At 71.2% G+C, this 55,436-nt stretch carries 53 protein-coding genes and 1 pseudogene (2 of these 54 only partly in view); 19 read left to right on the top strand and 35 right to left on the bottom strand.

The window, feature by feature from the left end; all coding sequences use genetic code 11:
* Together ltrA and RBJ65_RS08645 are read left to right on the top strand one after the other, a co-directional pair.
* On the top strand, positions 1–990 hold the 3' portion of the coding sequence (gene ltrA / locus RBJ65_RS08640) for a group II intron reverse transcriptase/maturase (RefSeq protein WP_306332118.1). 447 nt of this gene lie to the left of the window's left edge; 990 of the gene's 1,437 nt are visible here — the last part of the coding sequence; its start codon lies off the left edge, out of view; it ends in the stop codon at positions 988–990.
* A gap of 129 nt (positions 991–1,119) precedes the next feature.
* A pseudogene (locus RBJ65_RS08645) lies at positions 1,120–1,566 on the top strand (transposase family protein); the annotation flags it as partial.
* Between the two features lie 170 nt (positions 1,567–1,736).
* On the opposite strand, the gene RBJ65_RS08650 reads toward RBJ65_RS08645, so the two are convergent.
* The 7 genes from RBJ65_RS08650 to RBJ65_RS08680 form a co-directional block, all read right to left on the bottom strand.
* A complete protein-coding gene (locus RBJ65_RS08650) occupies positions 1,737–2,318 on the bottom strand; it encodes a sugar kinase (RefSeq protein WP_306316232.1) in 582 nt (193 codons plus the stop codon).
* Positions 2,319–2,360: 42 nt separating this feature from the next.
* Positions 2,361–3,527 (bottom strand): ROK family glucokinase, encoded by a 1,167-nt coding sequence (locus tag RBJ65_RS08655; RefSeq protein ID WP_306316231.1) that lies wholly within the window; start codon positions 3,525–3,527, stop codon positions 2,361–2,363.
* A gap of 284 nt (positions 3,528–3,811) precedes the next feature.
* Positions 3,812–4,648: an ATP-binding cassette domain-containing protein gene (locus RBJ65_RS08660; RefSeq protein WP_306316230.1), complete on the bottom strand. Its 837-nt coding sequence runs from the start codon at positions 4,646–4,648 to the stop codon at positions 3,812–3,814.
* Positions 4,645–5,694, bottom strand: a complete 1,050-nt coding sequence (locus RBJ65_RS08665; protein ID WP_306316229.1) for an ABC transporter permease — start codon at positions 5,692–5,694, stop codon at positions 4,645–4,647. The genes RBJ65_RS08660 and RBJ65_RS08665 overlap by 4 nt, the downstream gene beginning before the upstream one ends.
* Positions 5,691–6,695 carry a sugar ABC transporter substrate-binding protein gene (locus RBJ65_RS08670; RefSeq protein WP_306316228.1) on the bottom strand — a complete coding sequence of 335 codons (1,005 nt, stop codon included), beginning with the start codon at positions 6,693–6,695 and terminating at the stop codon, positions 5,691–5,693. Before RBJ65_RS08670 ends, RBJ65_RS08665 begins: the two co-directional genes overlap by 4 nt.
* A gap of 185 nt (positions 6,696–6,880) precedes the next feature.
* Positions 6,881–7,885: a sugar ABC transporter substrate-binding protein gene (locus tag RBJ65_RS08675; RefSeq protein ID WP_306316697.1), complete on the bottom strand. Its 1,005-nt coding sequence runs from the start codon at positions 7,883–7,885 to the stop codon at positions 6,881–6,883.
* Positions 7,886–8,024: 139 nt separating this feature from the next.
* Complete coding sequence (locus RBJ65_RS08680; RefSeq protein WP_306316227.1) at positions 8,025–8,789, bottom strand: GntR family transcriptional regulator; 765 nt, start codon at positions 8,787–8,789, stop codon at positions 8,025–8,027.
* 294 nt (positions 8,790–9,083) lie between these two features.
* On the opposite strand from RBJ65_RS08680, the gene RBJ65_RS08685 reads away from it, so the two are divergent.
* Entirely contained in the window at positions 9,084–10,100 is a 1,017-nt protein-coding gene (locus RBJ65_RS08685; RefSeq protein WP_306316226.1) for a Gfo/Idh/MocA family oxidoreductase, read from the top strand.
* 87 nt (positions 10,101–10,187) lie between these two features.
* Here the strand turns inward: RBJ65_RS08685 and RBJ65_RS08690 are convergent, their stop codons facing one another.
* The 4 genes from RBJ65_RS08690 to RBJ65_RS08705 form a co-directional block, all read right to left on the bottom strand.
* Positions 10,188–10,616: a PaaI family thioesterase gene (locus tag RBJ65_RS08690; protein WP_306316225.1), complete on the bottom strand. Its 429-nt coding sequence runs from the start codon at positions 10,614–10,616 to the stop codon at positions 10,188–10,190.
* A gap of 65 nt (positions 10,617–10,681) precedes the next feature.
* Positions 10,682–11,875, bottom strand: a complete 1,194-nt coding sequence (locus tag RBJ65_RS08695; protein ID WP_306316224.1) for a cytochrome P450 — start codon at positions 11,873–11,875, stop codon at positions 10,682–10,684.
* A 355-nt stretch (positions 11,876–12,230) separates the two neighbouring features.
* Positions 12,231–12,344: a LuxR C-terminal-related transcriptional regulator gene (locus RBJ65_RS08700; protein ID WP_372341161.1), complete on the bottom strand. Its 114-nt coding sequence runs from the start codon at positions 12,342–12,344 to the stop codon at positions 12,231–12,233.
* 38 nt (positions 12,345–12,382) lie between these two features.
* Positions 12,383–13,708, bottom strand: a complete 1,326-nt coding sequence (locus tag RBJ65_RS08705; RefSeq protein ID WP_306316223.1) for a transposase — start codon at positions 13,706–13,708, stop codon at positions 12,383–12,385.
* Positions 13,709–13,731: 23 nt separating this feature from the next.
* On the opposite strand from RBJ65_RS08705, the gene tnpA reads away from it, so the two are divergent.
* Together tnpA and RBJ65_RS08715 are read left to right on the top strand one after the other, a co-directional pair.
* Positions 13,732–14,160 carry an IS200/IS605 family transposase gene (gene tnpA, locus RBJ65_RS08710; protein WP_306316222.1) on the top strand — a complete coding sequence of 143 codons (429 nt, stop codon included), beginning with the start codon at positions 13,732–13,734 and terminating at the stop codon, positions 14,158–14,160.
* 160 nt (positions 14,161–14,320) lie between these two features.
* Positions 14,321–15,979, top strand: coding sequence for an IS1182 family transposase (locus RBJ65_RS08715; RefSeq protein ID WP_306316220.1), 1,659 nt, complete (start codon positions 14,321–14,323; stop codon positions 15,977–15,979).
* Positions 15,980–16,075: 96 nt separating this feature from the next.
* Here RBJ65_RS08715 and RBJ65_RS08720 read toward each other — a convergent pair whose 3' ends face one another.
* A complete protein-coding gene (locus RBJ65_RS08720; RefSeq protein WP_306316219.1) occupies positions 16,076–17,347 on the bottom strand; it encodes a sensor histidine kinase in 1,272 nt (423 codons plus the stop codon).
* A 179-nt stretch (positions 17,348–17,526) separates the two neighbouring features.
* On the opposite strand from RBJ65_RS08720, the gene RBJ65_RS08725 reads away from it, so the two are divergent.
* Complete coding sequence (locus tag RBJ65_RS08725) at positions 17,527–17,745, top strand: hypothetical protein (protein WP_306316218.1); 219 nt, start codon at positions 17,527–17,529, stop codon at positions 17,743–17,745.
* A gap of 16 nt (positions 17,746–17,761) precedes the next feature.
* On the opposite strand, the gene RBJ65_RS08730 is transcribed toward RBJ65_RS08725, so the two are convergent.
* The 3 genes from RBJ65_RS08730 to RBJ65_RS08740 all read right to left on the bottom strand — a co-directional run bounded on the left by RBJ65_RS08730 (position 17,762) and on the right by RBJ65_RS08740 (position 19,821).
* On the bottom strand, positions 17,762–18,181 hold the full coding sequence (locus tag RBJ65_RS08730) for a ribonuclease (protein ID WP_306316217.1): 420 nt from the start codon (positions 18,179–18,181) through the stop codon (positions 17,762–17,764).
* Between the two features lie 65 nt (positions 18,182–18,246).
* Positions 18,247–18,858, bottom strand: a complete 612-nt coding sequence (locus RBJ65_RS08735; RefSeq protein WP_306316216.1) for a dihydrofolate reductase family protein — start codon at positions 18,856–18,858, stop codon at positions 18,247–18,249.
* Positions 18,859–18,996: 138 nt separating this feature from the next.
* Positions 18,997–19,821 carry an AIM24 family protein gene (locus tag RBJ65_RS08740; RefSeq protein ID WP_306316215.1) on the bottom strand — a complete coding sequence of 275 codons (825 nt, stop codon included), beginning with the start codon at positions 19,819–19,821 and terminating at the stop codon, positions 18,997–18,999.
* A 154-nt stretch (positions 19,822–19,975) separates the two neighbouring features.
* Between RBJ65_RS08740 and RBJ65_RS08745 the strand changes: the two genes are divergently transcribed.
* Positions 19,976–20,707, top strand: a complete 732-nt coding sequence (locus RBJ65_RS08745; protein WP_306316214.1) for a 3-oxoacyl-ACP reductase family protein — start codon at positions 19,976–19,978, stop codon at positions 20,705–20,707.
* A gap of 90 nt (positions 20,708–20,797) precedes the next feature.
* On the opposite strand, the gene alc is transcribed toward RBJ65_RS08745, so the two are convergent.
* Complete coding sequence (alc, locus tag RBJ65_RS08750) at positions 20,798–21,931, bottom strand: allantoicase (RefSeq protein WP_306316213.1); 1,134 nt, start codon at positions 21,929–21,931, stop codon at positions 20,798–20,800.
* Between the two features lie 4 nt (positions 21,932–21,935).
* Entirely contained in the window at positions 21,936–23,297 is a 1,362-nt protein-coding gene (gene allB / locus RBJ65_RS08755) for an allantoinase AllB (RefSeq protein ID WP_306316212.1), read from the bottom strand.
* 213 nt (positions 23,298–23,510) lie between these two features.
* Here allB and RBJ65_RS08760 point away from each other — a divergent pair, with 213 nt between their 5' ends.
* Complete coding sequence (locus RBJ65_RS08760; protein ID WP_306316211.1) at positions 23,511–24,311, top strand: IclR family transcriptional regulator; 801 nt, start codon at positions 23,511–23,513, stop codon at positions 24,309–24,311.
* Positions 24,312–24,425: 114 nt separating this feature from the next.
* Here the strand turns inward: RBJ65_RS08760 and RBJ65_RS08765 are convergent, their stop codons facing one another.
* Positions 24,426–25,124, bottom strand: coding sequence for an ABC transporter ATP-binding protein (locus RBJ65_RS08765; protein ID WP_306316210.1), 699 nt, complete (start codon positions 25,122–25,124; stop codon positions 24,426–24,428).
* Positions 25,121–26,197, bottom strand: coding sequence for an ABC transporter permease (locus RBJ65_RS08770; RefSeq protein ID WP_306316209.1), 1,077 nt, complete (start codon positions 26,195–26,197; stop codon positions 25,121–25,123). The genes RBJ65_RS08765 and RBJ65_RS08770 overlap by 4 nt, the downstream gene beginning before the upstream one ends.
* A 136-nt stretch (positions 26,198–26,333) precedes the next feature.
* Here RBJ65_RS08770 and RBJ65_RS08775 point away from each other — a divergent pair, with 136 nt between their 5' ends.
* Positions 26,334–27,542 carry a sensor histidine kinase gene (locus RBJ65_RS08775; protein WP_306316208.1) on the top strand — a complete coding sequence of 403 codons (1,209 nt, stop codon included), beginning with the start codon at positions 26,334–26,336 and terminating at the stop codon, positions 27,540–27,542.
* Complete coding sequence (locus tag RBJ65_RS08780; protein ID WP_306316207.1) at positions 27,539–28,168, top strand: response regulator transcription factor; 630 nt, start codon at positions 27,539–27,541, stop codon at positions 28,166–28,168. Before RBJ65_RS08775 ends, RBJ65_RS08780 begins: the two co-directional genes overlap by 4 nt.
* On the opposite strand, the gene RBJ65_RS08785 is transcribed toward RBJ65_RS08780, so the two are convergent.
* Positions 28,165–28,728 (bottom strand): universal stress protein, encoded by a 564-nt coding sequence (locus RBJ65_RS08785; protein WP_306316206.1) that lies wholly within the window; start codon positions 28,726–28,728, stop codon positions 28,165–28,167. The genes RBJ65_RS08780 and RBJ65_RS08785 overlap by 4 nt on opposite strands.
* 70 nt (positions 28,729–28,798) lie before the next feature.
* On the opposite strand from RBJ65_RS08785, the gene RBJ65_RS08790 reads away from it, so the two are divergent.
* Positions 28,799–30,316 (top strand): PLP-dependent aminotransferase family protein, encoded by a 1,518-nt coding sequence (locus tag RBJ65_RS08790; RefSeq protein ID WP_306316205.1) that lies wholly within the window; start codon positions 28,799–28,801, stop codon positions 30,314–30,316.
* 23 nt (positions 30,317–30,339) lie between these two features.
* Here the strand turns inward: RBJ65_RS08790 and RBJ65_RS08795 are convergent, their stop codons facing one another.
* Positions 30,340–30,654, bottom strand: coding sequence for a DUF5955 family protein (locus RBJ65_RS08795; RefSeq protein WP_306316204.1), 315 nt, complete (start codon positions 30,652–30,654; stop codon positions 30,340–30,342).
* 199 nt (positions 30,655–30,853) lie between these two features.
* Here RBJ65_RS08795 and RBJ65_RS08800 point away from each other — a divergent pair, with 199 nt between their 5' ends.
* Positions 30,854–31,456, top strand: coding sequence for a nucleotidyltransferase family protein (locus tag RBJ65_RS08800; RefSeq protein WP_306316203.1), 603 nt, complete (start codon positions 30,854–30,856; stop codon positions 31,454–31,456).
* Between the two features lie 211 nt (positions 31,457–31,667).
* On the top strand, positions 31,668–33,290 hold the full coding sequence (gene aceB, locus RBJ65_RS08805; RefSeq protein WP_306316202.1) for a malate synthase A: 1,623 nt from the start codon (positions 31,668–31,670) through the stop codon (positions 33,288–33,290).
* A 114-nt stretch (positions 33,291–33,404) separates the two neighbouring features.
* Here aceB and RBJ65_RS08810 read toward each other — a convergent pair whose 3' ends face one another.
* The 7 genes from RBJ65_RS08810 to RBJ65_RS08840 all read right to left on the bottom strand — a co-directional run bounded on the left by RBJ65_RS08810 (position 33,405) and on the right by RBJ65_RS08840 (position 39,820).
* A complete protein-coding gene (locus tag RBJ65_RS08810) occupies positions 33,405–34,313 on the bottom strand; it encodes a HipA family kinase (protein ID WP_306316201.1) in 909 nt (302 codons plus the stop codon).
* A gap of 36 nt (positions 34,314–34,349) precedes the next feature.
* A complete protein-coding gene (locus RBJ65_RS08815; RefSeq protein WP_306316200.1) occupies positions 34,350–34,928 on the bottom strand; it encodes an ATP/GTP-binding protein in 579 nt (192 codons plus the stop codon).
* Positions 34,909–35,331 (bottom strand): DUF742 domain-containing protein, encoded by a 423-nt coding sequence (locus RBJ65_RS08820; RefSeq protein WP_372341160.1) that lies wholly within the window; start codon positions 35,329–35,331, stop codon positions 34,909–34,911. The genes RBJ65_RS08815 and RBJ65_RS08820 overlap by 20 nt, the downstream gene beginning before the upstream one ends.
* A complete protein-coding gene (locus RBJ65_RS08825) occupies positions 35,328–35,717 on the bottom strand; it encodes a roadblock/LC7 domain-containing protein (RefSeq protein WP_306316695.1) in 390 nt (129 codons plus the stop codon). The genes RBJ65_RS08820 and RBJ65_RS08825 overlap by 4 nt, the downstream gene beginning before the upstream one ends.
* A gap of 53 nt (positions 35,718–35,770) precedes the next feature.
* Positions 35,771–38,086, bottom strand: coding sequence for a nitrate- and nitrite sensing domain-containing protein (locus RBJ65_RS08830; RefSeq protein ID WP_306316199.1), 2,316 nt, complete (start codon positions 38,084–38,086; stop codon positions 35,771–35,773).
* A 61-nt stretch (positions 38,087–38,147) separates the two neighbouring features.
* Positions 38,148–38,930: an MHYT domain-containing protein gene (locus tag RBJ65_RS08835; RefSeq protein ID WP_306316198.1), complete on the bottom strand. Its 783-nt coding sequence runs from the start codon at positions 38,928–38,930 to the stop codon at positions 38,148–38,150.
* Between the two features lie 233 nt (positions 38,931–39,163).
* Entirely contained in the window at positions 39,164–39,820 is a 657-nt protein-coding gene (locus RBJ65_RS08840) for a helix-turn-helix domain-containing protein (protein WP_306316197.1), read from the bottom strand.
* 100 nt (positions 39,821–39,920) lie between these two features.
* On the opposite strand from RBJ65_RS08840, the gene RBJ65_RS08845 reads away from it, so the two are divergent.
* Entirely contained in the window at positions 39,921–41,129 is a 1,209-nt protein-coding gene (locus tag RBJ65_RS08845) for a pyridoxal phosphate-dependent aminotransferase (protein ID WP_306316196.1), read from the top strand.
* Between the two features lie 581 nt (positions 41,130–41,710).
* Here the strand turns inward: RBJ65_RS08845 and RBJ65_RS08850 are convergent.
* Both RBJ65_RS08850 and RBJ65_RS08855 read right to left on the bottom strand, forming a co-directional pair.
* Entirely contained in the window at positions 41,711–43,033 is a 1,323-nt protein-coding gene (locus RBJ65_RS08850; protein ID WP_306316195.1) for an SWIM zinc finger family protein, read from the bottom strand.
* Positions 43,030–45,945, bottom strand: coding sequence for a DEAD/DEAH box helicase (locus tag RBJ65_RS08855; RefSeq protein WP_306332119.1), 2,916 nt, complete (start codon positions 45,943–45,945; stop codon positions 43,030–43,032). The genes RBJ65_RS08850 and RBJ65_RS08855 overlap by 4 nt, the downstream gene beginning before the upstream one ends.
* Positions 45,946–46,182: 237 nt before the next feature.
* On the opposite strand from RBJ65_RS08855, the gene RBJ65_RS08860 reads away from it, so the two are divergent.
* The 4 genes from RBJ65_RS08860 (at position 46,183) to RBJ65_RS08875 (ending at position 48,596) form a co-directional block, all read left to right on the top strand.
* The gene (locus RBJ65_RS08860; RefSeq protein ID WP_306323948.1) at positions 46,183–46,782 is read left to right on the top strand and encodes a histidine phosphatase family protein; all 600 of its coding nucleotides are present in this window, start codon (positions 46,183–46,185) and stop codon (positions 46,780–46,782) included.
* A gap of 124 nt (positions 46,783–46,906) precedes the next feature.
* Positions 46,907–47,551, top strand: coding sequence for a hypothetical protein (locus RBJ65_RS08865; RefSeq protein ID WP_306323947.1), 645 nt, complete (start codon positions 46,907–46,909; stop codon positions 47,549–47,551).
* Positions 47,552–47,650: 99 nt separating this feature from the next.
* Positions 47,651–48,073, top strand: a complete 423-nt coding sequence (locus tag RBJ65_RS08870; RefSeq protein WP_306323946.1) for a thioesterase family protein — start codon at positions 47,651–47,653, stop codon at positions 48,071–48,073.
* Between the two features lie 13 nt (positions 48,074–48,086).
* On the top strand, positions 48,087–48,596 hold the full coding sequence (locus tag RBJ65_RS08875) for a GNAT family N-acetyltransferase (RefSeq protein ID WP_306323945.1): 510 nt from the start codon (positions 48,087–48,089) through the stop codon (positions 48,594–48,596).
* On the opposite strand, the gene RBJ65_RS08880 is transcribed toward RBJ65_RS08875, so the two are convergent.
* Entirely contained in the window at positions 48,553–49,188 is a 636-nt protein-coding gene (locus RBJ65_RS08880; RefSeq protein ID WP_306323944.1) for a TMEM175 family protein, read from the bottom strand. The genes RBJ65_RS08875 and RBJ65_RS08880 overlap by 44 nt on opposite strands.
* A 175-nt stretch (positions 49,189–49,363) precedes the next feature.
* Here RBJ65_RS08880 and RBJ65_RS08885 point away from each other — a divergent pair, with 175 nt between their 5' ends.
* Positions 49,364–50,344 (top strand): hypothetical protein, encoded by a 981-nt coding sequence (locus tag RBJ65_RS08885; protein WP_306323943.1) that lies wholly within the window; start codon positions 49,364–49,366, stop codon positions 50,342–50,344.
* A 182-nt stretch (positions 50,345–50,526) separates the two neighbouring features.
* Here the strand turns inward: RBJ65_RS08885 and RBJ65_RS08890 are convergent, their stop codons facing one another.
* The 4 genes from RBJ65_RS08890 to pucL form a co-directional block, all read right to left on the bottom strand.
* Complete coding sequence (locus tag RBJ65_RS08890; protein ID WP_372341459.1) at positions 50,527–51,999, bottom strand: nucleobase:cation symporter-2 family protein; 1,473 nt, start codon at positions 51,997–51,999, stop codon at positions 50,527–50,529.
* A gap of 244 nt (positions 52,000–52,243) precedes the next feature.
* Positions 52,244–53,629, bottom strand: coding sequence for an 8-oxoguanine deaminase (locus RBJ65_RS08895; RefSeq protein WP_306323942.1), 1,386 nt, complete (start codon positions 53,627–53,629; stop codon positions 52,244–52,246).
* Between the two features lie 43 nt (positions 53,630–53,672).
* Positions 53,673–55,100, bottom strand: coding sequence for a nucleobase:cation symporter-2 family protein (locus tag RBJ65_RS08900; RefSeq protein WP_306323941.1), 1,428 nt, complete (start codon positions 55,098–55,100; stop codon positions 53,673–53,675).
* Positions 55,101–55,187: 87 nt separating this feature from the next.
* Positions 55,188–55,436, bottom strand: the 3' portion of a protein-coding gene (gene pucL, locus RBJ65_RS08905; RefSeq protein WP_306323940.1) for a factor-independent urate hydroxylase. It continues 687 nt past the right edge of the window; only the last 249 of its 936 coding nucleotides appear in the window; its start codon lies off the right edge, out of view; the stop codon is at positions 55,188–55,190.

Here is a 55,436-nt window from a genome sequence, read left to right on the forward strand (position 1 = left end):
AGTTACGGGTTCCGTCCGAGGCGCCGAGCTCATGACGCGGTGGTGGAAGTGCGTCACCTAGCATCCCGCTCTTATGAGTGGATCGTGGAAGGTGACATTGCCGCCTGCTTCGACGAAATCTCGCACTCGGCCCTGATGGACAGGGTGCGAGAGCGTGTCGGGGACAAACGCGTCCTGGCCTTGGTGAAGGCGTTCCTCAAGGCAGGCATCCTCGGTGAGGACAAGGCCCTGAGGGCGACGGATGCCGGTACTCCGCAGGGCTCGATCCTCTCGCCGTTGCTGAGCAATGTGGCCCTGTCCGTCCTGGACGCGTACATCGACCAGGCGCCGGGCGGGCCACGAGCCCGGCCGCATCAGCGGGCCAAGCGTCGCCGACATGGTCTGCCCAACTACCGGTTGATCCGGTACGCGGACGACTGGTGCCTGGTGGTGTCGGGTTCCCGCGCTGACGCGGAGGCATTGCGCGAGGAGATCGCGGTCGTGCTCTCCACGATGGGTTTGCGCCTGTCGATGGAGAAAACGCTGGTCACCCATATCGAGGACGGCCTCGACTTTCTCGGCTGGCGCATCCAGCGCCACCGGAAGCGAGGCACCAGCAAGCACTTCGTTTACCTGTATCCGGCCAAGAAGGCGCTTCGCTCCATCACGGCCAAGGTGAAGAAGTTGTGCTGGCAGGACGTGAACCTGCCGCTCGATGCTCTGCTGCACCAGCTAAATCAGGTGCTGCGGGGGTGGACTGCCTATTTCAAGCATGGCTCATCAAAGGCGACCTTCAACTACCTGCGGGCCTACACCTGGAGGCAGGTATTTGGGTGGCTCCGCCGCAAGTATCGACGAGCCAACTGGAAGACACTCCGCCGCAAGAACACCTGCGACGGATGGTGGCCTGCCACCAGCGAGGTGACCTTGTTCAACCCGGCGGGAGTGAAGATTATCTACTACTCCTACCGAGGAACGAAGATTCCCTCGCCATGGCCGAGCACCGCATGAAGAGAAACCGCTGAACCAGAGGGACTTGTGGAGCGCCCGTTGCGCGGAAACGCGCACGGCGGGTGCGGGAGGCGGCTCGGGGAAACCCACCGGCGGCGACGTCGGCAGGGCGCCCCGGGCCGACCTCACGTGCTGCCGATCGACCGGATCGCCGCCGACCGCCCCTACTACTCCGGCAAGAAGCGCCATCACGGCATGAACGTGCAGGTCCTGACCGACCCCTTCGGCCGGCTCCTGTGGGCCTCGCCCGCACTGCCCGGCGCGACGCACGACCTGACGGCGGCACGCGAACACGGCATCCTCGACGCCCTCACCGAGGCCGGACTCAACTGCTGGGCGGACAAGGGATACCAGGGTGCGGGACACCCGGTCCGAGTGCCATTCAAGGGGCGCCGCCTCAAGCGGTGGCAGCGCCGCCACAACACCACCCACGCGAAGATCCGCTGCGTCGGCGAGCAGGCCATGGCCACCCTCAAGGGCTGGCGCCTGCTGCGCAAGCTGCGCTGCAGCACCCACCGCATTACCGCCATCGTGAAGGCCGTCCTCACCCTTCACCTCGCGACGACGTCAGGATGAAAAGACCTCAGTGAGGGACCCAGGATCAGGACAGGAAGGTCTTCCGGCCCGTCAAAGCGGTACTGCAGGGTGTTCTTCGGCGTGTCACTCACCCGCCCGACTCTCTCATCTGTCACGCGATGTCACACCGTCGGGGTAGCGGCCTGCGACCCTTGTCCCGCTTCGTCTGGTCAGGGGTGGGTCATCGAGACGACGTAGATCATGGGGTGGTCGGGGTTGGAGCGGTTCACCACGATGGTCTGGGTCGGGGACGGGTCGTCCTGGTGGTGGGTGAGGCCGTACCAGGGGCCGGGGCCCGTGAAGTTCCAGCCCGCGATCCTCTGGTCGCGCTCGCTGATCGCGATGTCGTCCGTCGCCAGGTCGCCCACCGTGTAGCCGGCGTCGACCTGCTCCAGGAACTTGTCGAGGCCGTCGTTGCTGGTGAGGAACTGCGCGTAGAGGCGGCTCACCTTGTAGTTGTTCGTCTCGTAGTAGGCGACGTTGCGCGAGTGCGGCGGGATCGGGATCTCGTAGAGGCGGCGCTGCACCTTGGACGGCCAGCCGACGGTGAGGCCCGTCGCCGAGTACTTGGCCTCCTTGTCCTTGCCGCTGTCCCGGCTCTGGCCCGCGGAGATCACCAGGTAGCCGGCGGGGATCCCGATCAGCAGCACGATGGTCAGGAGCGTGAGGACGCGGCGGCGGATCACATGGCCGCGGTCCTCGGCCGGGCGCGGCTGCTGGTCCGCGGGCGGGGGCTGGCGGGGCACGGTCATGGCTGGCTTTCCTGTCACTTTCTGCGGCATCTGCGGCCCTGGTCAGCCCTGTTGTTCCAGGCCGTCGACGGGCGGGGCCGTCGAGGTGCGGGTGCGGGCGTAGCGCTCGTACCGCTCGTGGCGCTCCACGCGGCGGCGCTTGGCGCGGCGGAAGCGGCGGGCGACGAGGCGGGCCAGGTCCGCGGCGCCGACCATGCCGGCCTCGGGGCCGAGCTGGGCGCGGGCGATGCGGGCCTCGGGGCGGTAGCCGCGGCCGGTGAGCTGGCGCTTGAAGGCGTCGCGGGCGGGCGCGATCAGCAGGTCGTCGGCCGCGCTGACACCGCCGCCGATGACGAAGCACGAGGGGTCGAGGGCCGCGGCGAGGTTCGCTATGCCGACGCCCAGCCACTGGCCGATGTCCTGCAGCAGCTCGACGCACATGGCGTCGCCCTCGCGGGCCAGCTCGGTGATGAGCGGTCCTGTGATGTCGGGGATGTGGCCCTGGACGCGCTCGATGATGTTGTACGCGACCGGGGAGTCGGCCGCCGCGAGTTCGCGGGCCTCGCGGACCAGGGCGTTGCCGGAGCTGTACTGCTCCCAGCAGCCGCGGTTTCCGCACGGGCAGCGGTGCCCTCCGGGGACGACCTGCATGTGGCCGAACTCGCCGGCGACGCCGTACTTGCCGCGCTTGACCTGGCCGTCTTCGAGGATCGCGCCGCCGATGCCGGTGCCGAGCGTGATCATGACGAGGTGGTCCTCGCCGCGGCCCGCGCCGAAGCGCCACTCCGCCCAGGCGGCGGTGTTGGCGTCGTTGTCGACGAGTACGGGGACGGAGAGGCGGCCGCTGAGGCGGTCCCGGAGGGGTTCGTTGCGCCACGACAGGTGGGGCGCGAACAGGACGCGGTTGCGGTCCGCGTCGACCCAGCCGGCCGCGCCGATGCCGACCGCGTGCACGTCGTGGCGGTCGGAGAGGTCGAGCACCAGCTCCGTGATGGTGTCCTCGACGACCTTGGGGCTCTTGGACTTGTCCGGGGTCTCCGTGCGGAGCGTCTCCAGGATGGTCCCGTCCGCGTCGACCACGCCGGCCATCACCTTCGTGCCGCCGATGTCGATGCCGACGGTGGGGACCCGCGGGGCGGTCGTGTGCGAACGGCGCTCGCGGGTGCCGACCGTCCTCAGGACGGTGGCCCGGGCGCTGCCACGGTGGGCGAGGTCGCGGTAGGTGCTCATTGCGGCGATTCTGCCTCACGCATCGGCTCCGCCGCATACCGGGTTTTGCGCCGCGTCGGGGTGGGGCCCCATCCCGGGTGACACCCACTCGGCGCACGCTCCGCGCAGTTCCCCGCGCCCCTTTCAGGGGCGCGGGGAACTGCGCGAATGGTGACCAGCGACGCGACGCGCGGCCGCCCGCGCCCAAGAACCACACGCCGAACCACGCGAACGCGACCAACGACGCGACCCGCGGCCGCCAGGCACACGCGGGACGCGCACGGCGGCGGCGCGTCGCGGGGGCGCTACTTTTCGGTGCCGTCGGGCGTATGCCCGCCCAAGTGCGTCGGCACCGGTGCCCGCTCCAGCTCATGGCGGAGGTCGTCCAGCTCGGAGCCGCCCGCCATCTGCCGGGTCAGCTCGTCGAGCGTGATCTCGTCGCGGGTGTGGCTGCCGAACATCGCGCCGCGCTTCAGGAGCACGAACCGGTCCCCCACGAGGTACGCGTGGTGCGGGTTGTGAGTGATCAGGACCACGCCGAGACCCGCGTCACGCGCCGCCGCGACGTACTTCAGGACGACCCCCGACTGCTTCACGCCGAGCGCCGCCGTCGGCTCGTCCAGGACGAGGACCTTCGCGCCGAAGTACACGGCGCGGGCGATGGCGACGCACTGGCGCTCACCGCCGGACAGCGTGCCGATCGGCTGGTCGACGTCGCGCAGGTCGATACCCATGCGGGCCAGTTCCTCGTGCGTCGTCCGCCGCATCAGCTCGACGTCGAGCCGCTTGAAGGGGCCGGTGCCCTTCGTGGGCTCGGAGCCGAGGAAGAAGTTGCGCCACACCGGCATCAGCGGAACGACGGCCAGGTCCTGGTAGACCGTGGCGATGCCCCGGTTCAGCGCGTCGCGCGGGTTGCTCAGGCGGGTTTCCTCGCCCTCGATCGCGAAGCGGCCACCGTCGTGCTGGTGCAGACCCGCGATGATCTTGATCAGCGTCGACTTGCCCGCGCCGTTGTCGCCGAGAACGCAGGAGATCTCGCCCGCGTTGACCACGAGCGACACGTCGTCGAGCGCGCGGATGTTGCCGTAGAACTTGCTGACGCCGGCCAGCTCCACCAGCGGCGTACGCGTATCGGTCGTCATTTGCTCGCCTCCGCGCGCTTGCGGACCCACGCGTTCAGCAGGGTCGCGAGGAGCAGCATCGCCCCCAGGAAGAACTTGAACCAGTCCGAGTTCCACTCGGCGAACACGATGCCCTTGCTGGTCATGCCGAAGATCAGCGCGCCGATCGCCGCGCCGACCGCCGAGCCGTAGCCGCCGGTGATCAGGCAGCCGCCGATGACGGCCGCGACGATGTAGATCAGCTCGTTGCCGACGCCCTCGCCGGACTGCACGACGTCGTAACTGAACAGCAGGTGCTGGCCGGAGATCCAGGCGCCGAAGGCGACGCCCATGTAGAGGCCGATCTTCGTCTTGTTGACCGGGACACCGACCGCGCGGGCCGCGTTGAGATCGCCGCCGACCGCGAAGATCCAGTTGCCGATGCGGGTACGGAGCAGGATCCAGGTCGCGACGACGACGAGGGCGAGCCACCAGATGATCGTGATCTTGAAGTCGACGCCGCCGATGCTGAACGTGGAGGCGAAGACGGACTTGGCCGAATCGAAGCCCTCCATGTCGGCGATCGACTTCGTCGAGACGGTGCCGCTGATCATCTTCGTGAAGCCCAGGTTCATGCCCGTCAGCATCAGGAACGTGCCGAGCGTGATGATGAAGCTGGGGAGTTTGGTGCGGGTCAGCATGACGCCGTTGAAGACACCGATGGCGAGCGTCGCCAGCAACGAGACGCCGACACCCACCCACGTGTTCGCCGTCATCTGGTAGCTGAACATCGACGAGATCAGCGCCGACGACGTCACCATGACGCCCGTCGACAGGTCGAACTCGCCGCCGATCATCAGCAGCGCCACCGGCACGGCCATGATGCCGAGCACCGACGACGCGTACAGGACCGTCGCGAGGCTGGTCGCCCGCAGAAAGCTGTCCGCGAAGATCACGAAGAAGAGGAAGACGGCGACGGCGCCGATGACCGAGCCCAGCTCCGGGCGGCCCATCAGCTTCTTCCAGGGCGAGGTCTTCACGAGCCGTTCGTCGGCCCGCGCCGCATCCTGAGGAGTCGTCGTACTCATCGGGTCCCCCGCTTCGCGTACTCCTGGAGCTTGTCGGCCTGGTCCTTGGTGACGACCTCCGGTCCGGTGAGGACCGGCTTGCCGCCGCCGAGCACATCGGCGTTGTAGCGGTAGAGCCAGAGCAGGTCCACGGCCTCGTAGCCCTGGAGGTAGGGCTGCTGGTCGACGGCGAAGCCGAGGTCGCCGTCCTTGAGGCCCTGCGCGACCTTGTCGTTGAGGTCGAACGTGTCGATCTCGGCCTTGCTGCTCGCGTCCTCCTTCGCCTTCACGGCGGTGGCGGCGAACGGGGCGCCCAGCGTGACGACCGAGTCGATGGACTTGTCGGACTGCAGCTTGGCCTCGATGGACGACTGCACGTCGGGCATGTTGGTGCCCTCTACGTAGAGGTTCGTCATCTTGCCGTCGAAGGTGTCCTCGGCTCCGGCGCAGCGCTGCTCGTGGCCGACGTTGCCCTGCTCGTGCAGCACGCACAGGGCCCTCTTCTTGCCGCGCTTGTTGAGCTCCTTGCCGACGGCCTCGCCTGCGATCGTCTCGTCCTGGCCGATGTGCGTGATCGCGCCGTACTTCTTGTAGATCTCGGAGCCCGAGTTCACCGTGATGACGGGGATGCCGGCCTTCTTGGCGCGGGCGAGGGAGGACTTCATGGCGTCCGGCTTGGCGAGCGTGACGATGATTCCGTCGACCTTCTTGTCGATGGCGGCGTCGACGAGCTGCGCCTGCTGCTGCGCCTCCTCGTTGTGCGAGTAGAGGAAGTTGATGTTGTCCTTGGTGGCCGCCTGCCTGGCACCGTTCTGCACGATGTCCCAGAAGGTGTCGCCATCCCCCGAATGGGTGATCATCGCGAAGGTCCAGCGGGGCGTGTTCACCGCCGCCTTGCCCTGGGCGGCCTGGGACTTCCTGGCGTCCTCCGCCCGCTTGCCGCCGGTGCTGCTGCACCCCGCGAGCGAGAGGCCGAGAGCCCCCGCAACCGCGATGCTCACCCAGGTCCGAAACCGTGCCACGAGGCCGTGCCCTTCTTGGTCTGCTGCGTCGTCGACCGGGACCGGCGGACCGATCCCGGCGGACCGTGATCCGGTCCTGAAGGATCGGATCAATCCGGCCCTGAAGGATCGGATCGATCCGGTCCTAGAGGACCCCATTCCGGTCCCAAACGCACAAGTATGGGTCACGGGGATCATGCATCCATTCACCGGGTACCGCGCGCGGTGTACTTCTCCAGGCGCGGCACGTCCTTCTCGGTGACGAGCGCGGGGCCCGTGAAGACCGGCTTGCCGCCGCCGAGCACGTTCGCGTTCGTCTTGTAGAGCCACAGTTCGTCCACCGCCAGATAGCCCTGGAGGTAGGGCTGCTGATCGACGGCGAAGGCGACCTCCTTCGCCTTGAGACGGCGTACGACCTCGGCGTTCAGGTCGAATGTGGAGATCTCCGCCTTGCTGCCCGCGCCGTCCTTGGCCTTCACGGCGAGCGCCGCGATGGGGGCGCCGAGCGCCACGATCGCGTCGATGTCCTTGTCGGCCTGGAGCTTCGCCTCGATGCTGGCCTCGGAGGAGGGCGCGTTCGTGCCCTCTACGTTGAGGTTCTCGACGTCGCCCTTGAACGTCTTGCGGACGCCGTCGCAGCGCTGCTCGAGCGATACGTTGCCCTGCTCGTGGATGACGCAAATGGCCTTCTTCTTGCCCTGCTTCGTCAGCTCGGTGCCTACCGCCTCACCGGCCACGCCCTCCTCCTGGCCGATGTGGCTGAGCGCGCCGAACTTCGCCGAGAACTGCGATCCCGAGTTGATCGAGACGACCGGGATGCCCGCGGCCTTCGCCTTCCCGAGCACGGCCTCCATGGCCTGCGGCTTGGCGAGCGTGACGACGATCCCGTCGACCTTCTTGTCGATCGCGGCCTGCACCAGCTCGGCCTGCCCCTTGGCCTCCTTGTCGTTGGAGTAGAGGAACTGCACGTTGTCCTTGGCAGCGGCCTGCTGGGCGCCCTTGCGGACGATGTCCCAGAAGGTGTCGCCCTCGCCGGAGTGCGTGACCATCGCGATCTTCATACGCGGCGTATTGACGGCCTTGCCGCCACCGCCACCGGTCTCGTCGGCCTTGTCCTCCGAGCCCTTGCCGCCCGAGCCGCTGCATCCGGCGGCGAGCGCGAGCACGGTCATGAGAGCGACGCCGCCCGCGGCCGTGCGGGTCTTGGCCATGCGGGCTGTGCGGGTCCTGAGCATGGTGGAGCCACCTCTCCTCCGGCCGCCCGGTGCGGCTGGAGGAGTTTGTAGCGGGGTCCCACGGCAGCGTCAATGAATTTGTCAGAACATTCGGACCACGTACGGGTCTCAACTCTCAGGAGCGTACGAGGAGTTGGAACTCGAAGGAGTAGCGCGAGGCCCGGTACGTGTGCGAGCCGAACTCGACCGCGCGGCCCGTGTCGTCGTACGTCGTGCGCTGCATGGTGAGCAGCGGCGCGCCCTCCTTCTCCCCCAGGCGTTCGGCCTCGACGGCGGTGGCGGCGCGGGCGCCGACGGACTGGCGGGCGCTGTGCAGGCTGATGCCCGCGGCCCGCATCAGCCGGTAGAGGCCGGTCGCCGTGAGCCGCTCGTCCTCCAGGGCGAGCAGCCCGGTGGGCAGGTGGTTGCACAGGTACGCCACCGGTTCGCCGTGCGCGAGCCGCAGCCGCTCGACGCGGTGCACCTCCTCGCCCTCCGCGACACCGAGCGCGGCGGCCACCTCTGCGGAGGCGGGGACGAGCGTGTTGGCGACGACGCGGGTCTCGGGCCGCTGCCCGGCGGCCTCCAAGTCGTCGTACAGGCTGGACAGTTCGAGGGGCCGCTTGACCTGGCTGTGCACGACCTGCGTGCCGACGCCGCGACGCCGCACGAGCAGCCCCTTGTCGACGAGCGACTGGATGGCCTGCCGCACGGTGGGCCGGGAGAGCCCGAGCCGCCCCGCCAACTCGATCTCGTTCCCCAGCAGACTCCCCGGCGTCAACGCCCCGCGCTCGATCGCCGCCTCCAACTGCTGGGCCAGCTGGAAATACAGCGGGACCGGACTGCTGCGGTCGACGCTGAGCGCGAGGTCGACGGTCGGGTCGGCGAGGGGTTTGGCCACGGTGGTGAGGTTAGCGGCGGGAGATGATGACGGGAAGTCCGGAAGTCCGGAAGTCCAGAGGTCCGGTTGTCCGGACATGAAAGCTACGGTGCACATCAAGCCCCTGCGGCCGGGTGACCCATTCAAGCCCCTGCGGCGATTGAGCAGCGGGGTCCGGGGCAGCGCCCCGGTCTTTCCAGCCCCGCCGGCGCTTGAGGCGCGGGGTCCGGGGCAGCGCCCCGCGACGTGACACCCACGGCCTTTGTCAGGACAAACGATTGACACCCACCCCGTCCCCCGGCACCGTGGGACACCATGCGCATCGGACTCATCGGCACCGGCCGCATCGGCACGTTCCACGCAGGCGTACTCGAGCGCTACCGAGAGGTCGGCTCGCTCCTCGTCACCGACGCGGAGCCCTCGCGCGCGGCGGAGCTCGCCGACCGCATCGGCGCGACGGCCGCGCCCAGCGTCGACGAGATCTTCAAGTGGGGCGTGGACGCCCTCGTCATCACCGCCGCCACCTCGGCCCACGCCGAACTGATCGGCCGCGCCGCACGCGCCGGGCTCCCGGTCTTCTGCGAGAAGCCGATCGCCCTCGACCTGCCGGGCACACTCGCCGCGCTCGCGGAGGTCGAGGCGGCGGGCACGGTGCTCCAGCTCGGCTTCCAGCGCCGCTTCGACGCCGGGTACACGGCCGCGCGGGCGGCGCTGCGGGAGGGGCGGCTCGGCCGGGTGCACACGGTGCGGGCGACGACGTCCGACCCGGCGCCGCCCCCGGCCGCGTATCTGCCGCTGTCCGGCGGGCTCTACCGGGACTGCCTGATCCACGACTTCGACATGGTTCGGTGGGTGACCGGGCGCGAGGTCGTCGACGTGTACGCGACCGGGTCCGACGCCGGACCTGCCATGTTCCGGGAGGCCGGGGACGTGGACACCGCGGCGGCGCTGCTGACCCTCGACGACGGGACGCTGGTCACCGCCACCTCGACGCGCTGCAACGGCGCCGGCTACGACGTGCGCATGGAGCTCTCCGGGGACCGGGACACGGTCGTCGTCGGCCTCGACGACCGGACCCCGGTCACCTCCACGGAACCGGCGGGCCCACCCGCCGCCACGAAGCCGTGGCCCGGCTTCCTTGAACGGTTCTCCCCCGCGTACGAGGCCGAGCTGAAGGCCTTCGTGGATGTCGTCCGCGGCGAGCGGGAGAACCCGTGCGACGGCTGGGAGGCCCTGCGGGCACTGCGGGTCGCGGAGGCGTGCGAGGTGTCGCGGGCCGAGCGGCGGGTGGTGCGGATGGCGGAGATCGCCGGAGGCGAGCGGCGGGCGTAGGACTGGCCTGCCGTACGGCGGGGAGCCCGGCTTCTTGTACGGCGGGTGGGCCCGGCCTGTCGTACGGCGGGTGGGCCCGGCCCCGCGTCACACCGTGAGGACCGTGCCCTGCGCCACCGCGCACAGCGTCGGCTCGCCGCCCTCGCCGTCCGTCGTCGTCAGGTCGACGCGCACCACCGCCTGGCGGCGGCCCGCGTTCACCACCTCGGCGCTGGCCACCAGGGTCGCGCCCCGGGCGGGGCGGACGTACTGGATGGAGAAGCCCGACGTGAGGACGGACGGGCCGAGGGCGGAGCCCGCCGCGAACGTCAGCGCGTTGTCGGCGGCGTAGGAGAGGACGCCGCCGTGCACGAACCCGTTCTGCTGCTGCAGTTCGGGGCGTATGTCCAGCTCAAGGGTGGCCACGCCGGCGTCGAACCGGGTGATCCGCGCTTGCAGGAGCCTGCTGAACGGCTGTGACTCCAGGGCCTTTTGGGCCATACCGAGGTCGAAGGCGGGCGGGGTCGACTCGGTCATGGCGGCTCTCCTGCGCGCACGGGGCGGTGGTCCGGTCGGCGCGGTGTCCGGTCCGGCGAAATCGATCACCAGCGTACGGGCAGGGTGCGAGTGCCGCGGATGAGGAGGCCCGGCATCCAGGTGTCCGGCTCCTCGTCGAGGGTCAGGCCGGGGCAGCGCTCCAGGAGGGAGCGGATCGCGATGCGGCCCTCCAGGCGGGCGAGCGGGGCGCCGAGGCAGAAGTGGATGCCGTGGCCGAAGGCCATGTGGCCGCGGGAGTCGCGGCGGATGTCGAAGGTGTCGGGGGCCGGGACGCGCTGCGGGTCGTGGCTCGCGGAGGCGATGCCGATGAGCACCGGTTCGCCCGCCGGGATGACCGTGCCGTCGATGTCGACCGGTTCCGCGGCGAAGCGGTGGGTGGCGTTCTCGATCGGGCCGTCGTAGCGCAGCATCTCCTCGACGGCGCCATCCAGGAGGCCCATGTCGGCGCGCAGGGCGGCGAGTTGGTCCGGGTGCTGGAGGAGGGCGCGGACGCCGCTGCCGATCAGGTTGACGGTGGTTTCGTGGCCGGCGACGAGGAGGAGGTAAGCCATGGCGCGCAGTTCGCTGGGCGAGAGGCGGTCGCCGCCCTCGGCCGTCGTCCGGATGAGCGCGCTCAGGAGGTCGTCCGCGCCGCCGGCCGTGTCGCGCTTGTCGGCGATCAACTCGTCGAGGAAGGAGCGGAGTTCGACGTGTACGTCGTAGGACGCTTCGGCGCTGGTCGGCGCCACGACCTGGGTCGACATGCGGCGGAAGCGCTCGCGGTCGATGTCGGGGACGCCGAGCAGTTCGCAGATCACCGCGAAGGGGAGCGGGAAGGCGAGGGCGGCGATCAGGTCGGCGCTGCCGCGCGGCGCCATGTCGTCGAGCAGCCCGTCCGTGAGCTTCTGGATGCGTGGGGCGAGGGCCGCGACGCGGCGCGGGGTGAACTCCCGTGTGACCAGGGAGCGGAGGCGGCCGTGCTCCGGTGGGTCGGCGAAGAGGAGGTGCAGGCCGATCAGGTCGTCGTCCAGGCCCCACGGTGGGCTCTTGACGAGGCGGGGGTCGGTGAACGCGGTGCGGGCGGCCTCGTGGCCGACGATGAGCCAGACGTCTTCGGTGGGGCCGGGGCCGGGTGTGCGGATGTGGTGGACCGGGCCGTGGGTGCGCAACTGGTCGTAGACCTGGTAGGGGTTGGCGTAGAAGTTTGCGGCGCCGCCTGCGAGTTCTCCTAGGTCGACGATGTCGTTGGTGTCGGTCATACCGTGCCTCCCGTCGCCGGAGTCGTCCGGCCTCCCGTTCCTCACGTCTCGGGGCTCTGCCCCGGACCCCGCTGCTCAATCGCCGCAGGGGCTTGATATTGCTCACCCGCCGCTGGGGCTTGCAGATACTCACTCGCCCCGCGAGCTTGAATTTGCTCACCCGCCGCAGGGGCTTGCAGACACTCACTCGCCCCGCGGGCTTGATTTTGCTCACCCGTCGCTGGGGCTTGATTGTGCTCACCCGCCCCGCGGGCTTGATGGTTGCGCACCCGCCACCGGAGCTTAATCGTGCGCCCTCAGTCGCCCCACAGGCTTGATAGTCGCGTACCCGTAGCTGGGGCTTCATTGTGCGCGCTCAGTCGTCCAGTAGGCCCGCGTCGTGGGTGAGGAGGGCGAGTTGGACGCGGTTGTTGAGGTCGAGTCTGGTCATGATGCGGGAGACGTGGGCCTTGACCGTGGGGAGGCTCATTTGAAGTGCTCTCCCTCGTGAACGAGGGAGATTCCTGCCTACCTTGCGGTGGCGGGCTTGACGCCTCGTGATGCGCGTCTTGCGACTGCCCTCCCGGCAGCCGGGACAAGCACGTGGCCCATCCGATACCGGTGCAGGATGTTCCGCGCCGCATTCAGATCGGCGTTCCCGGTCCATCCGCACTCGGGGTTGTTGCACGCGAACACGGCCTGCGACTCCCGGCTGCCCGGCGTGGTCGTCCCGCACCGATGGCAGCGCAGCGAGGTGCCGGGGGCGGGGACCTTGTACAGGCGCCCGCCCAGGCGGGTGGTCTTGTACTCCAGCTGTCGCACGGTCCGTCCCCAGGCCTCTTGGGCGATGGAGCGGTTGAGGCCGGACTTCTGCGCGACACCCGTGCCCGGTTCGGTGACGGTGCCGCGGGCGGAGCGGGTCATGTTCGGGATGTTGAGGTGTTCGACCACGAGGGTGCCGTACGCGCTCGCGAGGGCGGTGGTGGCCTTGTGCTGCCAGTCCACAGCGCGGCGCGTGGCTGTAGCGCGGAGCTGTCGGATCTGGTCGTAGGTGCGGTGCAGACGCTGGGAGGTCTTCTCGCCGCGTTTGCGGTGCTGCTTTTGCCGGGCCGCCTTCCGTTCCAGGGCCAGGAGCCTGACCTTCTCATCAGGATTGAGCCACTTGTCGCGGTCCGCGCTGCCGTCGGCGAGGCGGGGCGGGCGGCCGTGGTCCTGGTGGTTGCCGTCGGACAGGGCCAGGGGCAGGTTGACCCCGGCATCGATGCCGACCTCTGCACCGGGGTGCGGGTCCGGTGCGGGCTCGATGGTCTGGATGCGGAAGGCGATGTGCCAGCCCAGGGCGTCCTTGATCAGGCGGGCTCCGGTTATCCGGTGGTGCTTGTCGGCGCGTTTGCCGACGGGCAGGTCCTTGGTCCAGCGGAACTTCACCCGGCCGAGCTTGGGGATGTTGACCATGCCCCACCGGCGGTGGACCCGCTGGATCTGAAGGTCCCGGCCCTGAGGGATGTCCACACTCATGACCGTGCGGTGGCGGGCCTTGAAGGTGGGTGCCTGGGCCCGGCCCTGCCAGCAGTTCTTCCACGCGGCGAAGTAGTCCTTCAACACCGCCTGCGCGGCCTGCGCGGGCAGAACGCCCATCCAGTCGATTTCCTGGCGGGCCTCGCGGATCGCGGTGTCGGCCGCCACCAGGGTGCGCTTGGCCTTGGGGAGCATCGTCCAGAAGTCGTGCAGGCAGTTCCACATGGTGCGGGCCGCGTGCGCCTGACCGTCCATGAGCGCGACCTGGCCAGGGGTCAGCGCCAGTCGGGCGCGGTGCCCGAACTGCCGCTTCACACCCACCAATTCATCGCTCATGCGGCTACGTTAGCATTCGGTTTATGTCACCACGATGGACTCCGAATCCGGACGTGCGTACGGGACGTCACGTGGTCCACAACCTTCATGTCCATTTGGTCTTCGTCACCAAATACCGGCGCAGAGCCTTCACGGACGAGATGCTGACGCGGTGCGAGGAGGTCATGCGGGAGGTCTGCGAGGACTTCGAGGCCGAGCTGAGGCAGTTCAACGGCGAGGAGGACCACGTCCATCTCCTCGTGCACTACCCACCGAAGGTCCAGCTGTCCAAGCTGGTCAACTCCCTCAAGGGCGTCTCCTCCCGCTACCTGCGCAAGGAGTACGACGCGCATGTGCGCCGATACCTATGGGGTGGACATTTCTGGTCCGGCTCCTACTTCGCATCAAGCTGCGGGGGCGCGCCACTGACCGTCGTACGTCAGTACATCGAGAATCAACAGCGACCGGTGTGAGCCTTGCCGCTGCGCGGCACATCGCTCCGGGCTCCGCGCCGGAATCCAAGGATGCGCCTCACCTCCGCCCTGAAGGACTCTGCTGAGGAATGCGTGATTCGAGCGGGGCTGGGTCGTTGGCCCCCATGGTTGTTGTGGTCGTGGGCGGGAGGGCCGAGAGATGTCGCTGGAGCCACGGGCGGATCAGGGGGTGCCGGAGCTGACAGCCCGGGTGGTTCGGGCAGCGTTCCCGAAGGGAACGCTCGCGGTGCGGATCCGGGAGGCGTTGGGCGCTCTGTTTGAGGACGAGGCGTTCGCCGGCGCGTTCGCCGTCCGGGGCCGCCCGGCTGTCTCGCCAGGGGCGTTGGCCTTGGTGTCGGTGTTGCAGTACGCGGAGGGGCTGACCGACCGGCAGGCCGCTGACCAGGTGCGGGCCCGGATTGACTGGAAGTTCCTGCTCGGCCTGGAACTGGGTGATCCCGGGTTCGACGCTTCCGTACTGAGCCTGTTCCGTTCGCGTCTCATCGAGCACGGACTGGAACAGACGACGCTGGAGCTGGTGCTGGAACGCCTGCGCGGACTGGACCTGCTCAAGGCCGGTGGCCGGCAGCGGACTGATTCCACGCACGTGCTCGCGGCGGTGCGGACGCTGAACCGGATGGAGTTCGTCGGTGAGACGCTGCGAGCTGCACTGGAAGCGCTGGCGGTCGCGGCCCCGGCATGGCTGTCCGGTCTGGTCACAGCCGAGTGGGCCGAGCGCTACGGGCCGCGCGTGGACGACTACCGCTTCCCCAAGGGCGAAGGGGTCCGTGAACAGTGGTCTGAGCAGGTCGGACGAGACGGATTCGTCCTGCTGGAGGCGGCTTACGCCCCCATGGCTCCCGACTGGCTGCGCGAGATCGGGGCGGTGCAGGTCCTACGGGTCTCCTGGATCCAGCAGTACCACCGCGACGGAAAGGGGGTGCGCTGGCGGGAGAGCAAGGATCTCCCGCCCGTTCATCACCGGTTGTGCTCGCCCTATGACACCGATGCCCGCTACGGGATCAAGCGCGGCTCGGGCTGGACCGGCTACAAGGCGCATCTGACCGAGACTTGTGAGCCGGACGCGCCGCACGTGATCACGCAGGTGGCCACCACCGACGCCGTGGTGGCCGACACGGAGATGACCGAACCGGTCCACCAGGCGCTCGCGGAGCGGGAGTTGCTCCCGGACGTGCATGTCGTGGATGCCGGCTACACCACTGCCGCCTTGTTCCTGGCCGCGACCGGGCGGGGCATGGAACTGCTCGGCCCGGCCCCGCACGACAGCAGTCGCCAGTCCCGAGAGGCTCAGGGCTTCTCCCGCGCCGACTTCACCATCGACTGGGATGACGAGAGCGCCGTCTGCCCAGGCGGGCACCGAAGTTTCGAGTGGTGGGAACAGAAACACCACCGCAACGGCACTCCGGTCCTCAAGGTGTTCTTCTCTGCCGAGCACTGCCGCCCTTGCCCGAAGCAGACGTCGTGCACCGAGCCCCCGTCCGGCCGTCGGGGCAGGGGCATCACGATCCTGCCACGCGAGCGGCACGAGGCCGCCCTCGAAGCCGTCCGCCAGGCCCAGGAGACCGATGAGTGGAAGGACCGTTACGCGATTCGGGCCGGGGTCGAAGGCACGATCTCCCAGGCCGTCCGCGTCACCGGCCTCCGCCGCACCCGCTACCGCAACCTCCCCGCGACCCGCCTCGGTCACGTCTTCGCCGCCATCGCGATCAACATCATCCGCATCGACCGGTGGCTGACCGGCACCCCGCTCGGCGGCACCCGCACCTCCCACCTCGAAGCCCTCATACTCGCGGCCTGACAGCCCAATTCGCGGAATTCTCAGCAGAGTCCTGAAGGCCGGAGCACTGCGAATGAATCCCGGTAGCGAGCGGCGATCACGTCCCACGCCCACCCGTCACTCCGGCCACGGCAGCCACGCCCGCACCGCGAAGCCGCCGTCCGGTTCCGCGCCGTGGGTGAGCCGGCCGCCCGCGAGGGTGGCGCGTTCGGTGAGGCCGATGAGGCCTTGTCCCGAGCCGGGGACGTGCGGCACCGCGCCGGGTGGCGGCGGGTTGCGGACGGTGATCGTGAGCCCGTCGCCCGCGTCGCCCTCCAAGGTGACCGCGACCTCGGCTCCGGGGGCGTGCTTACGGGCGTTGGTGAGGCCCTCCTGGGCGATGCGGTAGGCGGTGCGTCCGGTGGAGGCGGGCACGGCCTTGGGATCGGGGACGCGGGTGTCGACGGCGACCTTCATGCCGGCCTCGCGGGACTCGGCGATCAGGGTGTCGAGGGCGGCGAGGGTGGGCTGCGGCCGCCCGGACTCCGCGCCGTGGTCGGCCGCGCGCAGCACGCCGATGATCTCGCGCAGGTCCTGAAGCGCTTCGTGGGCGCTCTCGCGGATCACGCCCGCGGCCCGCGCGATCTCTTCTCGGGGCGCGTCGGGGCGGAACTCCAGGGCGCCCGCGTGCACGCTCAGCAGCGTCAGCCGGTGGGCGAGCACGTCGTGCATCTCGCGCGCGATGTCCTCGCGGGCGAGCCGCTGCGCCTGCTCGGCGCGGAGCGCGGACTCGGTCTCGGCGCGCCGCGCGCGGTCCCGCAGCGACATCAGGAGCTGGCGCCGGGAGCGTACGAACATGCCCCAGCCGACGACCGTGATCGTGATGATGACGGTGAACGAGACGGAGAGCAGGTACGAGGACTCGGGGTCGGGGCGCAGCCAGAAGAACACCGGGATGAGCGCGATGGAGCTGCCCGCCACCCAGCCGACGTAGCGGAACGGCCGGTGCACGGCGAGCGTGAACACCGCGATCATGGCGGCGCCGCCCGCGGTGTTGGACAGGAAGCCGACCGGGATCATCGCGACGGCGTACCCCAGCGGCCAGCGCCTGCGCAGCCAGACCGCGGCGCAGGCGGCGGCGCCGAGCACCTGGTCGAGGACGGCGAAGGCGGGCGCGAGGTGCGGTTCGTCCCAGACCTGCTCGGCGAAGATCAGGCCGAGGAAGACGGCGATCCCGAAGCAGCTGAAGTCGACGATCCAGTCACGTGCGGTGCGCCGCCTGCGGCCGGGACGTCCCTCGGGGTCCAGGTCGAGTTCGTCGGCGACGGCCGAGGGCAGCAGCCATCGGCGCCATCGCCGCGCGGGCCCGCCCGCCGGCTGCGGGGTCCCGGACTGCCGCACTGCCTCCATGGTCGACAAATCTACGCACCCCGGGCGCCGCACACCGCACCGAGCGCCGTTTCCGCGACCAAAGTCCCGAGCCCCTCGACTTTGGTCGCACCGCGCGGCCACCACGCGCGACCGGCGTCGCCCATGGCTCGCCCCGCGGCCGATGTGCGTGGGGGGTCCGCGGGGCGAGAGTCCTGTGCATGAACAAGAAGCAGTGGTTGCAGATCGTCGAGGTCGTCGGGGCCTTCGCCCTGATCCAGGGCGCGGTCGGCGTCCTCCACGCGCTCACCGGCCTGCTCGGCTGGGGTCTGATCGAGCGCGTCGGGTTCCTCGACGGCCACGAGGTCTACGGCAGCATCGCGCTGATCGTGCTCGCGATCGCCCTGTTCGCGGCCGTCGAGGCCCAGAAGAAGGGCTGATCCCTCCGGGGGGCGGTCAGCAGTCGTAGTCGACCAGGTCGAAGGAGGCGTAGTGGTCCGCCGTGTAGTAGTCCTCCTGGTTCGACTCTCCCGTGACGATGCGGCGGGCGCCGCGGTCGTCCGAGCCCGGCGTGATCACCGTGTACTCGTGGTAGTAGCCGGACGACTGGTCGGGCAGGATGCCCTCCCGGTTGGAGAAGACCGTGCCGTCCTGCTCGTACGGGTACGGTCCGCCCTGCTCGATGAGGTCCAGGGTGTCGTGCGCCTCGCCGGGCAGCGCGGAGTAGCAGATGTCGCCGACGGCGGCGGCCGATACGGCGGCGTGGGAGGCGACGGCCGGGGCCGGGGCCGGGGCGGCGATCGCGGTGGAGCCGCCGCCCAGGAGGAGGGCGGCGGCGACGGCTGAGGCGGCGATGAAGCGTGGGGGAATCTTCATGCCCTCAGTGTGACGCGCGTAGAGGTGCGCATGTCAACACCAACTCCCTCTTGTTTTCCGCCAGTTCACTCGAAGGTGCCGTACGTGGGGCGGCCCGCCAGTTCGTACGTGGAGAAGACCACGCCCTTGGCGAAGGCGCGCGATTCGGCGAGGCGGAAGGTCGCGGGCAGCACGCGGTCCGTGAACAGGCGCTTGCCGGTGCCGAGGACGACCGGGCAGGTCAGGAGGCGGACGGTGTCGATGAGCCCGTGGCCGAGCAGGAACGCGGCGAGTGCGGCGCTGCCGTGGATCTGCAGTTCGCCGCCGGGGCGCTCCTTGAGCGCGGTGACGTCCTTGACGAGGTCGGAGCCGCCGATGATCTGCGTACCGGCCCAGTCGGCGCTCTTCAGGGTCCGGCTGGCGACGTACTTGGGGCGGCTGTTCAGGGGCCCCGCGATGGTGTCGGCGGGGTCGGTCCTGAGCGGCCAGTAGGCGGCGAAGATGTCGTACGTGCGGCGGCCGAGGAGGTACGCGTCGGCGCGGCCGAGGAGCTCGGCGTTGTACGCGCCGAGCTCCTCGTCGAAGAACGGGAACGACCAGCCGCCGTGCGGGAACCCGTCGGAGGGGTCCTCCTCCGGGCCGCCCGGCGCCTGGATGACGCCGTCGAGGGTGATCTGCTGGGTGAGGGTGAGCTTCATGGCGGGCTCCGTCGGTGGGTGCGCCAGTGGGTGCGAACGCCGGATGCGGACGCTTCACCCATGACGACCCCGGGACCGCCCGGAACTCATCGCGCACTCGGCTCACGCGCGCGTGCCCGTCAGCCGCGCGCGTGCCCGTCAGCCCTGCCGGGTCGAGAACAGGCCGCCCGTCATGCCCTCCTTGTCGCCGCCCTGCGCCTTCTTCAGGGCGTTGGCCAGGCCCTCGATGGTCATGGACTGGAGGATGACGCGGCCGTTGCCCTCCAGCGTCGCGAGGCTGAGGCCCTCGCCGCCGAACACCGCGTTCATCAGGCCCTGGCGGTTGAGGCCGCCGATGCGCTGGATGCCGTACTGGATGCCCTCCTCGAAGGCGACGATGCAGCCGGTGTCGACCTCGATGCGGCCGCCGAAGTCCGCCGGGTTCAGGTCGATGAAGTTGCCGGAGCCGGCGATGATCACAGTGCCGCGCCCGGTGAACTTCTCCAGGACGAAGCCCTCGCCGCCCTTGCGTCCGGTCTGCCCGCCCTGCCAGGCGATGCCGAAGTCGACGCTCGACTCGGCGGCCACGAAGGCGTCCTTCTCGGCGAACCACGCGCGCGTACCGTCGAGTTCGAGCGCGCGCATCTCCCCCGGCAGCACCCCGGCGAAGCCCACGGTGCCCTCGCCGCCCTGCGACGTGAAGTACTGGAAGGCGAGCGACTCGCCCGCGAGGGCGCGCTGGCCGACCTGCATGGCGGTGCCCATGGCCTGGCGCAGCATGCCCGCGGCGCCGCCGCCTCCGCCCCCGCCGCCCTGGGCCTGCTGTCCGCCGCCCTGGGAGGGGCCGGAGAGCCGGGTCTCCATCGTCACGTTCGCCGTCTTGAACAGGAACTTTCCCGCCTCGCAGTAGACGGTCTGGCCGGGCCGGAGGGTCACCACGGCCATCTGCATCGCGTTGCCGACGATCTCTTGCTGAAGTGTCACGTCCCGTTCAACGACGGGGGCGGACGAAAAGGTTCCGCCGCGGTTCCCACAGCGATACGACGAGTCCCGACATCGACGTCCATTTGCCGCCAGTCATCGTCTCCGTAGATCGCTGTACTTGAAGCCACAACATCCGCTCTCTACAGGAGGCGACATGAACGGCGAGGTGGCTCTCGTAACCGGCGGCTCCCGCGGCATCGGCGCGGCGACGGCGCTGCGGCTCGCCCGCGACGGCTTCGACGTGGCACTCACCTACGTACAGGGCAAGGACGCCGCCGAGGAGGTGGTGCGGCGGATCGAGGCGCTGGGGCGGCGCGGGCTCGCCGTGCGGGCCGATTCGGCGGACGCGGGCGAGGCGGCGGAGGCGGTGGAGCGGACGGTGGCGGGGCTGGGCCGGATCGACGTGCTGGTCAACAACGTGGGCGTCGGAGCGCTCGGGCCGCTGGACGGCTTCTCCCTCGCGGACGTGGACCGGGCGCTCGCCGTGAACGTACGCGGCGTCTTCCTCACCACGCAGGCCGCGGCGGCCAGACTCCCCGAAGGCGGCCGGATCGTCACCGTCGGCTCGTGCATGGCCCAGCACGTGCCGGGTCCGGGCGGCACGCTCTACGCGACGAGCAAGTCGGCCCTGATCGGTCTGACGAAGGCGCTCGCGCGGGAGCTCGGCGGGCGCGGCATCACCGCGAACATCGTGCACCCGGGTCCGACGGACACCGACATGAACCCGGCCGACGGGCCGTACGCCGAGGCCCAGGCCGCGGACACCGCGCTCGGCCGGTACGGCACGGCGGAGGAGGTGGCGTCGACGGTCGCGTACCTGGCGGGCGAGGGCGCCTCGTACGTGACGGGCGCCGAGTTCGCGGTGGACGGCGGGCACGCCGCGTAAGCGGGCACGCCGCGTAAGGCGGCACAGAAGAATGCGGGGCACACCGGTGCTGTCAGGCCGGTGTGCCCCGCAAGTCGAACAGAGTACGGGCTAGGAGCCCAACTCCGCGTGGCGGGACGCCAGTTGAGACGCGCCCTGGTCGGTGAGCGAGCCGAACAGGCGCAGCCGCGAGATGCCGCCGTCCGGGAAGATGTCGATGCGCGCGTGCGTACCGACGGCCGGGGTGTCGAGGACGAAGCGGTGGTTGGTGTCGGGCTGGAGGCGGGTGCGGGGCAGGACCTCGACCCACTCGCCTTCCTCACCGTCGCGCACGGAAAGCGACGCCCAGCCCGCGCTGTTGCCCTTCAGGTACGCCGTGTCGATCTCCAGGGCGCGGATCTGCGACTGGGCGACGAGCTGGTAGCGGATCCAGTCGTTGCCGGTGTCGCGGCGGCGCCGAGTCTCCCAGCCGTCGTCCATCTTGCGGGAGCGGCCCGGCTGGATGGTGTTCGAGGCGGGCGAGTAGAAGAGGTTCGAGGCGTCCTCGGCGCGGCCGCCGTTCTCCAGCGCGACGACGTCGAAGGTGCCGAGCGTGGCGAGCCACTTCGGGTCCGGGAGGACCTCGCCGTAGACCCGGAGGCGGGCGATGCCGCCGTCGGGGTGCTGGTTGACGCGCAGGTGCGTGAAGCGCTGCGGCGATTCGACGACGAAGCCGTTCGCGGCGTGGCCGCCGACTGCCGTGCACGGGACGATCGTCGTCCACTTCACGTCGTCGGCGAGCAGTTCCTCGGGCGTGGGCGCGCCCTCGACGGAGGTGGCCTCGACGGAGACGGCCTGCGGGTAGTTGCCGCGGAAGTGGGCGGTGTCGACGACGACTCCGGCGATCACGCCGGGGGCGCCGAGGCGGACGAGGGCCCAGTCGTGGTCCTCCTCCGTGGGCCACGGGTGCTCGGCGGACGCGCCGCGCCGGCGGCGGGTCTCCCAGCCGTCCATGATCTTGCCCTTGTGGCCGAAGTGCTCCGGGTCGAACTCGGCGCGCTCGGGCACGAGAAGGTTCTCGCGCTGGGCGAAGAACTCGTCGTTCGCGGCGATCACACCGGCGCCGAGCTGGCGCGCGGCGAGGTTCGCGTACTGCGTGAACGGAAAGTCCGCGGTGCGGTAGTCGGCGTACGGGTCACCCCCGCCGTAGGGGCTCGCGTCGCCGGTGAAGTGGGGTATGCCGGAGGTCCCGTTGGTCGCGGACATGGTGTTACTTGTTCCTTTCAGCACGCACGAGCAGCTGCCCCTGCGGGTCGGTGAACTCGCCGTCGGCGACGATGCGTTCGCCGCGCAGCCAGGTCGACTTCACGACGCCGTGCAGCGTCTTGCCCGCGTACGCGGTGACGCGGTTGCGGTGCTGGAGCGCGGCCGGGTCGACGGTGAAGGTGGCCTCGGGGGCGAGGACGGCGAAGTCCGCGTCGTGGCCCGCGGCGATGGCGCCCTTGCGGTCGTCGAGGCCGACCAGCTTCGAGGTGCGCTCGGACATCCAGCGGACCACGTCCTCAAGGGAGTAGCCGCGGGCCCGGGCCGCCGTCCAGATGGCGGAGAGGCTGAGCTGGAGGCCGGAGATACCGCCCCACGCGGTCGCGAAGTCGTCGGTCTTCAGGTCGGCGGTCGACGGCGAGTGGTCGGTCACGATGCAGTCGATGGTGCCGTCGGCGAGCGCCTGCCACAGCAGGTCCTGGTTGGCGGACTCGCGGATCGGCGGGCAGCACTTGAACTCGCTCGCCCCGTCCGGGACTTCCTCGGCGGTGAGGGTGAGGTAGTGCGGACAGGTCTCGACGGTCACCTCGACGCCCTCGGCCTTCGCGGCGGCGATCAGCGGCAGCGCGTCGGAGGAGGACAGGTGCAGGATGTGGATGCGGGCGCCGATCCGCTTGGCGGTGTCGATGAGGCCCTTGATGGCGACGTCCTCGGAGACCCGGGGGCGGGTGGCGAGGTAGTCGTCGTACTTGGGGCCGGAGTTGTGCGGCGCCGTCTCCAGCTCGTGCGGGTCCTCGGCGTGCACGATGAGCAGTCCGCCGAAGCCGGCGATCTCGGCCATGGAGGCGGTCAGCTGGTCCCGGTCCAGGTGCGGGAACTCGTCGACGCCGGACGGCGACAGGAAGCACTTGAAGCCGAAGACACCGGCGTCGTGCAGCGGGCGCAGGTCCTTGACGTTGTCGGGCAGCGCGCCGCCCCAGAAGCCGACGTCGATGTGCGCCTTGGAGGCGGCGACGTCCTTCTTCGTACGAAGGTTGTCGACGGACGTGGTCGGCGGCAGCGAGTTGAGAGGCATGTCGACGAGGGTCGTGATGCCTCCGGCCGCCGCGGCGCGGGTGGCGGTCCAGAAGCCCTCCCACTCGGTGCGCCCCGGGTCGTTGACGTGCACGTGCGTGTCGACGATGCCGGGCAGCAGCGCGTCGTCCCCGAAGTCCTCGAGGCGGGCCCCGGCGGGGACCTCCGCGTCGTGCGCGAGCACCGCGACGATCTTCCCCTGGGCGACGGCGACCGAGGCGGGGCGCGTACCTTCGGGGGTGATGACGCGCGTCGAGCGCAGCACGAGTTCGATCTGGACGTCCGGGTCCGACACGTGGGCCTCCTCAAGCTTCAACGTTCTGTTGAAGGACTTTCACGCAGACTTCGGGAACCGTCAAGACCCCCGAGCCCTAGACGTTTCCACAAAGTGAAATTAATATTCCGGTACGCAGAACGTAGCTACCGACGAACTTGTGGGTCAAGGGATCACTGGCGGGGAACCCGCCGGTAGGCTGCTTCTCTGCCTGCCACCTGAAAGGAACGCGCTGTGCCGACGTCCAACGCCAGCACCACTGATGTCGCCAAGTCCGCACCCACCGGCGGCGTCCAGTCCCTTGAGCGCGCCTTCGACCTGCTCGAGCGGATGGCCGACGCGGGCGGTGAGGTCGGCCTGAGCGAGCTCTCCGCGAGCAGCGGGCTGCCGCTGCCGACGATCCACCGCCTGATGCGCACGCTCGTCGCGTGCGGGTACGTACGCCAGCAGCCCAACCGGCGCTATGCGCTCGGCCCCCGCCTCATCCGGCTCGGGGAGTCGGCGTCCCGGCTGCTCGGGACGTGGGCGCGGCCGTATCTCGCGCGGCTCGTCGAGGAGACGGGTGAGACCGCGAACATGGCGCTGCTCGACGGGGACGAGGTCGTGTACGTCGCTCAGGTGCCGTCGAAGCACTCCATGCGGATGTTCACCGAGGTGGGGCGGCGGGTGCTGCCGCACTCGACCGGTGTGGGCAAGGCGCTGCTCGCGTACACGCCCGCGGACGAGGTGCGGGCGTTGCTCGGGCGGACCGGGATGCCGGCGGCGACGGAGAAGACGCTCACCACGCCCGAGGGGTTTCTCGACGCGCTGGAGGATGTGCGGCGGGCCGGGTATGCCGTGGACGACAACGAGCAGGAGATCGGGGTGCGGTGCCTCGCGGTGTCCGTGCCGGATTCGCCCACGGCGGCGGCGATCTCTATTTCTGGGCCGGCGGGGCGGGTGACGGAGGCCGCGACCGAGAAGATCGTGCCGGTGTTGCAGCAGGTGGCGCGGGAGCTCTCCGAGGCGCTTGCGAGTTCCGGGCAGAGTGGTTGACGCCTCGGGGCTCCGCCCCGGACCCCGCTGCTCAATCGCCGCAGGGGCTTGATTTTCGGTCACCTGCCGCCGAGAGCTTGAGTTGCTCAGCCTCCATCGAGGGCTGGATTTTGGTCAGCCGCCGCCGACGGCTTGAGTTGAGCTGGTTGAGCCGATAGCGCCGTCGCGCATCTCTCGCACCTCGTCCGCCACCGTCAGGTGGGCGTGGTCGTGGGTGACCAGGACCGTTGCCGTGGCGCGGTCTCGGGTCAGGGTGCGGAGCAGGTCCAGGATCGCCGCGCCGCGTTCGTGGTCGAGGGCGCTGGTGGGTTCGTCGACCAGGAGGACGCGGGGCTCGTTGATGAGGGCGCGGGCGATGTTCACGCGTTGGCGCTGGCCGCCGGAGAGTTGGTGGGGGCGGCGGTGGGACTGGGCGGACAGGCCGACCGCCGACAGCAACTCCATTGCCCTGTCACGTACTTCGCGGGGTTTGCGGCCCTCCAGGTGGGCCATGACCTGGAGTTGTTCCAGGGCGGTCAGGGACGGCAGCAGGTTCGGCTGCTGGAAGACGATGCCGATCGCGCGGCGCCGCAGCTCCGCGGCGGCCGAGCGGGGCAGGGCCGTGGCCTCCGTGCCGTCGACGAGTACGCGGCCGCTGTCGGGGGTGACGAGGGTCGCCGCGACCGCGAGGAGGCTGGACTTGCCGGAGCCGGACGGGCCGACGACCGCCGTGAGGGTGCCTGCCGGGACTTCGAGGTCCACTCGGTCGAGGGCCGTGAGGCGGCCGTCCCCGTCGGCGTAGGTCAGGGTGATGTCGTCGAGCAGCAGGGTCATCGGGCGCTCCCGAGGGCGGTGAGGGGGTCGACGGCGGTGATCCGCCGGATGGAGAGGGCGGCGCCCGCGAGGCCGAGGACGGTCATGACGGCGGCCGGGCCGAGCGCCGTCAGGGGTGCCATGACGAACGGGACCGTGTCCGGGACGAAGGCGCCGATGAGGGCGGCGAGGCCGGTGCCGACCGCCGTACCGGCGACCAGCATCAGGACCGCCTGGCCGAGCGCGTCCCGCAGGAGGTAGCGGGTCGAGGAGCCGAGGGCCTTCAGGACCGCGATGTCCGCGCTGCGCTGGATCGTCCACACCGTGAAGAACGCACCCACGACCAGCGCCGAGATGACGAACAGGAAGCCGCGCATCAGTTGCAGCGAGCCGTTCTCGGCCTGGTAGGAACCTATGGCGGAGAGGGCGCCGTCGATGGTGGTGGTGTCGGTGCCGGCCTTCTTGTCGGCGGCCGACAGGTCCGCGTCCGCGTCCGTGCGCAGCGCGACGACGGTCGCGCGCTCGCCGCCGCCACCGCCGGTGGGCGTGATGTGCTGCCAGTCGTCGAGGTTCGTCCAGACGACGGGCGTGTGGCTGTACGAGGCGTCGCCGGAGATGTCGGAGACGGTGAGGCGGGTGCCGCCGAGGGTGACGGTGTCGCCCGTGGACGCGCCCAGTTCCCGCGCCGCCTTCGTGGAGAGGATCGCCGAGCCGGGCGGCGTCGCGTCGGGCGCGAGGCCGGAGTCGGGGCGGACGCCGAACGCGGAGACCGCGGCCGTCTGGCGGCCCGCCTCGGCGTTCACCGTGCCGATGCCGATCGGCTCCGCGCTCTCGACGCCGTCCTGCGCGCCGAGCTCCTGCCACTGCCGCGGGCGGACCGTGGACGCCGTGAACGACACGGACTGGCCGTCGGCGGGCCGGGCAAAGGCGAGGTGGTCGGCGGGCAGTCCTGTGAGCGCTGACGTGTTGTCCCGGGCGAGGCCCGCCGTCAGTCCCGACAGCAGTCCCACCAGCAGCGTGATCAGTACGATCACGGTTCCCATCAGGGCGAACCTGCCCCGGGCGAACCGTAGATCTCTCCATGCGACGAACATGCCGACCAGCCTGCTGCCACGGCCCCCGCCCGGGCATCGCGCCACAGCACGCTTCACCCGAATCGAAGGGGGGACGCGCCTTTCAAACTTTCGGTTGACCGGTTCCGTGTCCCCGCTCCGTACGCTGGTGAGCGGTATGGATCCACGTTCGCTCACCCCCGCCCTGCGCGCGCTGCGCCTCTGTCTGCACCTGCTCCTCGCGGGCCTGCTCGCGCTCGTTCTCGTACGGGCCCTGGGCGGGCGCTCCGAGGAACCGGTCGCGGCGGTGGTGACCGTGGCCCTCGCGATGGGTGTCGTCTACGGAGTGGGCGCCGCGCTGCCCGTCGTACGGTCCACGCGCGCGGGCGCCGCGTGGTGGCTCGCCGCGCTGGGGTGCGTATGGGCGGTGCTGCTCGTGCTCTCGCCGGACGCGCTGTGGCTGGCGTTCCCGCTGTACTTCCTGCTGCTGCATCTGCTGCCCTCGCGCTGGGGCGTCCCCGCGGTGGCGCTCGCGGCGGGCGCGGCGATCTGCTCGTACGTCGGTCATGACGGGGCGGTGAATCCGGGGGCGTTCATAGGGCCGCTGCTGGGCGCGGCGGTCGCCGTGGCGACGGTGCTCGGGTACCAGGCGCTGTACCGGGAGAGCGAGCGCAGGCGGGAGTTGATCGAGGAGCTGATCGCCGCGCGCGCCGAGCTCGCCGAGGCGGAGCGCACCGCCGGGACGCTCGCCGAGCGGGAGCGGCTCGCCCGCGAGATCCACGACACGCTGGCGCAGGGCCTGTCCTCGATCCAGCTGCTGCTGGTCGCGGCCGGGCGCGAGCTGCCCGTCGGCTCCCCCGCCGCCGGCCACGTCGAACAGGCCAGGGCCGCGGCCCAGGGCAACCTCGCGGAGGCCCGCCGCTTCGTGCGCGCCCTCGCCCCGCCCGACCTCGACGGCGGCTCCCTGGCCGGGGCCCTCGACCGGCTGTGCGCCACGGCTCCGGGACCCGGACTCGACGCGCGCTTCTCGGTGAGCGGCACACCGCTGGAACTGCCCACGCCGTACGAGGTGGCGCTGTTGCGCGTCGCCCAGTCGGCGCTCGCCAACACGGTGCGGCACGCGGACGCGCGCCGCGCCGAGATCACCCTCAGCTTCATGGAGACCTCGGTGGCCCTGGACGTGGTGGACGACGGCGTCGGCTTCGCCCCGGAACGGGCGCCCGGCGGCGACGGGGAGGGGGACGGCGGATTCGGGCTCGCCGCGATGCGCTCCCGGGTGAGCGAACTGGGCGGCACGTTCACCGTGGAGTCCGCGCCCGGTCGCGGCACGGCGGTCGCGGTGACACTGCCGCTGCCGCTGCCGCTGCCGAACGGGGACGCGTCGTGATCCGGCTGCTGCTCGCCGACGACCACCCCGTCGTACGGGCCGGGCTGCGGGCCGTGCTCGACGCGGAGGCGGACTTCGAGATCGTCGCGGAGGCGGCGACGGCCGAGCGGGCGGTGGAGCTGGCCGGGGGCGGCGGCGTGGACGTCGTCCTCATGGACCTGCAGTTCGGGGCCGGGCAGCTGCACGGCGCCGAGGCCACCGCGCGGATCGCCGCGCTCGACGGCGGGCCGCGCGTCCTCGTGCTCACCACGTACGACACCGAGGCGGACATCCTCGCGGCGGTGGAGGCGGGGGCCTCCGGCTATCTGCTCAAGGACGCGCCTCCGGAGGAGCTCGCGGCGGCGGTGCGTACGGCGGCCTCCGGGCGGTCCGCGCTCGCGCCCGCCGTCGCCGACCGGCTGATGGACCGGATGCGGGCGCCCGGAGAAGCGCTCAGCCGACGCGAGCTCGAGGTGCTGCGGCTCGTCCGGGACGGGCTCTCCAACGCCGAGGTCGCGCGCGAGCTGTTCCTCAGCCAGGCCACCGTGAAGTCCCATCTGGTGCACATCTACGCCAAGTTGGGCGTCGACTCGCGTACGTCGGCGGTGGCGCGGGCGACGCGGGACGGGTTGCTGCGGCGCCGTTAGCGGATCACGCCGAAGTCCGTCGGCCGCACCCTGCGCAGCGCCCGCAGCTCCGCCCGCTGCAACGGCCGCACCGGCACGCTCAGCACCGGGCACACCGCGTGCCGTCGTACGTGGCGGTGGGCGGCCCGGACCAGGCTCCGCGGACGTACGCCGACGACCAGCAGATCGTCGGGGCGGTCGGCGAGTTCGACCAGGGCGGGCCCCGGGCGGTCGCGCACCACGCGCAGCGTCACGTCGAGGTCCGCGGGCAGGCCGCCGAGCGCCTCCTCGAACGCCCCGGCGAGGCGGGCGCGCGCCTCGGCGTGCCAGTGCCGGGCCCAGCCGGAGTCCGGCCACCGCCGGTACAGCGCCTCGCCCTCCGGCGGCTCCCACGCGGTCACCGCGACCAGCGGCCGCCCCGACCGCCGGGCCTCGGCGACGGCGGAGCGCACGGCGGCGAGGCTCGCCGGGGAGCCGCCGACCCCGACCACCACACGTCCGCCGCCCCGCTCGTCGTCCACCATCGCCATCTCGCTGCACCCCTCTTCGTACGCGCCCAGGGACGGCCGGTCCCAGGCCATTCCTCGTCGATCGAGCCCCACTCTGTACGCTGATTGGCCTGGACAGCAGGGCCAATTACGGAGTGGTGGCATGGGTGAACGGCCAGTGGTCCGCAGCGTGGACAGCGGCGGCGGGCGCGGACTCGGCGGGCGGCGGCTCGGGGCGCTCGTGACCGGGGTGGCCGGGGAGCGGCCCGGGTACCGCGCGCTCGCGCAGGGCGTGCGGACACTGCTGCTCGACGGGCGGATCCCGCTGCACACGCGGCTGCCCGCGGAGCGCGAGTTCGCGGCCTCCCTCGGCGTCAGCCGGGCCACGGTCACGGCCGCGTACGACCTGCTGCGCGAGAGCGGGTACGCGCACAGCAGGCGCGGCGCCGGGACGTGGACCGAGCTGCCGGAGGGCGCCCGGCCGACCGCCGTGGCGACGCCCGCCGCCGGGGACGACGTGATCGATCTGGCGGTCGCGGCGCCGGGGTTCCTGGAGGACGAGATGTCGGCCGCGTACGCCGCCGCGGCCCCGGACGTGGCCCGGCACGCGCTGACCAACGGCTACCACCCGTACGGCCTGCCGGAGCTGCGCGCCCGGATCGCCGAGCGGTACACGCGGCGCGGGCTTCCCACGCTGCCCGAGCAGATCCTGGTCACGACGGGCGCGCAACAGGCCGTCTCGCTCACCCTCACCCTCCTCGGGCGGCCCGGCGACCGGATCCTCGTCGAGAACCCCTCGTACGCCAACGCCCTGTCGGTCATCCGGCAGTTGGGGATGCGTACGGCGCCGGTTCCGGTCACGGAGGACGGCTGGGACGTGGAGCTGATCGGGGCGACGCTGCGGCAGTCCGCGCCCCGGCTCGCGTATCTGATCCCCGACTTCCAGAACCCGACGGGCCGGCTGATGCCGGGCGAGCAGCGGCGGCGGATCATCGCCGCCGCGCGGGCCACCGGCACGTGGCTGGTCATCGACGAGACGATCGCGGACATCGCGCTCGACGGGGTGCGGGAGCCGCCGTTCGCCTCGCTCGCGCCGCCCGGCGGGGGTGAACAGATCGTCACCGTCGGCTCGTTGAGCAAGGGGCACTGGAGCGGGCTTCGGGTCGGCTGGGTGCGGGCGGGCACCCGCCTGATCACCGAGCTGACGACGCTGCGCGTCACCGCCGACATGTCGGGTTCGGTGCTCGATCAGCTGGTGGCGGGGCGGCTGCTGGACCGGGAGGAGAGCATTCTCGCCGGGCGGATCCCCGTGCTGCGCGAGCGCCGCGACCGGCTCACCGAGGCGCTTCGCCGCGAATTCCCGGACTGGCGCTGGCAGTTGCCGCCCGGCGGGCTCTCCCTCTGGGTGGACCTGGGGCGGCCGATCGCCTCCGCGCTGGGGCGGGCGGCGCTGCGGCACGGGGTGCGGATCGAGGGCGGTTCGCGGTTCGGCGCGGACCCCGGGACGTTCGAGCACCGGCTGCGGGTGCCGTACGTCCAGCCGGTCGACGTGGCCGAGGAGGCGGTGCGGCGGATCGCGGCGTCCGTCGACAAGGCGGCCGACGCGGGTGGGGGGCTCGGTGGGTTCGGCGGGTTCGGCGGGGCGGGTGAGGAGCCGGGGCGGCCGCACTGGGTGGCGTAGCCCGACGCCCCGCCCAGTGCGGGTCAGCGCTGCGGCGGCCCCCCGAACAATTCAACGGCACCCCTGACCTGCGACAACGCCCCGGACAGCGCGCTCACCGAGCCGACCGCCCCTGCCACGAGCAGCAGCGAACGGCGCAGTCTCGGCACTTCGGGCCGGCCCCCGCCGGCCATCGCGTCGAGCGCCGCGAGCTCGTCCTCGGCGATGCCCCGGTCCGGGAACTCGGCCGGGTGCGCGGCGAGTTCGCGGCGCAATCGGGACACGGCGGTGCGCAGCTCGGCCACTCGCGGGTCCTCGTCGCTGCCGGTCACAAGCCTCTGCTCCACGCTCCGCAACACAGCTCTCTCCCCCTCGCACGTCTTTGTGCGTGTGTTGTCCTACTCCGTGCCACCCGACCTGAGCGTCGGTCGGGCGCCAACTCGGGTTTGTGGCCGCCCAGTTAACGCCACACACAGGCGTTGCGCCAGTCCGTTGCGCAAGGCAACTGTGAAAATCCGAACTACTTCGATCGCGACCCGCGTGCGATATGCAAGGGGCATGACGACGAGGCAGACAGAGACGGTCGCGGGGCTGCTGCTCGCGGCGGGCGGCGGCCGGCGGCTCGGGGGTCGCCCGAAGGCCCTGCTCCCCCACCGCGGGCGGCCGCTCGTGGAGCACGCGGTGCGGACCCTGCGTGCCGGGGGATGCGATCCGGTGCACGTGGTACTCGGGGCGGCGGCCGACGACGTACGGGAACGGGCCGTGCTCGATGGATGCGAGGTGACCGTGAATCCGGACTGGGAGGCGGGCATGGGTTCCTCGCTGCGGGCGGGCCTCGACTCGCTCGCGGCGACGGAGGCGTCCGCGGCGCTCGTCCTCCTGGTGGACCAGCCGGGAATCGGCGCGGCGGCGGTGACCCGGGTCCTCGCGGCGTACGACTCCCCCGCCTCGCTCGCGGCGGCCGCGTACGACGGGCGGCGCGGGCATCCGGTGCTGTTCGGTCGGGACCACTGGGCGGGGATCGCGGCGAGCGCGACGGGAGACCGGGGCGCCCGCGCGTACCTGAAGGAGCACGCGGCGGGGCTGGAACTCGTCGACTGCGGGGACATCGCCGAGGCGTACGACATCGACACCGAAGCCGATCTCAAGCACCTTGAGTAACACAGCGCAACGGGGCATGGCACGCAGAGCCACGTTCTGTCGACTCTGAGAATCTCGACGTCAACAAACCATTGAACTTCCACAATGAGGAAACTAATATCCACTGTTGAGAAGGGCCGGCCCCCGGAAACGGGGCCAGCAGTCATACCCAAGCGGCCCCGGCACCCCGTGCCGTGCGCGCCGTTCGCTCGCTGAAGGAAGTGACAGCCACATGTCCGCACCAGCGCCGTCCCCGCTGGCCATCGTCGACGCCGAGCCCCTGCCGAAGCAGGACGAGGTGCTCACCGAAGCGGCCCTCGCCTTCGTGGCCGAGCTGCACCGCCTTTTCACGCCGCGGCGTGACGAGCTCCTCGCCCGCCGCGCCGGTCGCCGCGCCGAGATCGCCCGCACCTCCACGCTCGACTTCCTCCCGGAGACCGCCGCGATCCGCGCGGACGACACCTGGAAGGTCGCCGAGGCCCCGGCCGCCCTGAACGACCGCCGCGTCGAGATCACGGGTCCGACCGACCGCAAGATGACGATCAACGCGCTCAACTCCGGCGCGAAGATCTGGCTCGCCGACTTCGAGGACGCCTCCGCCCCCACGTGGGAGAACGTCATCGGCGGCCAGCTCAACCTCACCAACGCCTACAACGGCGCGATCGACTTCACGGACGAGCGCACCGGCAAGTCGTACGCGCTGAAGCCGGCCGAGGAGCTCGCCACGGTCGTCATGCGCCCGCGCGGCTGGCACCTCGACGAGCGCCACCTCGTCGACGAGTCCGGCAAGCCGGTCCCCGGCGCGCTCGTCGACTTCGGCCTCTACTTCTTCCACAACGCGAAGAAGCTGATCGAGCTCGGCAAGGGCCCGTACTTCTACCTCCCGAAGACGGAGTCGCACCTGGAGGCCCGCCTCTGGAACGAGATCTTCGTGTTCGCGCAGGACTACGTCGGCATCCCGCAGGGCACCGTCCGCGCCACGGTCCTGATCGAGACGATCACGGCCGCGTACGAGATGGAAGAGATCCTGTACGAACTCCGGGACCACGCGAGCGGCCTCAACGCCGGCCGCTGGGACTACCTCTTCTCCATCGTCAAGAACTTCCGTGACGGCGGCTCGAAGTTCGTCCTGCCGGACCGCAACCTGGTGACGATGACGGCACCGTTCATGCGGGCGTACACCGAACTCCTCGTCCGCACCTGCCACAAGCGCGGCGCGCACGCGATCGGCGGCATGGCGGCCTTCATCCCGTCGCGGCGCGACGCCGAGGTCAACAAGGTCGCGTTCGCGAAGGTCCGCGACGACAAGGACCGCGAGGCCGGCGACGGCTTCGACGGCTCCTGGGTCGCGCACCCGGACCTGGTCCCGATCGCCATGGAGTCCTTCGACAAGGTCCTGGGCACCAACCCGAACCAGAAGGACCGCCTCCGCGAGGACGTCTCGGTCGCGGCCGGCGACCTGATCGCCATCGACTCCCTCGACGCCAAGCCCACCTACGACGGCCTCGTCAACGCCGTCCAGGTCGGCATCCGCTACATCGAGGCCTGGCTGCGCGGCCTCGGCGCCGTCGCGATCTTCAACCTCATGGAGGACGCGGCCACCGCCGAGATCTCCCGCTCCCAGATCTGGCAGTGGATCAACGCGGGCGTCGTCTTCGACGACGGGCAGACGGTCACCGCCGAACTGGCCCGCAAGGTCGCGGCGGAGGAGCTGTCCGCCATCAAGTCCGAGATCGGCGACGACGCCTTCGCGGCCGGCAAGTGGCAGCAGGCCCACGACCTCCTCCTCCAGGTCTCCCTGGACGCGGACTACGCGGACTTCCTGACGCTGCCCGCGTACGAGCAGCTCCGCTGACGTACCCGCGGTTTTCGGGGCCCGGCGCCGGGGTGGCGCCGGGCCCTTCGCGTTCCCGGGTCGCCGCCCCTGGTTCTCATTGCGCGGCACCGGGGGCCGGGGAGGTGCGGCGGGTCAGCCCACGTGGCGGGACCAGTCCTGTTCCGCCGGAGGCTTGCCGTGGAGGTCGGGGACGCGCTTCAGCCAGGCGGGACGCCCTCGCTCCGTCGCCGCGGCCCGCTGCGCATCGGCCTCCGCCAGCTCCGCCCGGGACGGGAAGTCCGCCGGGAGCCAAGAGGCCGAGGAGCGGGCGCGGGTCAGCAGATACGTGACGTACGCGTTCCGGGCCTCCTCCGCCGTCGGGAAGTCCGTTGTGAGCCAGGCGTCGGGGACGAGGGAGAGGATGTCGCGGAGGAGGGGTTCCGTGACCTGGGGGGCGAGTTCGGCGTCGGCCGTGTGGACGTCGGGGCCGTAGCCGCCGAGGGCGTGGTGGCGGAAGTCGTAGGACTTCGTCGGGTCCGCTCCGTCCCAGCGGTGGTGGAAGACGAGGGCCGCGCCGTGGTCGATGAGCCAGAGGCGCGGCGGGGCCACGCCGAGCGTCGGCCAGACCATCAGGTTCGAACTGTGCACCGTGCGGTCGACGTTGACCGTGAGCGCGTCGAGCCAGACGATCCGGCCCGCCTCCACCGGGTCCACGGGGAACGTCTCCGCGAGCTCCGGTGTGAAGTCGACCGCGCCCGGCAGGAAGTCCATGCCGAGGTTGAGGCCGGCGCTGGCGTCGAGCAGCTCCTTGACCTCCTGGTGCGGTTCGGTCGCGCCCAGCGCCGGGTCGAAGTGGGCCAGGACCAGCTCCGGGAAGCGCAGGCCGAACGCGCGCGCCAGCTCGCCCACCACGATCTCCGCGACGAGCGCCTTGACGCCCTGCGCGGACCCGGTGAACTTCAGCACGTACGTGCCCAGGTCGTCGGCCTCGACCACACCGGGGACGGAGCCGCCGGTGCGCAGCGGGTTCACATAGCGGGTGGCGGTGATTTCTCTGAGCACCGGTTCAGGTTAATGCCCCCGGTGCGCCGCCCCGGCTCACGCGTCCTGGCGCAGCACCTGTTCGAGGAGCGAGATCAGCGTCTCCTTCCCCGACTCCCGGTCACGCGCGTCGCACAGCAGCACCGTGGTTCCGGGGCCGAGGTCGAGCGCGCGCGAGACCGCTTCGGGGGTGTGGGAACGTACGCCGTCGAAGCAGTTCACCGCGACGACGAACGGGATGCCGCGGCTCTCGAAGTAGTCGACGGCCGGGAAGGAGTCGGCGAGCCGGCGGGTGTCCGCGAGGACGACCGCGCCCAGGCACCCCGTGGCCAACTCGTCCCACAGGAACCAGAACCGGTCCTGCCCCGGCGTGCCGAACAGGTACAGGGCGAGGTCGTCGCGGAGCGTGATGCGGCCGAAGTCCATCGCCACGGTCGTCGTCGACTTGGTGGTGACGCCGTCGAGGTGGTCCACGCCGCGCGAGGCGACCGTGAGGTCCTCCTCTGTGCGCAGCGGGCGGATCTCGCTGACCGACTCCACGAGCGTGGTCTTGCCGACGCCGAAGCCGCCCGCGATCAGCACCTTGAGGGCCGTGAAATCGGCGCGAGGGGTGGGGTCAGAGTGCGCGAAGGCCATTGATCACTTCTCTGAGGAGGTGGGCGTCGGGGCGGGCGTAGCCGGCGGGCTCGCCGGTGACGGGGTCGGAGGCCGCGGCCGACTCGGGCGGGGTGACCGTGACGAGGGACTTCGCCGACAGGTCGCCGAGCAGGACGCGTACGACGCCCAGCGGCAGGCCGGAGTCGGAGGCCAGGTCGGCGAGGGGGCGGGGGCCGCGCAGGCACAGGGCGAGGAGTTCGCGCTGCTCGGGCGGGAGCGGGCCGTCCGGTCTGGTGCGGGTGGGGCGGACGATGGCCATGAGGTCCATGCGTTCCGCTCCGTTGCCGGTGCGGGCGCGGCCCGAGGTCATGGCGTAGAGCCGGACCAGGGGCCCGGCGTCCTCGTCGTAGCGGTCGGACCAGGCGTCGTCCTTGTCCTTCACGGGGCATCGCCGTCCGAGCGGGTGGGTACGCCGAGGTGTTCGCGGACGCGGTCCACGAGCAGGGCCATCTCGTACGCGACGAGGCCGATGTCGGCGAACCCGTCGGTGAACACGGCGAGGCAGGAGCCCTCGCCCGCGGCGACCACGAACAGGAAGCCGCCTTCGAGTTCGACCATCGTCTGGACGACGCCGCCGGCGGCGAAGTGGCGGCCCGCGCCCTTGGCGAGGGAGTGGAAGCCGGAGGCGATGGCGCAGAAGCGTTCGGACTCGTCGCGGCCGAGGCCGGTGGAGGCGCCGACGCAGAGGCCGTCGCCGGAGAGCATGACCACGTACCGGACTTCGGAGACGCGGGCGGCGAGCTCGTCGAGCAGCCAGTCGATGCCCATGCTGTTGCTGTGTTCGCCGTCGCCGCCGAGGCCGGTGACGTTGTACGTCGGGGTCATCGGGGTCCTCCGTCGGTCGGGGCCGCCGGGCCGCCGTCCTCGCGGGCGGCGCGGGCGCGGCGGCGGCCCGAGCTGAGCGATGTCATGGTGGCGCGGGCCGCCTCCGGCGAACGTCCGGTGGGGCCGGGCTTGTCGACCTCGGGTTCGGTCTCGCGCAACTCGGGGTTCATGTTGGCCTGCCGTACGCGCCGCGGGAGGTCCTCCGTGGCCGCGGGTTCCGCCGCATCGGGCGAGCGGTGCCGGGGTGCCGGCATGTGCCGAGGTGCCGGCATTTCAAGCCTCTCCGCCGTTTGAGGAGCGGGGTCCGGGGCCGAGCCCCGGGGGTTGCGCTGCGGCAAGGGCTCCGGAACTTCGAGCCCCTGCGGCGATTGAGCAGCGGGGTCCGGGGCGGAGCCCCGAGGCGTGGGAAGGTGCGGCGTCTCCAGCAGGTTCTGTGGGATGAAGACGACCGCGGTGATGCCTCCGTAGATGGAGCGCCGCAGCGTGACGTCGAGGCGCTGACGGTCGGCGAGCCGGTTCACCACGAAGAGGCCCAGCTTGCGCGAGTCGAGCAGGTCGATGTCGGTGGCGTTGATCCGCGCGTTGGCGTCGGCGAGCGCCTCGTCGCTCATCCCGAGCCCACGGTCCTCGATCTCCAGGTACGCCCCCGCCCCCACGGGCTCGCCGCGCACCACCACAGGCGTGTGCGGCGGCGAGAACGTCGAGGCGTTCTCGGCGAGTTCGGCCACGAGATGGACGACGTCCGCGACGGCGGACCCCGCGAGCGACAGGTCGGGGATGTCCTGGAGCTGCACCCGGTCGAAGTCGGCCGTCTCGGCGACCCCCGCCCGCACGGCGTCGATCAACGGCACCGGATTGCGCCACGCCCGCCCCGGCGCAGACCCGGAAAGGATCAGCAGCGACTCGGCGTGCCGCCGCATCCGCGTCGTCAAGTGGTCCACGCGGAACAGGTCTTCGAGGTCGGTGGGGTCCTCCGTACGGCGCTCCATCGCGTCGAGGAGGTCGAGTTGGCGGTGCAACAGCACCTGGCTGCGCCGCGCCAGCGAAACGTACACACCGGAGACACCGGTGAGTACCGCCGCCCGGTCCGCGACCGCCCGCAGCGCCGCCCGCTGCACCGTCGTGAGCGCCGCGCCGACCTGCCCGACCTCGTCGTGGTGCGGCGTCTCGTCGAGCGGCGCCTCCTTGTCGAGGTCGACGTCCTCCCCGTTGTGGATGCGCCGCATGGAGGCGGGCAGCCGGGTCGCCGCCATGTCGAGCGCCGCGTTGCGCAGCCCCGTGAGATCGGCGACCAGGCCGCGCCCGATCCGTACGGACAGCAGCAGCGACACGATCACACCGAGCAGACCGAGGATCACGGCGATGCCGGAACTGCCAAGCGAGGAAAGGGAGTACGGCTCGGCGCCCGCGGCCCTGTCGATGGCGCCCGACTCGGCCTTGTCGAGCGCGGTGAGGGTGCCTCGCGCGTCCGCCTGCCAGCGTCCGGCGGGCACCGCGTCGGCGGCGTGCGTGGCCCCGGCGGCCAGGACCATGTCCTGAACGTGGCTCAGGTCCTTCGCGCTCGCGGTGCCGAGCGCGGCGCGGTACGCGTCGGCGTCGCTGTCCGGCAGTTCGGGCAGCGCGGCCTCGGTGAGGTCGCGCTGCACGGCCACGTCGCCGACGAAGTCGCGGTACTGGGCGGCGGTCATTTTCCCGTCGGCCTGCGCGGCCCCGAGCAGCGCGTCCTGACGGCTCAACGCCTCGCGGGCGCGGGCGAGTTGAAGGAGCGTACGCGCGGTGTCGCCGTCGGCCGCCGCGAGCCCGGCCCGTACGGAAAGCGCCCGCTGGACCGCCGTGTCGTATCCGTCGATGGCGCCGGCGCCGCCCGTGGTGGCCTGTGCCTTCTGGCGCGGTCCGGACAGCGAGTCGGCGCTGAACCTCAGCTTCTGGATGCGGTCGGGCAGCGCGGCGTCGAGGTCGGCGAGGTCGGTGCTGATGGAGCGCAGCCCCGCGGTGAGGTCGTCGACCGCCTTGTCCGTGCGGCCGGTGGCCGCGGTGAAGTCCTGGCGCGCGGCGGCGTCGTGGCCGGCCCGGTACTTCATGGCGGCCGTGCGCTCGTCCTGCACGGCGACGGTGAACCGTGAGATCGGCGTGACGAGCGCCGAGTTCACCTCTTTCAGCTGCTCCTTGTCGGATATCTGGGAGGCCGTGGTCACCGCGGCATGCCCCCACAGCGCCATCACGGAGACGACGGGGACCGTGAGCAGGGTGACGACCTTGGCTCTGATCGATTTGGAGCGCAGCCGTTCGGGCAGCGGAAAGCGCGCGGGCATGGGGCAGCTCCTCGGCGGGGCCTGGTGGGGGAAGCCTGATGGTGGGGGGAAGGGCGGGCGCTCAGGTCGCCGGCAGCTCGACCTCATGCAGCGGACGCGCCGCCGCCTCGCTCTGCGCCCGCTCGTCCGCCGTCGGCGACAGCGCGACGAACGCGCAGGTCAGGAAGAGGAACGAGCCGAGCACCACGGCGAGCGGCAGGATGAACGCGGTCGCGGTGGCGCCGGACAGCGGCGCGGTGCCCGCGTGCACGGTGACCTTCGCGGCGGCCATGCCGGTGTAGTGCATGCTGCTCACCGCGAGCCCCATCACGAGCGCGGCGACGGCCGCGACGACGGGCCCGCGCACGGACAGCGCGGCCCACAGCGCGGCGGACGCGGCGACGACGGCGATCACCACGGAGGCGATCACGAGCACGGGGTCGTAGGAGAGCGACCCGTTGAGCCGCACCGCCGACATGCCGATGTAGTGCATCGCGGCGACGCCGAACCCGGTGCCGAGCCCGCCGAGCAGTACGGACAGGGCGCGGGACTTTCCGTACCCGGCGACGAACATGCCCGCGCCGACCACCACGATCGCCACGACGAGGCTCAGCAGGGTCAGGGGGATGTCGTAGCGGATCGCGGTGCCGTCGACGGCGTAGCCGAGCATCGCGATGAAGTGCATTGTCCAGATGCCGGCGCCGATCGCGACGGACGCGGTCAGCAGCCAGTTCCGCTTGGACCGCCGTCCGGCGGCCTGGGCACGCGCCGTGCAGCGCAGGCCCAGCGCGGATCCCACGACCGCCATCACGTACGACAGGAGCGGAGTGATCCAGCCACCTGTCATGTGGTGCATGTGCCCCATGTCTTCTACGGGTCCCTCTCACTCTTCACATTCGGCCCCCGGTCGACCGGGACGCTAACACGCACGTGTTGGCTTGATCAGAGCGGAAATTGACGCGATCCAGAGGGCATACCGGCCGGTAGGCCCGAGTTCATGGGGCCTTCACAAAATGGGGCGACGTGTAACCGTGCGGGGCGGTGCGACTCTTGTCACGCCGCGCCTCGGGACGGTCCGGACATTGCCGACCGCGGTCGTCAGGAGGCCGAACCGCCACGCAGCGCTTTCGCCAGCGCGCCCTCTCCGGTCACGGCGACGCGCCCGCCGCGCACCGCCGCCACGAGACCGACCGCGCCGCGCGCGACCTCGCCGCACACCTCGCCCTCCAGGTTCAGCCGCACCCCCGGCTCCCCGTCCGGGTACGCCCCGTCCCCGTACACGGGCCCCTGCCCGCCCACCGGGACCTCCCCCACCCGGACATGGAAGACCCCTTCGTCGACCCGGACCTCGACGACGCCCGGCTCCCCCAACGCCTCCAACTGTCTCGACAGGGGCAGCGCCAGCCAGTGCGCCCGCACCGCGTCGGTGGGCCGCCGCTCGGCGAGGCCCGGCGCGCCCCACTCCCCCAGCGCCCGCAGCACGGGCAGCAACCCCCGCCCCCGCTCGGTGAGTTCGTACACGTACGCCGACGCGGGCGCGGGCAGCCGGCGGCGCTCGGCGACGCCGTCGCGCTCCATGTCCTTGAGCCGCGTGGCCAGCATGTCCGTGCTGACGCCGGGCAGGTCGGCGTGCAGATCGGTGTAGCGGCGCGGGCCGGCGAGGAGTTCGCGCGCGATGAGGAGCGTCCAGCGGTCCCCGACGACGTCGAGCGCGCGGGCGACGGCGCAGTACTGGTCGTAGCTTCGGCGTGGCATGGCGCGCAGTCTATGCAACTTGTTGGACTTTCCAAGCGGCCACTTGGTAAAACCAAGCAGCACGTGCAACACGAGTCACTGGCGCGCCTGGAGGGCACCCATGGAGTTCCGGCAGTCGAGCAAGCTGAGCGAGGTCTGCTACGAGATCCGCGGCCCGGTCATCGAGCACGCCAACGCCCTTGAGGAGGCGGGCCACAGCGTGCTGCGCCTGAACACCGGCAACCCGGCCCTGTTCGGCTTCGAGGCCCCGGAGGAGATCGTCCAGGACATGATCCGGATGCTCCCGCAGGCGCACGGCTACACGGACTCGCGCGGCATCCTCTCCGCGCGCCGCGCCGTCGCCCAGCGCTACCAGGCGCTCGGCCTGGACGTCGGGGTCGACGACGTCTTCCTCGGCAACGGCGTCTCCGAGCTGGTCTCGATGGCGGTCCAGGCACTCCTGGAGGACGGCGACGAAGTCCTCGTCCCGGCCCCCGACTTCCCACTCTGGACGGCGGTCACGACCCTCTCCGGCGGCAAGGCCGTCCACTACCTCTGCGACGAGCAGTCGGACTGGTACCCGGACCTCGCCGACATGGAGTCGAAGATCACGGACCGCACGAAGGCGGTCGTCATCATCAACCCCAACAACCCGACCGGCGCGGTCTACCCGAAGCAGATCGTCGAGGGCATCCTCGACCTCGCCCGCCGCCACGGCCTGATGGTCTTCGCCGACGAGATCTACGACCAGATCCTCTACGACGACGCGGTGCACCACACCGCCGCGACCCTCGCCCCGGACCTCGTCGTCCTCACGTTCTCCGGTCTCTCGAAGACGTACCGCGTGGCGGGCTTCCGCAGTGGCTGGATGGTGGTGACGGGCCCGCGGCAGCAGGCGCGCAACTATCTGGAGGGCCTGACGATGCTCGCCTCCATGCGCCTGTGCCCGAACGCGCCCGCCCAGTACGCGATCCAGGCCGCGCTCGGCGGCCGCCAGTCGATCCAGGAACTCACCCGGCCCGGCGGCCGCCTCCTCGAACAGCGTGACAAGGCGTGGGAGAAGCTGAACGAGATCCCCGGCGTCAGCTGCGTGAAGCCCAAGGGCGCCCTGTACGCCTTTCCGCGCATCGACCCCAAGGTCCACAAGATCGTCGACGACGAGAAGTTCGTCCTCGACCTCCTGCTGCGCGAGAAGATCCAGGTCGTCCAGGGCACCGGCTTCAACTGGCCGTCCCCGGACCACTTCCGCATCCTCACCCTCCCGCACGCCGACGACCTCGACGCCGCGATCAGCCGGATCGGCCGCTTCCTCAGCGGCTACCGTCAGTGACATGACCTCCGCTTCCACCTCGTGGTGCCCTACGTGTACGTATCCGAGCCACACCCAGTTCGCCTCGCCCGAGCTGGTCGACCCCATCGTGTCCGGCGACTTCGACCGCCCCTTCGCTCTTCGAACTGCGCGACGCGGCCCTGAAGTTCGGCGCGTACCGGGTGGACGCCGAGGGCGAGATCCACGGCATGGTGTACGCGCCCGCGGCGGAGTACGTACGAGAGGTGCACGGTCTCGACGCGACAGTCCACCGCACACTGCGCGTGACGGAGATCGGCGAACTCCTCGACGCGGGCCGCCTCGTCATCGCCTCCGTCCACTACGCGATCCGCCGCCCCCACGAACCGGCCCCCGGCCGCGGCGGCGCCGCGACGCCGGTCTTCGGACCACTCAGGTCGCGGTACGTAGTGTTCGTCGACCCGCGACTCCCCCACCCGCAACGGCTCTTCGGCCGCCCAACGAGCCCACTCGCGCAACGCCTTCTCGTTGGCCGGTTCGGCAAGTCAAGCCCCGCCTTTCGTACGAGAGCCAGCGGGGTCCGGGGCAGCGCCCCGCGACCGCAACCCCGGCCCACGCCGAACTCATCCCGCCCCCAGCACCGCGCCAAGCGTCGACACCGGATCCCGCCCCGGCTCCCCCCTCGGCCACCAGTCCTCCCGCCCCACATCGGACTCGTACCCGTACCACCACCCGTCCCGCCCCAGCCGCAACTGAAGCGACGGCGTCGACAACCGGTTCCGGTACGGCCGGAACTCCGGATGCCCCACGGCAAGAAGCGCCGGCCGGGCCCGGTCGAACGGCCCCGCCGGCGGATCCCACTCCTCCTCCAGCACCGAAAGCCCCTCCAGCCCACCTTGCCGCCACGCCGCGACGGCCCGCGCCAGATCGTTCGGCGTCCGCCCGGTCCCCCGCGACAGCGACGCGTACAGCGCCCGCGTCGCCGCCGTAAGCCCCGACCCCGGATGCGCGGCGGCCAGCCGAACCGCGTCCTGCCACGGCGTGAGCCCGGCGATCGGATCGACGCCACTGGTGAGCAGCGCATGCGCCCGCACCCCGGCCTCCGTGGCGAGGAGGTCGAGCGCCAACGGGTCCGGCGCATCCGGCGCCTGCGGGTACGACGGCGGCCGCTCCGGGTGCGTCGGCGCCGGGAACTCCGGTGGAAGCGGCGGCAGTTGACGCCCTTCCGGCACCCACCCGGACACGTCCTTGGCCGGAACCGAGTCCATCTCGGGAGCGGCGGCCGCCTTCGACCGCTCCTCCGCCTCCCGCACCGAACCGCGCCGCGTCAACGCGCTCAGCAACTCCTGCTCGCCCCGCCCGCGCAACAGGAAAAGCACGAACGGGTCCTCGTCGAGCAGCCGCGCCGTCTGATAGCAGAGCGCCGCCGCGTGCTTGCAGGGGTCGCCGCGGTCCGGGCAGGTGCACTCGGGGGTGAGGTCGTCGACCGTGGGCAGCAGGTCGGCCGCCGCGGCCAGCGCGTGCGGCACGTCCTTGTCGAGCAGCGACGCCAGGTGTTCGGGGCGGCTCGCGGCCGTGTCGAGGAAACGGTCCCACGCCTCCTCCGACAGGGTGCGCAGCCGCAGTTCGGCCCGGTACGGGCGGGGGCGCGAGCCGTGTACGTAGGCGACGACGCGCCCCGGAGTGACGGTGATCGCGTCGACGTGGCCACGGTCCGCGTACGCGCGGCCGCGCGCGAGGCGGCCCTGATCGAGGGCGCTGTCCTCCAGCGCGTCCACCCACGCGTTGCCCCACCACGTCAGGGCGAAGCCGCCGCCGGGCTCGGCGCGGGGCGGCAGCGGCGGGAATGTGCGGCGCGTGTCGAGGTGCCGGGCCCGCGCCTGCTCGTCGGCGCCCGCACGGCCCGGAACATGCGGCCTGCGCGACCGCCCCAGGGGTCGGTTCATCGGCTCGTCGCCTCCCTGCGCAGGGTCACGAGGTCCGTGAGCTCCCGGTCGGTCAGCTCGGTGAGCGCCGCCTCGCCGGAGCCGAGCACGGCGTCCGCCAACGCCCGCTTGCCGGCGAGGAGTTCGGCGATCCGGTCCTCCACGGTGCCCTCGGTGATCAGCCGGTGGACCTGCACGGGCTGGGTCTGCCCGATGCGGTACGCGCGGTCGGTGGCCTGCTCCTCGACGGCCGGGTTCCACCAGCGGTCGAAGTGGATGACGTGCCCCGCGCGCGTGAGGTTGAGCCCGGTGCCCGCCGCCTTCAACGACAGCAGGAAGACGGGCACTTCGCCGGACTGGAAGCGGTCCACCATGCGCTCGCGCTCGACGATGGTCGTGCCGCCGTGGAGCAGCTGGCTGGGGATGCCGCGTGTGGTGAGGTGCGTGGCAAGGAGCCGGGCCATGGACACGTACTGGGTAAAGACGAGAACGGACCCGCCCGAACCTCCCGAACCGCCCGACCCGCCCTCGTTGAATTCCGCCACGATCGTGTCCAACAGCTCGTCGAGGAGCGCGAGTTTCCCGGAGCGGCCCGCCAGGCGCGGACGGGACGTGTCGCCGTCGCCCTCCTTGAGGTACTGCGCCGGGTGGTTGCAGATCTGCTTGAGCGACGTCAGCAGCTTCATGATGAGGCCGCGGCGGCCGATGCCCTCGGCCTCCTCGATCTGCGCCATCGACTCGCGCACCACGGCCTCGTAGAGCGAGACCTGCTCGCGGGTGAGCGGCGCGGGGTGGTCGGACTCGGTCTTCGGGGGCAGTTCGGGGACGATGCCGGGGTCGGACTTCCTGCGCCGCAGGATGAACGGGCGCACCAGGCGGGCGAGCCGCTCGATCGCCTCCGGGTTCGTCCCGCCGTGCCCTTGCAGCGGCACTTCGCCCTCGACCACGCGCGCGTGCCGGGCGCGGAACGCCTTGAGCGGGCCGAGCAGTCCGGGGGTCGTCCAGTCGAGCAGGGCCCACAGCTCGGACAGGTCGTTCTCCACGGGGGTGCCGGTGAGCGCCACGCGCGCGGGGGCGTCGATCGTGCGCAGTGCCTTCGCCGTCGCCGAGTTGGGGTTCTTCACGTGCTGCGCCTCGTCGGCCACGACCATGCCCCAGGTGTATCCCGCGAGTTCGCCGGCGCGGGTGCGCAGGGTGCCGTACGTGGTGAGGACGAAGCCGCCCGCTACGCCGGTCAGGGTGCGGTCCGCGCCGTGGAAGCGGCGCACCGGGGTGCCGGGCGCGAACCGCTCGATCTCCCGCTGCCAGTTGCCGAGCAGCGAAGCCGGGCAGACGACGAGGGTGGGCTGCGGGCGGTCGCGCCGCAGGTGCAGCGCGATGAGCGTGACGGTCTTGCCGAGCCCCATGTCGTCGGCGAGGCAGCCGCCGAGGCCGAGCGAGGTCATGAGGTCGAGCCAGGCCAGTCCGCGCAGTTGGTAGTCGCGCAGCGTCGCGTGCAGGCCCTCGGGCGGCTCGACGGTGTCGATGCCGCGCGTGAGCCGGTCGCGCAGTTCGGCGAGGCGGCCCGCGGGGACGGCGGTGACCCGCTCGCCGTCGATCTCGGCCTCGCCGGTGAGCGCGACCGCGAGCGCGTCGACGGGTTCCAGGAGCCCCAACTCCCGCTTGCGGGCCTTGCGTACGAGGTCGGGGTCGACGACCACCCACTGGTCGCGCAGGCGTACCACCGCGCGGTGCGACTCGGCGAGCAGGTCCATCTCGCGCTCGGTCAGCGGGTCGCCGTCGAGCGCCAGCTGCCAGTTGAACTTGAGCAGTTCCTCGCTGTCGAAGAACGCCGTGCCGTCGGTGGCGGAGCCGGGCGCGGCCTGCGCGCGGACCACGGCGGTCGCGGTGAGCGAGCGGGCGATGTCGCGCGGCCAGTGCAGGGTGACACCGGCCTTGGCGAGGCGGGCCGCGCCGGGCCCGAGCAGATCGGTGAGCTCGCTCTCGGAGAGGGCCAGCACGTCCGGCACGTCCTGCTCCAGGAGGCGGCCGAGCGGCGGCCAGGCGAGCGCGGCGCGGCGCACCGCGAGCACCGCGTCGATCCGGGCGCGCGGCCCGAAGTGCTCGCCGCCTTCCCCGGCCCACAGCCCGGCGGCGTCGACCACGCGCGTGGGGTCGGCGAGGCTGTGCACCTGCACGATGGCGGCACCCGCGCGCCGCGCGCCGGTGTCCTGGTCGGCCCCGGCCCCCGCCGCTTCCTCGCCTTCCTCGCCCCCGTCGAACAACGCGTACTGCGACAGGTCGAGCCGCAGCGACACCTTCACGCCCGCGTCGAGCCCGGCCGCCGCCTCGACCGCCCATGGGCGGGCCCGCGGAATGTGCTGGGCGGCGGCAGCGGCGAACGGGGCGCCCGCCGCGTGCGCAGCGGCCGGGGTGCGCGGCAGCGCGTCGGCCACCGCGTCAAGGAACGCGCGGACCAGCGCCTCCGGCTCCGGAACCCGCAGCGGCCTGCTCCCCGGCACCGGCGTCGCGTACCCCTCGGGCGGCAGGGCGGCGGCGATGCCCCGCACCTGCGCCACGTCGTCCTCGTCGAGCGGGCCCGCGCGCCACGCGTCGTGGTCGGACACGGTGAGCCCCGGCAGCAGCCGGCCCCGCGCCATCAGGTGCAGGGCGTGCGCCGCGGCGGCGCCCCAGGCGGCCGCGGCGGGGTTCGCCCCGCGGGTCCTGCGGGCGCGGACGAGCAGGGGCAGCGCGTCCAGGACCGGCAGCACGAGGGCCGGAACCTTGCGGCTGCGTACGCCTGTGCCGTGCGGCCGCACGACCGTGATCTCCGCGTCGGCCCCCGGAAGGGCGGTGCCGTCCGGTGACCAGAACGCGACGCGGCCCGCGCGCGGCAGCGGATCGGGCAGGAAGACGGCGGCGGCGCCCACCGGTACCGCGGGATGCTCCGGCATGCTCACGCCCCCTCCCTTCGCACTCTCCACTCGGCCCTCGATGACCCCTATGACCTTACGGGCCAGGTCTGACAATCCGTGCCCGGCGCCTCCACCCGCCCCCGGGGCTCCGCCCCGGACCCCGCCGCTCAATCGCCGCAGGGGCTCCAATGGGCCTGCCCCCGAGCGGTCGGGACGGCTCCTACCAGGGACAATGGGAACGACCCCGTACAACCTCAAACGAACAGGCGCAAAACCGTGGGTGATCTGCTCCTCGTCCGGCACGGCGAGACCGAATGGGCCCTGACCGGGCAGCACACCGGCCTCACCGACATCCCGCTCACCGAGAACGGCCGGGAGGAGGCGCGCCGCGTCGCGCCGCTCGTCGGCAGCTATCACATCGGGGCCGTCTTCGTGAGCCCCCTCCAGCGCACCCGCGAGACCGCCGAGCTCGCGGGCCTCACCCGCTACACCGTCGACGACGACCTGCATGAGTGGGACTACGGCGCGTACGAGGGCATCACCACTCGGGAGATCCAGCGCACCCGCCCCGACTGGTACCTCTTCGACGACGGGGTGCCGCCGGGCCCGCCGGAGCACCCCGGCGAGACGCCGGAGCAGGTCGGCGAGCGGGCCGACCGGATGCTGTCCAAGGTCGACGCGGCGCTCTCCAACAACGAGGGCAGCGTCGTCCTCGTCTCGCACGGCCACTTCCTGCGCGTCCTGACCGCGCGCCGTCTCGGCCTGCCGCCGTCGGGCGGCTCGCACTTCCTGCTGGCGACGGGCACGGTCAGCCGCCTCACCTTCGAGCACGGCAGACCGGTGATCTCCGGCTGGAACCTGCGCCCCAACCGCTGACGCCGACTGCGCTCCCCCGGCCGGGACGGCCCGTTGTCAGAGCCGTCGTGCACCATCGACACGAGACCGGGAAACCCGGACAAGGCCGGGAAGCCCGGTCGTCGACCCGGACGGGAGGCACGCCGTGACCAGACCGCCGACTGCCGCGCAGCGCCGCATCATCGAGGCCGCCGATCCGGAGACCGGCCGGATCTCCGGCGCCCCGGCCCAGCTCGCCCGCCTCGTCGTCCTGAAGCTGGCGTTCCGGCACCCACGACCGCCGCACGACCACTTCCTCACCCCGGCGGGCCACCGCGTGCGCGAGGCCGAGGAGGAGCCACCGGCCGCCGCGTCACGCGCTGGGTCACGTACCGAACAGCCCGCCCCCGACGGCCTGTTCGCCGCGCGGCTCGGCGGGGAGCCGGACACCGACGGCGGACCCGCGCGGGCACGTGAGGTACGGACGGCGTGGCAGGGCCTGTTGGAGATACGCCGGATGACCAACCCCGACGGCGCCACGGACCGGCCGTGCGCCTGGGAACGGAGCCGCCTCGCCCCCTCCGCCGCACTCGCCCTGGAGGCGGCGGGCTGCGCGCCCGCGGGCGAGGAGACCCCCGGTTACCTCGTGCGCGACAGCCCGCAGCCGGAGGCCGTCGCCGTCCATCATCCGGAACCGGATGGGCTCGCGGCGTGCTCGGCGGCGCTGCGCGACGCGGGCTGGCAGGTCAGCGAGCACGCCGGGACGCGCGGCGGCCCCCGCTACCTCCTGGCGTCGCCACGACGGACGTAGCACGCCTTCGACCACCCCGGAATGCCCTCCCCCGCCCACCTGTTGGCATGATCGGCACAACACCCCAGCACCGAAACTCCCCCCATCGAGAGGAACGTCGTGGCAGAGCAGTTCTCCGTGCCGGTCGAAGTCCGCGGATACGAGATCGACGTCAACGGCCACCTCAACCAGGCCGTCTACCTCCAGTACGCGGAGCACGCCCGCTGGTCGTTCCTGCGCCACGCCGGCCTCGACGAGAGCCTGCTGCTCGGCAGCGGGGTGGGCCCCGTCGTCCTGGAGACCAACATCCGCTATCTGCGGGAGCTGCGCGCGGGCGATGTCGTCGACGTGAGCTGCGCCTTCGAGTTCGGCGACGGCAAGGTGTTCCGCGTCCACCAGACGATCACCAGGGCCGACGGCACGGTGGCCGCCGAGGTGTCCGCGGTGAGCGGCGTCATGGACCTCACCGAGCGCAAGCTGGTGAAGGACCCGGGGCGGGTCTTCAAGGAACTGGCCACGTCCCCGGCCGTCTTCGGCCTCTGACCGGCGACCCGCCATGGACTTCCACCCCCGCTCCTACGGCCACCCCGACGCCGTCGCGCTCAGCGACCAGGTGCAGGCCGAGTACCGAAAGCGCTTCGGTTACGACGACTTCACCGATCTGCACCCCACGCACTTCGACCCGCCCCACGGCCTGTTCCTCGTCGCGTACGACACCGGGGAGCCGGTGGCCTCCGGGGGCTGGCGGGCGCAGGAGCGCGACGGCGCGGGCTACGCGGACGGCGACGCCGAGCTGAAGCGGATGTTCGTCGTGGAGCGGGCGCGCGGCCGGGGCCTGGCCCGCCGGATCCTGGCCGCGCTTGAGGACAGCGCGCGGGACGCGGGGCGTACCCGCATGGTCCTGGAGACGGGCGTGCACCTGCCCGAGGCGATCCGCCTGTACGAGTCCAGCGGCTACCGCCCGACCCCGCCGTTCGGCCCGTTCCGCGCCTACGACGACAGCAGGTTCTACGCCAAGCCCCTCACTGGTCGGATGCCTGACGGATCGGCACCTGCACCTGGTTGAACCCGTAGTACACCGCGAGGACCCCGTGCGCGGCGAGCGTCCCCGGCGCCGAGACGAAGGCGAGGGCGACGGTCGCCGGGTAGCCGAGGGAGCCGAGGGCGAAGCGGGCCCGGGTGGCGCGGGCGCCCACCGGGTCGACGCGCGGGTGGAGGAGACGACCGCTGCGGGTGAGGTGCCACCAAAGGGCCTGGAAGGCCAGCGACATGGCGACCATGGTGAGGCTGTAGACGGCGGCCGCCGTGTGCGCGGCGTCGTCGCCCTCGCGCAGGTACTCGGCGAGCAGCGCCGTGGGCCACGGCAGCGCCGCGACGATCATGAGGACCAGCAGGTTGAGGAAGAGCAGCGTGCGGTCGACGCGGACCACGTGGCTGAACACCTGGTGGTGGTTGACCCAGATGATGCCAATCACCAGGAAGCTGACGACGTACGCCGCGTACGAGGGCCACTGGTGACCGAGCGCGCTCCACAGGCTTTCGCCGTGCTCGACGTGCGGGACCTTGACCTCAAGGATCAGGAGCGTGATGGCGATGGCGAACACGCCGTCGCTGAAGGCCTCCAGGCGTCCCGAGTCACTGCTCTCCTGTTCCTTCATGCTCTCCCCCCACCCCGAGTCCAACTCGCCCTGTTCTGACCGTACTTGAGCCCTACGCGGACGCCAATGCCCGCCGCCCACGCGAACGATTCACCCCCTTGCCCCCTCCCCCGAAGATCGCTACGGTCCGGTTCGACCTCGCTTTCTACGCGCGTCAACCGAGAGGCCCCGCTCCATGCAGTTGCGCCACAAGTCCCTGCTCTCCGCCGCCTTCGTCACCCTGGCCCTCGCCGCCCCCGCCCGCGCGGGCGCCCCGGAGCCCGCCCCCGAACCCGGCGGCTGGCAGCAGGTCGGCGACGACGCCAAGTCCGGGGTCAGCGGACTCGCCCTCACCGACACCGGCGCGGGCTCGGCCGACGGCTCCGTAGAGGCCCTCGTCGTACACGACAACAAGAAGCCCGGCGAGCAGCGGCTCAGCCGCGTCACCTTCCACCCCGCCGCGCCGAAGGACACGAAGGTGGCGCCCGTCGCGTGGGACGGCATGGCGCCCAAGGACCTGGAGGCGATCGAGGCGGTGCCGGGCAGGCCGGGCGAGTTCATGGCGCTCGCCAGCCGGGGGCTCATATACCGGCTGCACGTCGACGGGGACACGGCGAAGGTTCTCGACCTGGCGCCGCTGCCCGCCATCCCCGAGGGCGCGGACTTCGAGGGCTTCGCGCTCGGTACGTCGCACGGGCGGACGGTCGCCGTATGGGCGGACCGGGGCGCGGGAGCGGACCGTCCCGCGACGGTGTTCGCGGCGCCGTTCTCGTTCAACGAGTACGGGGAGGCCGAGTTCGGGAACGTACGAGAGGCGGAGTTCCGCGCGGCCTACCCGAAGGGGGACGTGCGGCACGTCAGTGACATCTCCGTCACCAAGTCCGGCCGGGTGATGGTGAGTTCGGCCGCCGACTCCGGCGACGACGGCCCCTTCGCCTCGGCCGTGAGCGAGGCGGGGCGGGTGGCGCTGAACGCGTCGGGCACGAAGGCGACGCTGCGGATCGGCACCCCGCCCCGTACCGCGACGAAGAAGTTCGACGGCCGCAAGATCGAGGGCGTCGAGTGCCTGCCCGGCACCGGCACGGACGGCCCGGCGCTGCTCGGCACGGATGACGAGAACCTGGGCGGCTACGTCACGTTGGCTCGCGTATGCAGGAGTCAACACGCGACGCGATGAGGGTCGACAGGACACAGAGGGCACCGTTGGCGAATTCGGGTCCTGGGCCAGGGGGACACGGCCCCTGCTCGGAAAAGTGTCGCAGTTATACGTACAACTGCGACACCTTTCCGCGCCCACACCTCCCCCACCGGGTTCGCCAACAGCGTCCGTAGGGCGACGCCGTCAACGGGCCGTGCCGGTCAGTGCGCGCCCGCTGCCGAAGGCGTGCCGCGCTGTTCCGCGATGTCGCCGCCCGACTCCATCGGTGACGTGACGTCGTCGGCGTCGCGTCCCTTGCCGATGTGGTTGAACAGCAGGTTGAGGACGACCGCCGCGACGCAGCCGGTGGAGATGCCCGAGTCCAGGATGATCTTCGCGTTCTCCGGGAACGCGTGGTAGAAGTCCGGGACCGCGATCGGGATCAGGCCGACGGCGAGCGAGACGGCCACGATGAGGACGTTGTTGTCCTTGTCCATGTTGGCCTTGACCAGGGTCTGGATGCCGCTGGCCGCGACCGAGCCGAAGAGTACGACGCCCGCGCCGCCGAGCACCGGGCGCGGCACGACGGCGATCAGCGAGGCCGCCATCGGGCACAGGCCCATCAGGACGAGGAAGCCACCGCCGGCGGCGACGACGTACCGGCTGCGGATCTTCGTCATGGCGACGAGGCCGATGTTCTGGGCGAAGGCGCTGCACATGAAGCCGTTGAACAGCGGGCTGACGGCGGTGCCGAGGGTGTCGGCGCGCAGGCCGGCCGCGATGGTCTTCTCGTCGGCCGGGCGGTCGACGATCTCACCGAGGGCGAGCATGTCGGCGGTCGACTCGGTCATCGAGACGACCATGACGACGCACAGCGAGACGATGGCCGCGCCGGCGAACTGCGGGGCTCCGAAGTGGAACGGGGTCGGGAAGCCGATGATGTCCGCTTCGCCGACCGGCGAGAAGTCCGTGGCGCCGAACGGGATCGCGATCAGCGTGCCGATCACCAGGCCGAGCAGTACGGCGATCTGCTTGACGAAGCCCGAGGTGAAGCGGCGGATGACCAGCACGATCACGAGAGTGACGCCGGCCAGCGCCAGGTTCTTCATCGAGCCGTAGTCCGGCGCCTTCGTGTCAGGACCTTGAGCCCAGCCGAACGCGACGGGCATCAGCGAGACACCGATGAGCGTGATGACCGTGCCGGTGACGACCGGTGGGAAGAACCGGACCAGCTTGGAGAAGAAGGGCGCGGCTATGAAGCCGAGCACACCCGCGACGATCACTGCTCCGAAGATGATCGGCAGCGCGTCGTCCTTGTCCTTCGTCGAGCCGACGACGGCGAGCATCGGGGCGACGCCCGCGAAGGTCACACCGTTGACGAACGGAAGCCGGGCGCCGATCTTCCAGATGCCGAGCGTCTGGAGGAAGGTCGCGAGTCCCGCCGTGAAGAGGCAGGCGCCGGTCAGGAACGTGAGGTCCTTCGGGCTGAGGCCGATCGCCGCGCCGACGATGAGCGGGGGCGCGACCACGCCCGCGTACATCGCGGCCACGTGCTGCAGGCCCGTAGTCGCCATCTTCAGTGGTGGCAACTTCTCGTCGACCGGGTGTTTGGTATGTCCCGCACTCGCTGCCGCGTCCACGGCCGGCTCGTCGGGGGTGTTGCCTTGCTTGGTGAACCTGGGCTTCGTCGCCACTGCGGCTCCTCCGGTTGTTTTCCAGCACCGGCAGGCCGCCGGCGCTTTTCGCTTCTGGGAGGTGGTGCAAGGTCGTGCTCTACGTACGCGTATTCAGTTGTTGTGCGCCCAGGTAGTGCTGGCCGCCCCGGGAACGTGAAGCTTTGGGCCACGTTCCGGGGCGGCACTCGGTCGAGCAGCCCGCTCGGCAGCTCGATCGAGTCCCCGGCCAGGGGCCGTCCCCCCTGACCGGAGTCTCAACAACTCAGCTCTCGGCGGCGATCCGCGCGAGTCGCTGCGCCTCCTCCCGCGTGGAGCGGGCGATGGCGTCCTCGTCGACGTGCAGCAGGCGGCTGTCCTCGACCACCGGCTTGCCGTTCACGAGGGAGAGGGTGACCGGTGCGGCCGCGCCGAAGACGAGCGCGGTGACCGGATCGGCGATCGACGCGTGGGCGAGGGTGTCCATCTTCCACAGCACCAGGTCGGCCAGCTTGCCGGCTTCGAGCGACCCGATCTGGGTGGCCCTGCCGAGGACTTGGGCTCCTCCGTACGTCCCGAGGCGCAGCGCCTGACGGGCGTTCAGGGCCGCCTCGCGGTGCGCGCCGAGGCGGTTGATGAGGAGGGCGTTGCGCAGTTCGGTGTGGAGTTCGCCCGACTCGTTGGAGGCGGTGCCGTCGACGCCGAGACCGACCGGCACTCCGGCGGCGAGCATGTCGGGTACGCGGGCGATCCCGGCCGCGAGGCGGGCGTTGGAGGACGGGCAGTGCGCGACGCCCGTCTTCGTACGGCCGAACGCGGCGATGTCGGAGTCGTTCATGTGGACGCTGTGCGCCATCCACACGTCCTCGCCGAGCCAGCCCGTCGACTCGAAGTAGTCGGTCGGGCCCATGCCGAACAGCTCGTGGCAGAACTTCTCCTCCTCGACGGTCTCGCTGCCGTGGGTGTGCAGCCGTACGCCGAGGCGGCGCGCCAACTCGGCGCCCTGCTTGAGGAGTTCCGTGGAGACGGAGAAGGGCGAGCAGGGGGCGACCGCCACCTGCGTCATCGCGTCGAAGGAGGAGTCGTGGTGCTTGTTCACCGTCTCCTCGGTCGCGGCGAGCGCGCCTTCGAGGGTCTCGACGGCGAAGTCGGGCGGCAGTCCGCCGTCCTTCTCACTGCGGTCCATGGAGCCGCGCGCCAGGGTGAAGCGCACGCCCATCTCGGAGGCGGCCCGGATGATCGATCCGGACAGGTCACCGGAGCCCCGCGGGAACACGTAGTGGTGGTCCATGGCGGTGGTGACACCGCCGCGGGCCATCATCGCGAGGGAGCCCTGCGCCGCCGCGTACGTCATCTGCTCGTCGATGCGCGCCCACGTCGGGTACAGCGCCACCAGCCAGTTGAACAGGTTGTGGTCCGTCGCCAGGCCACGGGTGATCCACTGGTAGAAGTGGTGGTGCGTGTTGACGAGGCCGGGTGTGGCCAGGTGGCCGGTGCCGTCGATGCGGCGGACGACGTTGGCGAGGCCCTCGGGCGCGTTGCCCGCGCCGATGGACTCGATCCGGTTGTCCGCGACGACGATGTGGCCCGAGGCGTACTCGGTGTCGTGCGCGTCGACCGTCGCGATGGCGACGTTCTCGATGACGATGCGGTTTGCCGTGGCAGGTGCCATGGTGCTTCCTTCAGTCGTGGTGACGTGTGGGCACGGCAGGACCCTAGGAAGATTTGAGTGCCGCGGTGGCGCTGGCGCTGCCGCGGGTGCCGAGATGGTGGAAGAACAGGTTGAGCGTGACGGCGACGAGCGCGCCGGCGCTGATGCCGGAACCGAGCACGGTCTGTGCCCAGGCCGGGAAGTCGGCGTAGAAGGTGGGCGCGGCGAGCGGGATGATGCCCGCGCCGAGCGAGACAGCCACCAGGATGATGTTGGAGCTGTCGTCGAGGCCCGCCTCGGAGAGCGTACGGATGCCGCTGACGGCGATCGAGCCGAACAGCACGATGCCCGCGCCGCCCAGGACCGGCATGGGGACCAGGGAGACGACCGCGCCGAGCATCGGGAAGATGCCGAGGATCAGCAGGGTGCCGCCCGCGACGGCGACGACGTACCGGCTGCGTACCTTGGTGAGCGAGACGACGCCGACGTTCTGCGCGAACGCGGAGGTCGGGAAGCCGCCGAAGATCGGTCCGACGAAGGTGGCGATGCCGTCGGTGCGCAGGCCCTTGGTGATGGTCTTCCCGTTGGTCTCGCGGTCGCAGATCTCGCCGATGGCGAGCATGCCGGCGCTGGACTCGGTCATCAGGACGAGCATGACGAGGCAGAGCGAGATGATGGCGGCGGGCTGGAACTCGGGGGCGCCGAAGGCGAACGGCGTCGGGAGCGCGGCCACGGGCGCCGACTTCAACGAGGAGAAGTCCGCCATGCCGAACGGGATCGCGGCGAGCGTGCCGATCAACAGGCCGAAGAGCAGCGCGACTTGCTTGACGAAGCCCTTGCCGAAGCGCTGGATCAGGAGGATGACGACGAGGGTGAACGCGGCGAGGGCGAGGTAGCGCATGTCGCCGTAGTCGGAGGCGGTCTTGTCGCCGCCCTGCGCCCAGCCGACGGGCACGGGCATCAGGGTCACACCGATGAGGGTGATGACGACGCCGGTGACGAGCGGCGGGAAGAATCTCAGCAGGCGGCCGAAGAACGGGCCGATGGCGAGACAGAAGACGCCGGCCACCATGACCGCCCCGTAGATGGCGGGGAGTTGGTCGCCTTTGGCGTTGGTCTCGGCGATGGCGAGCATCGGCGCGATGCCCGCGGAGGACGCGGCGTTGACGAAGGGCAGCCGGTTGCCGACGAAGCCCTTGACGCCGAGCGTCTGGAGCAGGGTGGCCACGCCCGCGATGAGCAGCGACGCGGCGATCAGCCGGGTCTGGCCCGCGGTGTCGAGGTGGACGGCCTGGCCGATGATGAGCGGCGGAGTGACGACGCCGGCGTACATGGCGGCGATGTGCTGGAGTGCGGCGGGGACGAGCCGCGACGGGTGGAGCTTTTCGTCCACCGGGTGCACCTGCGAATCGGTGGTCTCCGATTCGGCGCTCTCCGATGGGGTGGAACACGGGCCCTCGGCTTCAGCCGGCCCCTTTGCTGGCACTGCCATTGCTTTATGTTCCCTCCGGGTGCAGGCGCGCCCCCGTCGACTGCGGGTGGACGGGGGCGCGCTGCCGCGTCAACTACGCCTTTGGCGTCAGAGGTTGGTCATGTCGACCGGGATGCGCTGGTCCGCGCCGTCCCGCAGGATGGTGGCCTCGATCAGGCCGTAGGGGCGGTCGGCCGCCCAGTACACCGCGCCGTCCTTCGCCTCGTTCTCCAGGCCGAACTTCGACAGGTCCTGCCGGAAGTGGTGCTTGTTCGGCGCGGAGAAGCGGATCTCGTCGATCTCGCTGCGGTTGTTGATGACGCGCGAACCCATCTGGAAGAGGGTCTGCTGCAGCGA

The sequence above is a fragment of the Streptomyces sp. KL109B genome (genome assembly GCF_030766935.1).
In the GTDB taxonomy this organism is placed as follows: domain Bacteria; phylum Actinomycetota; class Actinomycetes; order Streptomycetales; family Streptomycetaceae; genus Streptomyces.

Bases quoted from the DNA above. Each gene is read 5' to 3' on its own strand.
- RBJ65_RS08650 (WP_306316232.1), bottom strand. From the start codon at position 2,318: ATGACCGTGCCCCGCCAGCCCCCGCCCGCGGACCAGCAGCCGCGCCCG.
- RBJ65_RS08655 (WP_306316231.1), bottom strand. From the start codon at position 3,527: ATGAGCACCTACCGCGACCTCGCCCACCGTGGCAGCGCCCGGGCCACC.
- RBJ65_RS08660 (WP_306316230.1), bottom strand. From the start codon at position 4,648: ATGACGACCGATACGCGTACGCCGCTGGTGGAGCTGGCCGGCGTCAGC.
- RBJ65_RS08665 (WP_306316229.1), bottom strand. From the start codon at position 5,694: ATGAGTACGACGACTCCTCAGGATGCGGCGCGGGCCGACGAACGGCTC.
- RBJ65_RS08675 (WP_306316697.1), bottom strand. From the start codon at position 7,885: ATGGCCAAGACCCGCACGGCCGCGGGCGGCGTCGCTCTCATGACCGTG.
- RBJ65_RS08685 (WP_306316226.1), top strand. From the start codon at position 9,084: ATGCGCATCGGACTCATCGGCACCGGCCGCATCGGCACGTTCCACGCA.
- RBJ65_RS08690 (WP_306316225.1), bottom strand. From the start codon at position 10,616: ATGACCGAGTCGACCCCGCCCGCCTTCGACCTCGGTATGGCCCAAAAG.
- RBJ65_RS08695 (WP_306316224.1), bottom strand. From the start codon at position 11,875: ATGACCGACACCAACGACATCGTCGACCTAGGAGAACTCGCAGGCGGC.
- RBJ65_RS08700 (WP_372341161.1), bottom strand. From the start codon at position 12,344: ATGAGCCTCCCCACGGTCAAGGCCCACGTCTCCCGCATCATGACCAGA.
- RBJ65_RS08705 (WP_306316223.1), bottom strand. From the start codon at position 13,708: ATGAGCGATGAATTGGTGGGTGTGAAGCGGCAGTTCGGGCACCGCGCC.
- tnpA (WP_306316222.1), top strand. From the start codon at position 13,732: ATGTCACCACGATGGACTCCGAATCCGGACGTGCGTACGGGACGTCAC.
- RBJ65_RS08715 (WP_306316220.1), top strand. From the start codon at position 14,321: ATGTCGCTGGAGCCACGGGCGGATCAGGGGGTGCCGGAGCTGACAGCC.
- RBJ65_RS08720 (WP_306316219.1), bottom strand. From the start codon at position 17,347: ATGGAGGCAGTGCGGCAGTCCGGGACCCCGCAGCCGGCGGGCGGGCCC.
- RBJ65_RS08725 (WP_306316218.1), top strand. From the start codon at position 17,527: ATGAACAAGAAGCAGTGGTTGCAGATCGTCGAGGTCGTCGGGGCCTTC.
- RBJ65_RS08730 (WP_306316217.1), bottom strand. From the start codon at position 18,181: ATGAAGATTCCCCCACGCTTCATCGCCGCCTCAGCCGTCGCCGCCGCC.
- RBJ65_RS08735 (WP_306316216.1), bottom strand. From the start codon at position 18,858: ATGAAGCTCACCCTCACCCAGCAGATCACCCTCGACGGCGTCATCCAG.
- RBJ65_RS08745 (WP_306316214.1), top strand. From the start codon at position 19,976: ATGAACGGCGAGGTGGCTCTCGTAACCGGCGGCTCCCGCGGCATCGGC.
- alc (WP_306316213.1), bottom strand. From the start codon at position 21,931: ATGTCCGCGACCAACGGGACCTCCGGCATACCCCACTTCACCGGCGAC.
- RBJ65_RS08765 (WP_306316210.1), bottom strand. From the start codon at position 25,124: ATGACCCTGCTGCTCGACGACATCACCCTGACCTACGCCGACGGGGAC.
- RBJ65_RS08770 (WP_306316209.1), bottom strand. From the start codon at position 26,197: ATGTTCGTCGCATGGAGAGATCTACGGTTCGCCCGGGGCAGGTTCGCC.
- RBJ65_RS08775 (WP_306316208.1), top strand. From the start codon at position 26,334: ATGGATCCACGTTCGCTCACCCCCGCCCTGCGCGCGCTGCGCCTCTGT.
- RBJ65_RS08785 (WP_306316206.1), bottom strand. From the start codon at position 28,728: ATGGCCTGGGACCGGCCGTCCCTGGGCGCGTACGAAGAGGGGTGCAGC.
- RBJ65_RS08790 (WP_306316205.1), top strand. From the start codon at position 28,799: ATGGGTGAACGGCCAGTGGTCCGCAGCGTGGACAGCGGCGGCGGGCGC.
- RBJ65_RS08800 (WP_306316203.1), top strand. From the start codon at position 30,854: ATGACGACGAGGCAGACAGAGACGGTCGCGGGGCTGCTGCTCGCGGCG.
- aceB (WP_306316202.1), top strand. From the start codon at position 31,668: ATGTCCGCACCAGCGCCGTCCCCGCTGGCCATCGTCGACGCCGAGCCC.
- RBJ65_RS08815 (WP_306316200.1), bottom strand. From the start codon at position 34,928: ATGGCCTTCGCGCACTCTGACCCCACCCCTCGCGCCGATTTCACGGCC.
- RBJ65_RS08825 (WP_306316695.1), bottom strand. From the start codon at position 35,717: ATGGGCATCGACTGGCTGCTCGACGAGCTCGCCGCCCGCGTCTCCGAA.
- RBJ65_RS08830 (WP_306316199.1), bottom strand. From the start codon at position 38,086: ATGCCCGCGCGCTTTCCGCTGCCCGAACGGCTGCGCTCCAAATCGATC.
- RBJ65_RS08835 (WP_306316198.1), bottom strand. From the start codon at position 38,930: ATGGGGCACATGCACCACATGACAGGTGGCTGGATCACTCCGCTCCTG.
- RBJ65_RS08840 (WP_306316197.1), bottom strand. From the start codon at position 39,820: ATGCCACGCCGAAGCTACGACCAGTACTGCGCCGTCGCCCGCGCGCTC.
- RBJ65_RS08845 (WP_306316196.1), top strand. From the start codon at position 39,921: ATGGAGTTCCGGCAGTCGAGCAAGCTGAGCGAGGTCTGCTACGAGATC.
- RBJ65_RS08850 (WP_306316195.1), bottom strand. From the start codon at position 43,033: ATGAACCGACCCCTGGGGCGGTCGCGCAGGCCGCATGTTCCGGGCCGT.
- RBJ65_RS08855 (WP_306332119.1), bottom strand. From the start codon at position 45,945: ATGCCGGAGCATCCCGCGGTACCGGTGGGCGCCGCCGCCGTCTTCCTG.
- RBJ65_RS08875 (WP_306323945.1), top strand. From the start codon at position 48,087: ATGGACTTCCACCCCCGCTCCTACGGCCACCCCGACGCCGTCGCGCTC.
- RBJ65_RS08880 (WP_306323944.1), bottom strand. From the start codon at position 49,188: ATGAAGGAACAGGAGAGCAGTGACTCGGGACGCCTGGAGGCCTTCAGC.
- RBJ65_RS08885 (WP_306323943.1), top strand. From the start codon at position 49,364: ATGCAGTTGCGCCACAAGTCCCTGCTCTCCGCCGCCTTCGTCACCCTG.
- RBJ65_RS08895 (WP_306323942.1), bottom strand. From the start codon at position 53,629: ATGGCACCTGCCACGGCAAACCGCATCGTCATCGAGAACGTCGCCATC.
- RBJ65_RS08900 (WP_306323941.1), bottom strand. From the start codon at position 55,100: ATGGCAGTGCCAGCAAAGGGGCCGGCTGAAGCCGAGGGCCCGTGTTCC.